Below are 42,301 nucleotides of genomic sequence, written 5' to 3' on the forward strand. Positions count from 1 at the left end.
GAGCTATTTCGATATTTCTTTCCTCGCGAGTGGCGGGGCGACCTCCACGATCGCGGCTGCGGGGCAGACACTGGTTATCCTGTCGGGCGGGTTCGACCTGTCGGCAGGCGCGGTGGTCTCGCTGGTCAACGCGGTGCTTGCGACCTCGATGGACCCGGCGAACATGCAGGCCTCCGTGCCGCTCTGGACCGCGATCGGGATCGGTATCGGCATGGCCGTGGGTGCGGTGAACGGCTTTTTCGTGGCCGTGGTGCGCCTGCAGCCCATCGTGGTCACATTGGCGGTGATGTTCATCGTGCAAGGGCTGACGCTCCTTGTGATGGCGATGCCGGGCGGCTTCGTCGCGCCTTCGCTCGCATCTGTCTATCTTGGTGACACGATCCCCGGCCTGCTTCCTGCACCGATCACGCTGATGCTCGTGCTGGTGGCGCTGTGGCTCTGGCTCAAGCGCACGGGCTACGGGATCACGCTCTATGCAGTGGGCAGCGACGCCGAGGCTGCCCGCGCGACGGGGCTTCACGCGCGCACCGTTACCTTCGCGACCTACGTGCTCGCAGGTGGGCTTTACGGGCTTGCCGGGGTTTTCGTGAGCGCCCAGACCGGCAGCGGCGACCCGCTGGTGGGGAACTCGCTTCTGCTGCCGACCTTCGCGGCTGTGGTGATCGGCGGCACCCGCCTTGGCGGTGGCAAAGGCGGCGTGCTGGGCACGATCCTCGGGGCCTATATCCTGATGATCGTGGTGAACCTTCTGCTGTCGCTCAACGTCTCGGCTTACTACTCGACCATCGCGGAAAGCGCAGTGCTTCTGATCGCCGTGCTTGCAGGCTCGTTGCGCCGTGACAGCACGCTCTCGCATCGCCTGCGCGAAGTCACCGATGCGATCGGCGCCCGACGGCGCGGATGGCTTGTTGGCCAGCGCTCGGGTGAGGATCACAGGTTGGCTTTCACGCGACCGGCAGAGACTGCCCCCGCGCAAACTTTCCTGCAACGTCACGGTCATACGCTGCGCCACGTTCTGCCCGCCTGGATCTGCCTCGTGGTGGTCCTGATCGCGACGCAGCTGGTGCTGGGCAATGTCTTCAGCGGCTGGCGCTACTGGGACTCGCTCCTTGTGCTCTCGAGCTTCCTCGCGATCCTCGCGCTGGGGCAGGGCGCGGTGATCCTGACCGGGGGGCTGGACCTGTCGCTGCCCTGGAGCATCGCGTTGTCGGGCGTGATGCTGACCGGGCTCGTTGGTGGCCAAGACATGGGATTGCTCACGGCGCTGCCGGTCGTCTTCGCGGTGGCTGCGCTGATCGGGCTCGCGAACGGGCTGGGCGTCGTGGCGCTGGGCCTGTCGCCGATCGTCGTGACGCTCGCGATGAACGGCATTCTTCAGGGCGCGGCATTGATCTGGTCGGGCGGCACGCCGGCGGGTTTCGCACCGCCCTCGTTGCGTTGGTTGATGACCGGCAAGCTGATGGGGGTGACTCCGGTGATCATCTTCATGGCCGCCTTCGTCGCTCTCGCGATCATCCTCTTGGGACGCACCGGGTTCGGGCGCCGGGTCTATGCGGTCGGCAACAGCGAACTTGCTGCGCGCCTCTCGGGGGTGCGCACAGGACGGGTCATCATCTCTGTCTACATCCTCTCGGCGCTCTGCGCGGCGCTGGTCGGCGTTCTGCTGGCGGGCTTTTCCGGACAGGCGAGCCTCGGGATGGGGGATGACTACCTTCTGCCCTCGATCGCGGTCGTCGTCGTGGGTGGGGCGCTGATCACCGGTGGCCGCGGGCATTACGCGGGTATGCTGGGCGGCGCTCTTCTGCTGACCGCGATGCAGACCCTGCTTGCCGGCACCGCGCTGCCCTTCGCATTCCGCTCAGTGTTCTTCGGGCTCGTCATCCTGATGGCCGTGATCGCATTGCGCAAATAACCAAGGAGATTTCGATGAGTGATACATCCAGGATGAAATTGCCCGGCCTCGAGGGCAAACGCGTTGCGGTCACGGCGGGCGCTTCCGGCATCGGGCTGTGCATCGCGCGGGAGCTGGCTCGGCAAGGCGCGCGGCTGGCTATCTGCGACATCGATGAGGCCGCGCTCGAACGGGCCGCGCAGGAGCTGGGCGCCGAAGTGGCCCTGCGCGCCGACGTCTCGGATGAAGCTGCGGTGACATCTTTCTTCGAGGCGATCGGCAACACCCTCGGCGGGCTCGATGCGCTGGTCAACAATGCCGGCATTGCGGGGCCCACCGGCTCGGTCGACGAAATCTCGCCCGAGGATTGGCGGCGCTGCCTCGATATCGGCCTGACGGGGCAGTTTCTCTGCACGCGGAAAGCGGTGCCGATGCTGCGCGCGGCAGGGGGCGGAGCGATCGTCAATATCTCCTCCTCGGCGGGCAAGTTCGGCTATGCGTTCCGCACGCCCTACGCCTCGGCGAAATGGGGGGTGATCGGGTTCACCCAGAGCCTGGCGAAAGAGCTCGGTCCCGAGAATATCCGTGCCAATGCGATCCTGCCCGGCATTATCGAAGGGCCGCGGATCGAAGGCGTGATCGCAGCCCGCGCGAAGCAGACCGGGATCAGCCATGAAGAGATGACCGAGCGGTATCTGTCGAACGTCTCGCTGCGCCGGATGACCCCGCCCGAGGACGTGGCGGACATGGCCGCCTTCCTGATCGCCGAAACCGGGCGCAACCTGTCGGGGCAGAGCTTCCCCGTCGATGGCAATGTGGAGACCTTGTGATGAAAGAGCCTGTCGCCTGCGTCGGTTCGGGGCTTATCGGGCGTGCCTGGGCCATCGTGTTCGCCCGCGCCGGTCATCCGGTGCGGTTGTGGGACGAGGTCCCCGCCGCGCCAAAGGCCGCGCGCGACTTCGCCGCCGAGATGCTGCCGGAACTGGAGCGCCTGGGCCTCATTCCCGGCACCGCTGAGGAAGCCCTCGCGCGCATCGAGCCGGTCGCCACGCTCGAAGAGGCGCTCGAGGGCGCGCGGCACGTGCAGGAGAGCACCTTCGAAGAGATCGGCGTGAAGCGCGAAATCTTCGCGCGTCTCGACGCGATTGCCGGCCCCGATACCGTGCTCGCCTCCTCGTCGTCGGCCCTGCTGCCTTCGGCCATTTCCGAGGGGCTCGCGGGACGCCACAGGGTCGTGGTCAATCATCCGATCAATCCCGCCTATCTCGTGCCCGCAGCAGAGTTGGTGCCTGCGCCTTGGACCGATCCTGCGCTTCTTGAGCGCACGGCGGATCTTCTGCGCGACGCCGGCATGCGCCCGATCGTCATGCAGAAGGAAATCGACGGCTTCGTGATGAACCGCCTTCAGGGCGCGCTTCTGCATGAGGCGTTCCGGCTCGTGGCCGATGGATATGCCAGCACCGAAGACGTCGATATCGGGTTGCGCGAAGGGCTCGCGCTTCGCTGGTCCTTCATCGGCCCGTTCGAGACCATCGACCTCAACGCGCCCGAGGGCGTGCGGCAATATGTGACGCGCTACGGCGGCATTTATGACGGCATGGCGGGGCAACCCGCGGCGGACTGGCGCGGCCCCGTGCTGGACCGGATCGAGGCGGAGCGCCGTGCGGCGCTTCCCGCAGACGAGCTTGCTCAGCGGCAGGCGTGGCGAGACCGGCGCCTCATGGCGCTCGCCGCTCACAAGCGTCGAGCAACAGACGAAATCGGAGATTGATAGAATGCCAGACAAGGTCATCCTCACCTGCGCCGTGACCGGCGCCATCCACACGCCGACGATGTCGGATCACCTTCCCATCACGCCCGACGAGATCGCCGAAGCCGCGATCGGGGCGGCCGAGGCGGGGGCCGCGATCCTGCACCTGCATGCCCGTGACCCGAAAACTGGAAAGCCCGACCAGTCGGCCGAGGCCTTCGCGCCGTTCCTGGGCCGGATCAAGCAGGCGACGAATGCGGTGGTGAATATCACCACCGGCGGTTCGCCCTACATGACGGTGGACGAACGCACGAAGCCCGCGGCGCAATGGGCGCCCGAGGTCGCCTCGCTCAACATGGGGTCGATGAATTTCGGCTTCTTCCCGCTTCTCGCGAAATACAAGGAGTTCAAGCACGCATGGGAGCGTGAGCATCTCGAGGGGTCGCGTGACCTCGTCTTCCGCAATTCGTTCAAGGACATCGAATACGTGCTGGAGACCTGTTATGACAACGGCACCCGGTTCGAGTTCGAGTGCTACGACATCTCGCATCTCTACAACCTCGCGCATTTCGCGGATCGTGGCCTCGTGAAGCCGCCGTTCTTCGTTCAGTCCGTCTTTGGCCTGCTGGGGGGGATCGGCACCCATCCCGAGGATGTCATGCACATGAAGCGCACGGCAGACCGTCTCTTCGGAAAGGATTTCCGCTGGTCGGTTCTGGGGGCCGGCAAGGACCAATTCCGCATCGCCACACAGGCACTGAGCATGGGGGGCAATATCCGCGTCGGTCTCGAGGACAGCATCTGGATCTCGCGCGGCAAACTTGCAGAGAGCAACGCCCAACAGGTCGCCAAGGCGCGCGCCCTCGTCGAGGGGCTGGGCCTCGAGCTCGCGACGCCGGACGAGGCACGCGAGATGCTCGCGCTCAAGGGCGGCGACGCCGTGAACTTCTGAACCGGATACCAAGGGAGGAGACCAACATGCAGATCGATATTCTGCTCGACGTGAAAACGACACTGGGCGAGGGCCCGGTCTGGGACGTGGAAAGCCAGCGGCTCTATTTCATCGACTCGATGGATGGGCGGGTGTTTCGCTGCACTGCGGACGGCACGGAACTGCGCGCCTGGGATGTGCCGGGCAAGATCGGCTCGATGGCGGTGCGCAAGGACGGCAAAGGGGCCATCGTCTCGCTCGACAAGGGGTTCTGGTTGCTCGATTTCGACAGCGGCGATTGCGAGTTGCTGCACGACCCGGAGGCCAACCTCGCCACGACTCGTATCAATGACGGCAAATGCGACCGGCGCGGTCGGTTTTTCGCCGGTTCGATGGATATGCAGGAAGAGGGGCCGCTGGGCGCACTCTACCGCGTCGATCCCGACCTGAGCGTTACCAAGCTCGAGGAGGGGATCATCTGCTCGAACGGGCCGTGCTTCTCGCCTGACGACAAGACCTTCTACTTCACGGATACCTGGACCGGTGAGATGTGGGCCTATGACTATGATATCGAGACGGGCGGCATTTCGAACCGTCGCACCTTCGCGAAGGCCGACACCTCGAACGGCGGCGCCGCGGACGGGGCGACGGTCGATGCGGAGGGCTATTACTGGATGGCGCTGGTCTATGACGGGCGGATCTGCCGCTTCGCACCGGACGGCACGCTCGACATGGAAATCCCGATGCCAGTGAAGAAGGTCACGAGCGTCCAGTTCGGCGGCCCCGATCTCGATGTGCTCTACGTCACGTCGATGGCAAAGCCTCCGCTGCCGCGTTTCCCCGACGACGGTGTTCAGCGCGGCAGCCTGTTCGCGATCCGCGGTCTCGGCGTGAAAGGCGTGCCGGAGCCGCGCTTCGGCGGCTGACCGATCAAAGCCGACCTCATCTGAAGCCCTGCGCGCGCTCCGCGCGCAGGCGCATCCGGAGGAGCTGCGTGAGACCGGAGAGCGGCCAGCGCTCGGACTGATCGTGGCGGTTCGTTTCGCAAAGAGAGCAGTGTGAAATTCGCCTCTCCGGGAAAGTTATCCCTAGTAGGTCAGCCAGTCCAAACGCTCTCCGATGCGGAGCCAGGAATTTTCCTGAAATTTTCCGACCGGAATTTTCAGGTCGGCGAGGGACACTGGTCCCATGAAAGATCTTGCAAACCCTCCCGCCAATCTCGCCCGATCCAATCCTCGGGCCGCGTCGACCCATATACAAACCTGCACCCTCTCGAAAGTGAATAGCCCCGCCTTTCTTAGACGCCTTCGTGTCTCAGTTCCCGCTGTCGCTCGAAGCCGACGGGCGACAGCATTCCATGCCAAGCGTGCAAAGCTTGCCGCGCCGAGCGCAACCGGAACCTCATCGTCTCGCTACGAAGGTCGAATATCGCCGCGCCATCTGATCGTTAGACTCGCCGCATGTTGCGCGCGCTCATCCTATGGTTCTTTCTGGCGTTGCCCGCTTTCGCGGCGAGCCTGTCGCGCGAGCAGGTGGCCGATATCGTCGTTGCGCCTTATGCGGTGGGCGATGAAATCAATGAAAAGGGCGTCTGGCAGCTCCGCAATTCCGGGGGCGGCGAGGCGGGTTATGTCTTTGAGACCGGCGAATTGGCGCCGTTGCCGGGTTTTTCCGGCAAACCGATCAACATGCTGGTCATGCTCGATCTGGAAGGGCGCTTCATAGACGTGAAACTGATCAGTCAACACGAACCGGTTTTCGTGTCTGGGCTGGGAGAAGCGCCATTTCGGGAATTTCTCGAACAGTATCGCGGCCACTCCATCAACGAGCCGATCGTCGTCGGCACGCCTTATGGCGGTGCCGGGTCGGGCTCAGATCTCGTTTATCTCGATGGTGTGACCAAGGCGACCGCGAGCGTGCGGATCGCGCATGAATCAATCTTGGCGGCGACGCTCGCGGTGGCGCGTGAGAAGATGAAGGGAATCCAATCCGGTCCGCCGCCGAAGCCTGATCCAGACCATCGCGAGCAGCTTGACTGGCAAGGCCTTATCGAGGCGGGACTGGTGGGGCGGCTCCGCGTCACGAACGCAGAGGAAGACGCGGCGTTCGACAATACGAAATGGGCCGCCGATGATGCGACGGTCGATAGCGACCCGAACGGGCTTTATCTCGATCTCTATGCTATCGACCTCGGCCCGGGCTCGATTGCAAAAGCTGCGCTTTCTCCCGAGACCTATGCCGAAACGCGACGCTTCCTGTCTCGTGCGCCGGATGACGAGCTCTATCTGCTCATCGAGGCCGGCCGACAGGGGCTGGTGAGCGAAGACTTCGTCCGGAACACGGCACCGGATCGGATCTCTGCGCAGCAAGATGGATTGCCGCTGGCGCTGCGCGATGCGGACATTCTGGCGCAACTGGCCAAAGATGCCCCGGCGACGCTTGAGGACGCGACGAAGATGGTGGTCCGGCTGGATCGCCGTCTCGGTTTCGATCCCTCCCGCGATTGGGAGCTGACCGCGCAGGCGGTTCGTCTGCATGGGATGTTTCAGCCCGAAGCGGGAGAGGCGAAATTCAGTCTCACGATGAAGACACCCGAGCGGTTCTTCGTTTTCCCGCAAGTGCCGGAGGCCTTGCCGCCATGGCGTGAGGCGCTTCGCAATCGGGCAACGGATTTGTGGGTTCTCAGCGGGTTCCTCGTGCTGCTGTTTGGGGCGCTGCTGCTGCAATCGCGGCTTGCGGCGCTCAGGCTTTTTACCCCGGTGCGGCTTGCGATTCTCGCGATCACGATCGGCTTCGTCGGTTATTGGGGGCAGGGGCAACTCTCTATCGTGACGCCCATCGCGGTGATCCGGGCGCTCACCGGGAACGGCTCGCTCGAGGTGCTCCTCTATGACCCGTTCTCGCTTCTGATCTGGGCGGCGGCGATCCTCGGTTTCCTCCTGTGGGGGCGCGGATTTTTCTGCGGCTGGCTGTGCCCTTACGGGGCAATTCAGGAATTCGCGCATCACATCGGACGCTTCCTGAACTTGCCGAAATGGGAGCCGCCACGGTCACTTGCCCAAGCGCTCCTTTGGACCGGGCCGGTGGCGTTGGCTGTGCTGACCGGCATTGCACTTGTCACGCCCGATCACATCGAGAAAGCCGTCGAGGTCGAACCTTTCAAGACTGCTATCACCACCCATTTCGCCAGACCCTGGCCCTATGTGCTCTGGGCGGCGGGGTGGATCGCGGTCTCGATGGTCTGGTTCAAGGGGTTTTGCCGCTCCGTCTGCCCCTTGGGGGCCGCGATGCGGCTCGGCGGCCTCTTACGACTGCGAAGCTGGATCCCGCGTCGGGCCGACTGCGGCTCGCCGTGTCAGCTGTGCAAGGTGCGATGCAATTACGGGGCAATCGCGAAGACCGGCCAGATACGGTATTCAGAGTGTTTCCAATGCCTCGATTGCGTGAAAATTCATGACGATCCAAAGCTTTGCGTGCCTCTCGTGCTAGCCGCGAAAAAGGGAAAACGCGGCCCCGGCCTGAGGGAGGCAGCAGAATGAATCGGCGCCGTTTCCTGCAAATTTCGGCGGCGGCGCTATGTGCCGGAGCCCGCGCGCAGGCAGCGCCCTGGACTGGACAGGCATTTGGTGCCGAGATCGCGCTCGATCTCAGGGGCGGGGTCAGGAACCGGCAGGACATGCGCGCGATCCGGGACGAAATTCAAGAGATCGAGAACACGTTCTCCTTGTATCGCGAAAGCGAATTGACGCGCCTCAACGCGACAGGCCGCTGCCGACCGTCTGCTGCGATGTCGGAGGTTCTCGCGCTCTCGCGACGGGTGCATCTGGCGACGTTGGGCGCGTTCGATCCAACGGTGCAGCCGCTTTGGGATGCCTTGGCAAATGGCAATAGCGGCGCTTCGCTGCGTGCGAAAATCGGCTTTGAGACCGTAAGAGTTGCGGCGGACATTCGACTCGGACCGGGGCAAGCCCTGACGCTGAACGGGATCGTGCAGGGATATGCGGCTGACCGTGTCCGGGACCTCTTGGTTGCGCGGGGCTATTCCGACGTGCTGGTCGACATGGGCGAGTTCGCGGCGATCGGCGGTCCGTTCGATCTTGGGGTGTCGGATCCAAGCGCTGGATTGCTTGCGCGCCTGCAGCTGCGCGACGGGCGGGCGATGGCGACCTCGTCGCCGGGAGCGCTCGCTTTGCCGGGTGGCTCGCATATCCTGGGGCCCCAAGGGCAGCTCCCGCGCTGGTCAACGGTTACGGTCGAGGCAAAGAGCGCGGCGCTCGCAGATGCGGCCTCGACTGCATTCGTGCTCATGGAGCGCGACGAGATCGCACGTAGCGCGGCCCGTCTTGGCCTCGATGCCGTCCATCTGGTGGATTTCGATGGGAATTACGGGCCGCTCTGATCGCGAGATCGAAAGCGGCCCGAACGCGCAGATCACCGCGTCGGTGGGGTGAATCCCACGCCGTAATCGGCAAAGGCCTTGGCGATCCGCCCGTCTTCCAGCGCAGCTGCGATCGCGTCATCGACCGCATAGCCAAGACGACGATGCTGCATCGAGAGCGCCACGCCGATCGCCCATTTCGAGCGCGGCAATCCGAGCGGCGGTTCGTGGATGTCGATGCCGGGCGCAAGCGCGGCTTCCAGCTCGGCCCGCGGGCCCATCACCGCCATCACCTCGTGATCGGCCAGTGCCTTCATCGCGAGCGCGGTATTGCGGTAGCGATGCACCTTGTCCGCCGAAGGTCCACGGGTTACGTCGGTCATGTAGAAATCGGAAATCGAGTCATTCTCGACACCGATAGGATCATAACGGAAGACCGCCGGGGTCGGCCCCTTATCGGGATAGCTCGCGGCGTCATAGGCGATGGCGATATGTTCCTCGCCGTAAATGCCGGTGAAAACGACCTGATCGAAGCGACAGGCGTAATCCACATCATAAGGAACATGCAGCATCACGTCGGAGACGCGGCCATTTACGACGGCGCCCTTGTAGACATAATTGCGCAAATCGGCGTCAAGCGTTTCACCTGCGGAGACGAGCCGGAAGCGCGGCTCGACGCCCAGAGCTCCCGCGATAATCTTGCCGATCTCGATATCGATCCCTTCGGCTTTTCCGGCGTTCTCGAAGGACCAGGGCGCATAGTCGTCATAGACAGCGAATTCGATATAGCCGTCCGTGGCAATCCTATCGAGATCGCGCCCGATATCCTGTGGCGAGGTATTCTGCAATTTCTGTTCTGGGGCCACGCCTTCGCATGCGGCAAAGGCGGGAATGGCTCCGACCATCCCGCCCAGAAATGCCAGCACGCCAAGCCCCGCGCGGGCCTGTGCGATGACGCTCATCATTCCGCAGCCGATATGCCGATCGAAAGCATATCCGCCGCTTCCTTCTGCTTGCTCGGATCCTTCTCCAGCTCATGTGCTGCGCGGGACGCAGCGCTGTCGGCGACGGGTGCTCCGGAAGCGGTATCGACCTTGCCGGAGATATCCTCGAGCGTCGCAATAACGGTGGGGACGTCGGCCTCTCCTGCGGCAAGCTGATCGCGGATCTTTTGAAGCTCATCCGAGTAGGGCTCCAATGCACCATCGTCAGGTCGCGTCTCGATATAGGTGCGGATTGCCCAGGCTGCTTTCTGACCGAGGATTTCCCCGAAGGCGGGCATCTTGGTGGTCCCGTTCTGGGTCATCCCATGGCGGAAGCGTTCAACAAACCATTCGTCGCCATATTCCTCGGCTTCGAGATAGCGCAGGTCCGGCGCCAGACCGCCCGAAACCGCACCCAGCCCGTGGCAGCGCGCACAGTTCTGATTGAAGCCGCTGTCGCCGATCTGGACGGCCTTGGCCCACACCTCATCACCGGCCGCCGCGGCGCGATAGGGGTTCTCGCTGAGCCATTCCTCGCCAACGTCGGGCAGGGCATCGGTGTTGACGGGCTGTGGTGTCACGTCGCCATGCGAAAAGGCGGTGACCGGCGCAAGTGCCAGCGCCAGAAGCGCGGCCATCAGGCCCTTACGGGTGTTGAGCATCTAAACCTCCCAAAAAGATCTCGCTTGTCTTCTGGATAACGCGAGGCTGCGTCGGGCCACCATTCGACCTTGGTATCAATCGCGGTCCCGCTGGCGGGAAGGGGCATTGTCCTTTGGTCGAATAGGCGCGCCGTCGCGACCTGATACTGTGGTCGCAAATGCGTGATCGCCGGAGGAGCGGCGGGGGGCGCAGATGGGAGGAACAGATGGCTTTTGACGGATTGAGCCGCGCAGCGGGCGCGGCGATTGCAGCTCTCGCAATGAGTGCAAGCGCATGGGCGGCGGACCTGCCAGTGCTGAAGGTGGCCGCGCTCGAAGGCGGAACCGTGAATTGGGAGCTGGACACGATCAAGCACTACGGTCTGGACCGAGAGAACGGCTTCACTCTCGAGGTGGTCCCCGTCGCAGGGAAGTCGGGCTCCGATATCATGCTGCAGGGCGGGGCGGTCGATGCCATCGTAACCGACTGGTTCTGGGTTGCGCGGATGCGCGCAACGGGCGAAGATTACCGCTTCATTCCATATTCGAAAGCAGTGGGCGGGCTTTTGGTCGCTCAGGACAGTCCGGCAAAAACGCTGGCCGATCTCGACGGAAAGAAAATCGGCATCGCAGGCGGGCCGCTCGACAAGAGTTGGCTCATACTGCGGGCCTATGCCGAGCAGGCCGATGGCTTTGATCTGGCGGGCAAGACCGAGCAGGTTTTCGGCGCGCCGCCCCTTATCATGAAAGCGGCGCTTTCGGGCGAAGTCGATGGCGCGATCAATTTCTGGCATTTCGGTGCGAAGATGGAAGCCGCAGGGATGCGCGAATTGGTGAGCGTCGGCGATGCCGCGCGCGCGCTTGGTCTCTCTCCTGAGACACCGCTGCTCGGCTATGTTCTCTCGGGGGACTTGGTGGAGTCGAAACCGGAGCTAGCCTCGGGTTTGGTCGCCGCCTCGCGTGCGGCCAAAGAAAAACTCGCCACCGACGACGAGGCCTTTGCGCGGCTTCGCCCGATCATGAATGCCAAAAGCAACACCCAATTCGCGGCGCTCAAGGCGGGATGGCTCGCTGGCGTCCCGGCACCCGGCCCGGTCGATGAGGCGGCTGCCGACAAGATGCTGCGTCTCATGGCGAAACTGGGCGGTGAGAAGCTGGTGGGCGGCGCGACATCGCTGCCCGAGGGCACATTCCTGACGAACTGAGCGATGGGCGCAATTTTGATCACGCAAGGGAAGAGATCTGGCGTGGAGACCGGGCGCAGCTTCGCTCTGCGAAACCGCGCCCGGCTCTGGCCCAACCTTCCTGTGGTCGTTGCCTCGCTCATGGCGCTCGTTCTGCTCTGGGCCTGTCTCGCTTGGTGGTTGGCCGATCCGCAGCTTGCTCCCGGACCACAGATAGTTTTCCCGACTCTCTGGACGGCATTGGTTAGCGGTGACCTTTGGCCAGACCTGAGCGCCACGCTCACACGGGTGACGGCAGCCTTCGGGCTGGCGATGGGCTTCGGCGTGGCGATCGGGATCGCACTTGGCGGCAGCCGTCGTGCGGATCGCTGGTTTGGGCCCTGGTTGACGGTCGCGCTGAATATTCCGGCGCTGGTGACCATCGTGCTTTGCTATCTCTGGATCGGGCTGAATGAGTGGGCGGCCGTCGCGGCTGTGTCGCTGAACAAGATTCCAATGGTCGCGGTGATGCTGCGCGAAGGGATGGTGGCGCGCGACACCGACCTGTCGGACATGGCGCGACTTCACTGCATGGGCTGGTTCGCCCGGCTGCGCCACATTTTGATCCCGCAGCTCGCGCCGCATATCATGGCTTCGGCGCGCGCGGGGTTGGCACTGATCTGGAAGATTGTGCTTGTCGTCGAGTTTCTCGGCCGATCCAACGGGATCGGATTCCGCATTCATCTTGATTTCCAGATGTTCGATATCGCGGGCGTGCTTGCGAATGCGCTTGCCTTCGTCGCCGTGATGCTCGCGGTGGAATGGGGTCTCCTTGCGCCGCTTGCGCAACGCGCTGCACGCTGGAGACAAAGATGATCCGGCTGGAGCTGACAGAGAAATCCTTCAGCGGCATACCTGTGCTTGGACCTATGAAGCTCGATGTCGCGCGCGGCGAGGTGCTGGGGCTCTCGGGAGCGTCAGGTGCAGGCAAGACAACCCTGTTGCGACTGCTGGCTGGGCTCGACCATCGTTTCGAGGGAAGCCTAAAGGTGGAGGGGCGCCGCGCAATGGTGTTCCAGAACCCGACCCTGATGCCTTGGCGCCGCGTGATCGACAATGTGACGCTGCCGACTTCAGCCACCGAGACACAGGCGCGTGCGATGCTGGATCGGGTCGGGCTGGCCGGCCTTGAGGATCACTGGCCCGGTCAGATTTCGGTCGGTCAGGCGCGGCGCGTGGGGCTGGCCCGGGCCTTCGTGATGCGCCCCGATGTGCTGTTAATGGACGAGCCCTTCGCCTCGCTTGACGATGCGAGGGTGGAAGGCCTGCTGGAACTGACCGCCGGCTTGATCGCGGAAACCCATGCGGCGGTGGTGATCGCGAGCCATGCGGCAGGCGAACTCGATGCGCTGGCCACACGGTTTGCCCGGGTCGAGGGACGCCCGGCACGGCTCGTTCAAGAGCGGGTGCGGGCGGGTTCGTAACCCCAGATCGCAACGGCGAAGAACACCAAGCTCGCCAATGCGGTCCAACCGAGAGCTGCGGGGTTCAGCTGGCCGTAGAGCGCGAAGCGGATCAATTCGACTGCCTGAGTGAAGGGATTGATCTCGCATAACCTGGCGAGAAGCGGAGAGCTCTCCTGCATTTTCCATATCGGGTAGAGTGCCGAAGAGCAGAAGAACATCGGGAAGATCACGAAGTTCATGATCCCTGCGAAATTCTCCAGCTGTCTGATGCGCGAGGACAGGAGCAAGCCAAGCGCTCCCAACATGATTGCCGCAAGCAAAAGCGCGGGGACGACGGTCACATATCCCGTCGACGGTGCGCGCAATCCGAAGAGCGCCGCTATGGCAAGGAAGGCCGCGACCTGCACCATCCCGACCAGCGCGCCGGCGAGCAGTTTCGCGCCAAGCATGAACCATCGTGGCAGAGGCGCTGTCAGCATCAGCCTCATCGCACCATTCTCGCGATCGTGGACGAGGCTGAGAGAACTTTGCATTCCGGAGAACAGCAAGATCATCGCGCAGAGACCGGGCAGGATATAGGTCTCATAGGAAATATAGGTTCGGTAGGGGGGGATGATCGACAAGCCCAGTGCCGCCCGAAAGCCCGCCGCGAAGATGAAGAGCCAGACGAGCGGGCGCACGAGAGCTGCGAGGAACCGCTCGCGTTGCGTGAAGAAGCGAGCGAGTTCGCGCGAGGCGATGGCGGAGGCGGCGGAGAGCGCGCTCATGCCGTATCGCCCATCGCCTGGGAGAACCAGTCAGCTAGGAGGCTGTTCTTGCTCAAGCCCCGGACGTCGCCTTGCTCTTTCACCTGACCTTTCTGTAGCACCACGACCTGATCCTCCGGGCGTAATTCATCGGCGAGATGGGTGGCCCAGAGCACGGCTATTCCGTCTTGGGCGAGTTGATGGACATGGGCGGTGATCGCGCTGCGGGCAGGCGCGTCGAGACCTACCGTCGGCTCGTCGAGCAAAAGGAGCCGGGGCCGATGAAGCAGCGCGCGGGCGATCTCCATCCGGCGCCGGTGCCCGCCATTAAGTGCGCGCAGTTTTTCTTCGGCACGTTCGGCCATGCCCAGACGATCGAGCGCTTCCGAGATGCGACGATCGGCGAGTTTGCTGCCGAGCCCGTGTAGCGCTGCGAAATAGCGTAGATTTGCGCGAACCGAGCGATCGAGATCGAGAGTCGGCTGCTGGAAGACGACGCCGATCTCGGCCAGCGCCTTGCGCCGGGCGCGTGCCATGTCGTGACCGGAGATCGTGACCACGCCGGGGGCGGGCCGGATCAGTCCGGTCAAAACCGACATCAGCGTCGATTTGCCTGCGCCGTTGGGGCCAAGCAGTGCGCAGAAGCGCCCCTTCTCGACGCGGAACCCCACATCGCGCAGCGCGGGTTTGCGGCCCCAGTCATGGCTGAGGCCCGCAACATGCAGGGCAGGCGCGTCACTCAATCAAGATCTCCAGCCGCTGATCCTCACCGGTCGAGCCGGGTATGTGCAGGTCGTAGCGACCCGGCTTGATCGCGATGAACCCGATCTCCATCGTGCCTGCGCGGTCGAACTCGATGGAGGCGAGACCCATCGGGCGGACCTCCAGCCCGCGGATCACCACCTCGTCGACCCAGATCGCGCGGAAGAAGCCGTCGCTTTCGAGCCCGATTTCGCCCGACCCGTCGGCGGTGATCTCGACCTCGTAATATCTGCCCGATCGCAGCGTCCAGGGACCGCCCAGCGGCTCGCCCACCGAGAGGGTCACTTCGGGGAGGTCTTCCTTGTTGTGACCCGACAAAAGGCCCGCCAACGGGGCCGCATCGTCATCGGCCCAGGCGGGACCGGCGCAGAGCGCGGCGATCAAACTGACTTTCAGAATTTTTGAAAACATGGAAAGCCTCGTCATTTGGAGGTCGGGCGTGCGGCTGCGCCCCAGGGGAAGCGGCCGACTTTCACGGTGTCGATCGGCTCGAGCGTGGCGATATCGATCACCGTCACATCGCCAGAGACACCGTTCGTCGTGAACAGTTTCGTCTGATCCGGCGAGGTCGCCATGTGCCAGACACGGCGCCCGACGAGGATGTATTTTTCGACCTCGAAGGTCTTGGCGTCGACCACCGCGATATGGTTCGCGGGCCCAAGCGCAATGAAAACCTTCGAGGCGTCGGGCGAGAACCGCATGCCGACGGGCTGGATCTTCTCAGGGCGCACGCCCTTAAGCGTGAAGGAAATCTTGCCGATCTCACTGTGGTCCGAGGTGTCGAAGATCGCGACCGTGCCGCCGATCTCGGAACTGACCCAGAGCTGCGCGCCGTCTGGACTGAACTCGGCATGGCGCGGGCGCGGATCGACGAGGGAATTTGCGATGATCTTATGCGTTTCGGTGTCGATCCAATGCGCCATGTTCGTCGTTTCCGAGGTCGTCACCTGAACCTTCCCGTCGGGCGAAATACCCATGCCTTCGGGTTCGACGCCGACATCGATTTGCGCCACCACTTTTCGGGTTTGGGTGTCGACCACAGTGGTGATCGCGTCATCCTCGTTCGCGATGTAGAGAAGCCGGTCGTCCGGGGCGATCACGAACTGCTCGGGGTCTTCGCCTGAAGGCAGATCGTGCAGGATCTCGCCGGTATCGGGGTCCATCACCTGCACCGCGTCGCTGTCCGAGGCACAGATATAGACTCGTTTGAAATCGCGGCTGAATGTGATCCCGCGTGGACGTTCCCCGGTATCGAAACTGTGCAGCACTTTGAGGCTATTTGCATCGATCACCGAGACCGTGTCGTCAGCTTCGTTGGTGACCCAGATTTCGTCCGCGAAGGCCGGACTCGCGAGCAGGGTCGTCAGAAGAAGGGCGCGGATCATTGGCTGTCTCCGAAGGCGGCGCAGGTGGATTCGGGGGCGTCGATGCCCAGTGTGTCGAGCTCGTTGGTTTGGTGCAGAAAGCCCTCGAGCGGGGCGAGCGCGGTCAGCGCACGCTCGGTCACCAACGGGATCGGCTGACGCAGCTGACCGTTCCAGTTGCGAAACGAGAGCGGTCGGCCGAGGAAACCCGCGAGGCGAAATTCGTCCGAGAGCATGTAGCGGCGCAGGGTCGCAGGGTCCGTCGATTGCGTGCGGGTGAAAGCCTCACCCACAGCCGCAACCGCGACCCAAGCGGCGAAATCGCCCTGCGCCATCTCGCGGCCTGCGGCTTCGCGGAAACGGTTTTGCAGCTGCGCCGCGCCATATTGCTCGACCACGCCCGACCAGCCCACGGGCTTCAGCCCTTCAGAGCCCGCCAACGGGCGCGGAAGCCAGCTGTTATAGGCGATGTAACGCGCGAAATCTCCCGGCTCGTCGGAGACGAGTAGGAGGTCGTGATCGGGGAGGTCTTGCGTAAAGAGCGGCACCTCGGCAGCAGCCGCCCGGCGCATATCGGCATCGAAGGCCCATTCCTTCTCGCCCGCGAGCGTCAGGCCGAATTTGGTGAGCGCGCGTTTCAGTGCGGCAGTGAAGGCCAGGTCCTCGGGCAATTGCCCGGAGATCAGGGCCAGCTTGCGCCATTTCTTGAAAAGGATGAACTGCGCCAGCGCATCCGCGCGCATCGCATAGCTCGGTGCAGTGTGCAGCACGTTCCTGCGGCAGTCATCACCACGCAGCGCATCGTCCTGCGTCGAGGCATCGAGGATAAGCACGTCCTTTGCTTCGGGCAGGTCGGCTAACGCCAGCAGGTCCGGGGCAGGGGCTTTGACGACGAGCACCTTCGCGCCGTCAGCCAGCACGGATTTCGCGGCACCCAGAAAATCGTCTTGGGGGGCGATGACGGTTTCGTTCGATGCGTAATCCTGCCCGGTAAAGCGCCCGGTCGTGCGGATGTCGCCGATCGCAAGCCGCGTGCCGTCGAGACCCAGACTCTCGGGAACCGCCGCTATGTTCGAGAGAATCGGCGGCGGCGTGACCTGATGCTCCAGCCAGTCGATGCGCAACGTTTCCGATGACGCAGGCGCGCCAAGGAGCAGCGCGGCACAAACCCCGATGAGCCATTGGATTCGCAAAGATTTCCTCCCATGCCGGACTCCTCCGGCAACGCCATGCTGCGAAGCGGAGGTGCAAGGTGCAATACGACCAAGGTATAAGCCGCACCTGCGGGCGCACTCGCCGCGGCTATGCTAGGATCGTGCGAAGGAAGGTTTCATCGGAGCAGGAGGGGAATGCGATGCGCGCGATGATCTGCACGGCTATTCTGGTGGTGAGCGTGCCCCTTGGTGCCGTGGCCCAGCAATCGGATGAAGGCGGAGATTTCCACGGGGACCTGAACCCCGAGGAGTTGTCGCTCGACCGGGCGCTGCGCGACGTCGGGCGAGGTGAGACCTCGATGACCAATTGCGCGATGGGCTACCTGATCACCAAGTCGGGCCGTCATGCCGAAGCGCGTCAGCTCTTCGAGCGATGCTCGCGCGACGGTTGGACAGGGGCGATGACGTGGATGAGCCAGCTCGACGACAACGGTCTGGGTGGCCCCCTCGATCCGGGCGCAGCCGCTGACTGGGACAAGCGCGCCGCCGATCTGGGCGACCCGGTGGGGATGTTCAATCGCGGGCTCGACCTGATGCGCGGACGCGGCGTCGCGCGCGACGAGGCGGCGGGGCGGGCACTCGTGGATCGCGCGGCAAAGGCAGGTCTTCCCACGGCGCAGCGGCTTCAGGGAGCGGGTTACGACCTCGATGAAGTCACGCCCGATGCCGACAATTGGAAATACGCGCCGGTCTCTTGACCGGATGCGGGCGGCGGCCGGGTCTTCCTCTTCCCATACGCGATCCGGCTGCCCGAACCAGTGTGATCTACGACCAAGGTAGGGGGGTGAGCTTGATGCGGATCAAGCCCGCCGCTCGGAGACAGGGGCATTGTGCGGGGCGAAAGACAGTCGCAATGAAGAAGAGGTTCTCCGATGTTTCGCCCCGTCCTGGCCGCCACCGTCCTGATCTGCCTGAGCCTTCCGGCCGCTGCCGAGACCTATAAGAAGGTCAAGACAGATGCTGGTGGAGCTCTATTCGAGACCTCCTGCCTGCGTTGCCACTCGGTCGATGCCGACAAGGCGAGCTACGGTCCGCTCTTGAACGGTGTCGTCGGTCGTCGTGCGGGCACCTATCAAGGCTATCCATATTCCGAGGCGCTGAAGGCTGCGGGCTTTGTCTGGACGCCCGGCGCGCTGCGCGCCTGGATGGAGGACAATGACAAATTCGTCCCCGGCACCAAGATGCGCCATGTCGGGATCGAGGATCCGACAGTGCAGGATTTCATCGTCACCTATCTGACATCGTTGAATTGATCTCTTCCGCGTCGTCGTTCCTCCCGGCCGCGCGGTGGCTTTGACGGTCCGGTTCGGTCCGGGCGGGGTCGCACAGGGCGTAAGACCAATGGACAATATACGCCGCGATCCCGCCGTCGATACTTGAGCCGTGATGCATCGTGAGTGCGCGTGACCCCCGCGTCGCACCACGGGCGGGAGACCAAAGGGAGGACATGATGAACAGATTTGTATTGGCAGCCGTCGTTGCCATTTCCTGTCTCGGAACGGCTGTGAGCGCCGGTGTGACCGAGGAGGATCTGGCCAATGACCAGACCAGCACCGATAACGTGCTCACCAACGGGATGGGGCGCCATCTGCAGCGTTATTCGCCGTTGGAAACCCTCAACAAGGACAACGTGAAGAACCTCGTTCCGGCCTGGGCCTTCAGCCTTGGCGGCGAGAAGCAGCGCGGTCAGGAAAGCCAGCCGCTCGTTTATGACGGGGTCATGTATGTAACGGGTTCCTATTCGCGTATGTGGGCGATCGACCTGAAATCCGGCGAGGAGATCTGGCAATATGACGCGCGCCTCCCCGAAGGCATCCTGCCATGCTGTGACGTGATCAACCGCGGCGCCGCGATCTATGGCGACAACATTTATTTCGGCACGCTCGACGCGCGCATCGTGGCGCTCGACCGCAAGACCGGCAAGACGGTCTGGAACAAGAAGATCGCCGATTACAAGGAAGGGTATTCCTACACCGCCGCGCCCTTGATCGTGAACGGAATGGTCATCACCGGCAATTCTGGCGGCGAGTTCGGCATCGTCGGTGAGGTGCAGGCTCGTGACGCCGAGACCGGCGAGCTGGTCTGGACGCGTCCGACAATCGAAGGCCACATGGGCACGCTCAATGGTGAAGAGAGCACCATGACCGGCACGCTCAACGCGTCCTGGCCGGGCGACATGTGGAAAACCGGCGGCGGCGCGACCTGGCTTGGCGGTTCCTATGACGCCGACACCGATACGCTCATCTTCGGGGCGGGCAACCCGGCGCCTTGGAACTCCTGGCTGCGCAATGCTGGCGAGAAGAATGACGGCAGCGGCGACAACCTGTATGCGGCTTCGCGTCTGGGCATCGACCCAAAGACCGGCGAAATCAAATGGCACTTCCAGACCACTCCGCGCGAGGGTTGGGATTTCGACGGCGTGAACGAAGTCGTGGCCTTCACGGACAAGGACGGCAACAAGCGTTTCGCCACCGCCGATCGCAACGGCTTCTTCTACGTGCTGAACCGCGACGATGGTAAATTTATTGCGGCCTATCCTTTCGTGAAGGATATCAACTGGGCGAAGGGCATCGATGCGAACGGTCGCCCGATCTATAATGAGGAAATGCGCCCCGGTGCGCCGAACACCAGCTCGGAGGATGGCAAAGGTCAGCAGGTCTTCGCGGTGCCTTCGTTCCTCGGTGGCAAGAACTGGATGCCGATGAGCTACAGCCAGAAGACCGGCCTGTTCTATGTGCCCTCGAACGAATGGGGCATGGATATCTGGAACGAGCCGATCTCCTACAAGAAGGGCGCGGCCTATCTGGGTGCGGGCTTCACGATCAAGCCGCTCTTCGAGGATTACATCGGTTCGCTCAAGGCGATGGACCCCGCGACCGGTGAGGTGAAGTGGGAATACAAGAATGACGCGCCGCTCTGGGGTGGCACGATGGCCACCGCGGGCGGTCTCGTGTTCTTCGGCACCCCCGAGGGCAAGTTCATGGCTCTCGACGACGAGACCGGCGAAGAGCTTTGGTCGTTCCAGACCGGCTCTGGGATTGTCGGTCAGCCGATCACCTGGGAAGAAGATGGCGAGCAATATGTTTCCGTCATGTCCGGCTGGGGCGGCGCGGTGCCGCTCTGGGGTGGCGAGGTGGCCAAGCATGTGAACTATCTCAATCAAGGCGGCATGGTCTGGACGTTCCGCCTGCCCAAGCAGTTGGCCTCGGCTAACTGATTGCTTGATCATCAACGAAATGCCTGGGCGCGAAGGGAAACCTTCGCGCCCTTTCACGTTCCATGCCGACTCTGTCGCGCGTTTCGGCGGGATAAGACTTTTTGCCAGTATGACAGGTCAGAGGGGCGCGATAGGCTAAAGAAAAGGCGGGCGAGGTTCCGCCAAGCCATGCCGAAGGACGCATTATGAAGGATCGCGCTGCCAGTCCGAAGAGGGTCGAATTCAATGCGGCGATGATCGTCGAAGATCATCCGTTATTCTGCGACGCGCTGGCCATGACCCTGCAGGCCGTCGCGGGGATCGAGACAGTCGCACAGGCGGAGCGTCTGGGCGACGCGATACAAATGATTGAAGAGGGGGCCGCACCGGACGTTATCGTGCTCGACCTGAACCTGCCGGACGTTAACGGGCTCGACGGGTTGATGCGGCTCAAACAGGCTGCCCCGGACAAACCGATCGTCGTCGTTTCCTCGCTCGACGAACCGCGGGTGATCCGCTCGGCGATCCTCGCGGGTGCGGCAGGTTTCGTGCCCAAACATTCGCGGCGCGAGTTGTTCAGGGCCGCTTTCGCCGCAATCAGCCGCGGTGAGGTCTTCGTGCCGGAGACGAGTGGCGAGGCGCTGGCCGGGGGCAACGGTATTTCTCCTCAGGACGAGGCGATCCGACGTCTCAGCCAGCTCACCCGGCAACAGGCGAATATCCTCGAGCAGATCTGCGAAGGCAAAATGAACAAGCAGATCGCCTTCGACCTCGATATTGCCGAGACCACCGTGAAAGCGCATGTGACCGCGATCATGCGCAAGCTCGGCGTTTGCTCGCGCACGCAGGCAGTCCTGATCGCGCGCGAGGCGCAGAGTATGACGGGATTGCCCGAAGGCTGGAGGGCAGGCTAATCTTTCCGTTCAGGGAGGAGATATGCTGGATATTCACGACTCGCGCGCCGGCCCAGGCTGTCCGCGCTCTGCCTATGCGCCTGCGCAGGCGCCGGATTCACTGCGCCGGATCGCGGAAGATCTGGGTGAAGGCCCGTTTGCTCAGGTTTTTCTCTTCGTTGATCCCGGCGCCGATCTCGACAGTCTCGTGCAAGAAGGTCGCGCGCTCTTCCCTGGCGCTGAAGTCGTAGGCTGCACCACTGCCGGAGAGATCACCGGGAACGGCTACGATGAAGGCCAGATAGTGGGCTTCGCGCTACCGGTGAAGGGATTTTCAACTGAGACTCTGATCATCGAAGATCTAGACCGGCTTGATACAAAAGCGCTGGTGTCCGAGCTGTTGCGCGCCCGGCAAAGCCTCGGGCGTCTCGCGTTCGAGCGGGCGAATGAATTCGCGATCCTGTTGGTTGACGGCCTTTCGGGGCAGGAGGACCAGCTGGTTTCCGCACTTTCGGGTGGGCTCGGGCCGGTGCCAGTGTTCGGGGGGTCGGCGGGGGACGGCAACAAGTTCGAGCGTGCCGAGTTGTTTGCCCGCGGACGGCGTTTCGAGAATGCAGGAATCCTGACGCTTGTCCGTTCCGCCTGCGAGGTGAAGCTGTTTTCATTTAACCACTTGCAGCCCACCTCCTCGCGAATGGTGGTGACAATGGCCGATCCCGGCGCGCGTTCGGTGCTGCGGATCAATGACGAACCGGCAGCCCGCGAATACGCGAGGCTGCTGGGGCTCAGCGTCGCCGACCTTTCGCCGACAGTCTTTGCCGCGAACCCGATCCTCGTGCGCGTCGGCGGGCGTTATCACGCGCGTTCGATCCAGCAAGTCGGGCCGGGAGAATCGCTGATATTCTTCGCCGCGATCGATGCCGGCTTGGTCCTGACCCTGGGCCGCCCTGACGATATCTCCGCTCATCTGGCGCGCGAACTTGACGCGCTCTCGGCCAGTCGCAGACCTTCGGCCGTGCTGGGATTTGATTGCATCTTTCGCCGCTTCGAAGCTGAGGGCAAGCAATGCGCCCGCGCTGTTTCCGATACGCTGGCGCGCCATGGCGTGGTCGGTTTTTCGACCTATGGCGAACAGATCGGCGCAATGCATGTGAACCAGACCATGACTGGCGTGGCTTTCTTCCCGCCTGAACCATCGGGGATGGAGCCATGAGGCAGTCCCTGGCCGCTTCGCTGCTCGATCCCGGCGATACGTTGGAGCGTCAGAACGCGAAACTTCTGACCATCGCTGAGGCGCTGATCCAACATTCCGAGGAGATGAACGAGGACCGGGGAGCCGCCTTCGCCCAGTTCCAGCGCGCCGCAATGCTCGAAGAACAGGTCCGCGCGCGCACGCGTGATCTGGAACGGGCGCTCGATCTTCTCAACGTTTCGAATGCGCGATTGGCCGATGCGAACCGCGAGACCGAAACCGCGCGGCAAAACCTCGCCGCGGCGATCGAGACCGTGCAGGATGGGTTTGCGCTATTCGACGCCCAGGACGTGCTCGTGATGGCCAATTCGCGTTTCAACGCGCTTCTTGATGACGTGCGTGACGAGATCGTGCCGGGGATGCAGTTTGACGACTACCTCGAACTCGTGGCGGGATCGACGCATCTGCACATGTCCGACGGGATGAGCCGTGGCGACTGGATCGCAATGCGCCGCGCGCGCCATGCCGAGCACCACTTCATTTTGAACCAGCGGATGGGGGACGACCGCTGGATGCAAGTCAGCGAACATCGCACGCATGATGGCGGGACGGTTATCTTGCAGACGGAGGTGACGGATCTGATCCGCGCCGAAAGGGAGAAACGGGGGCGGCTCCTCGACGATCAGGCGAAAATCCTGCGCGCGACGCTGGAGCACCTGAAACTCGGCGTCTGCATTTTCGACTCGCGGTTGCAGCTTCTGGGCTGGAACGCGCGGCTTGGCGAATTTCTTCTTCTGCCGCGCAACCGGCTGCGCGAAGGGATGCATTTCGACGCGATCCTGGAACAGGTTCGCGACCAGTTCACCTTTCCCAACGGGCTCTCTGCGCATCGTCTCGGGGATTGGGTGCGGCGTGCGCTGCGCCGCGACCAGTTCGAGGTCGAGGTGACGCGGGAGGGCGGCAAGGTCTTCGAGATCTTTGCGCAGGAATTGCCTGACGGTGGCTTTGTCATGTCGCTCTCCGATGTCTCGGCGGAGCGGCACGCGATCGAAGGGCTGAGCCGCGTGAACGAGACGCTGGAGGCGCGCGTGACCGAGCGCACGCTGGAGTTGGAGGATGCGCTTGCCAGTGCCGAACGCGCCAACGCATCGCGCGCCCGGTTCGTGGCCGCCGCAAGCCACGACCTTCTCCAACCCTTGTCGGCAGCAAAACTCTATCTCGCATCGCTGGGCGAAGAGAAAACGTCAGATATCGCAGCGAGAACCGTCGAGAAGGCACAAAACGCACTCTTGTCGGTGGAAGGCATTCTCGGCGCATTGCTCGATATTTCTCGGCTGGAATCGGGCCACGTCTCGGTCGATATGGGGCCCGTTGCGCTGGGCCCGATATTCGCGGCGCTGCGCGATGAATTCGCCATGCATGCCCGTCTCAAGGGGCTCGATTTCCGTATCGTGTCGACTGACGCTGTCGTTGTCTCGGATCGCGCTTATCTACGGCGAATTCTGCAGAACCTGATTTCGAATGCGATCCGTTACACAGAGACCGGCGGCGTATTGATGGCTTTGCGCCACCGCCGAGATGAGCTTGTGATCGAAGTGCGCGATAGCGGCCCGGGGATTGCAGAAGATGATCAGGATAAAATCTTCCACGAATTCCATCGCCTGAACGCGAAGGCGTCCGCGTCGGAAGGCATGGGGCTGGGGCTCGCGATCGTGGAACGTGCTGCAGCGGTCCTGGGGCACCCGCTGACGCTGCGCTCGGCACCGAGGCGCGGTTCAACCTTCACTTTGGGCCTGAAGCCCGCGCTTGGAGGGGCAGCACGGGCCGAAAATGACGTGGTGACACCGGTGCGCGACCCCGAGGGTGGCGATATCGTCGTGTTGCTGGTCGAGAACGACGCGGATCTCTCACGCGCGATGACGCAACTTCTCGAAAAATGGGGAGCGACGGTTCTCGATGTCGATAGCGGCGAAGCGGGGCTGGAACTTCTCGAGGCAACGGGGCTAGAGCCGGACGCCTGCCTTATCGACTATCAACTCGGCGATGGAATGGATGGACTGCAGCTGATTGCCGCCTTGCGTCAAAAGATCGGCTCCGTTCCGATGCGCTTGGTTACTGCGGATCGTTCAGAAGAGTTGCGCAAGATGGCTGCGGCAGCGCAGGTCGAGATGCTCACCAAGCCAGTGCCGACTTCGCAGTTGGCGGCGTTTCTCTTCGGATCTCAGCGCCGCGCAGGCTGAGCGTCGCCGCGCTCGGTTGCATGGGCCAAAGGCTTCAAATGAGTCGGTATTGGCCCATGCATGGGGCGTTCCTGCGCCTCAGTGATTGTGCCGCGGCAGTCTCTTCGCAAGCTGACGGAACTGCTCGGCGTCGCGAATCGTCGCACCGTCGGCCATCTGCGTGACGGTCTCGCGGTAGAGCTTCTGCCACGGGGTCGCTGCCTCGGGAATCGGCGGCAGGTCGCCAGCCTTGCGCGCTGCCAGTTCGTCGTCGGCAACGAGCATGTCGCAGCGCCCGGTGTTCAGATCGATCCGGATCGTATCGCCCGTGCGCAGCCATGCCAGCCCGCCGCCCGCCGCGCTCTCGGGTGACGCGTTCAGGATCGAGGGGCTGTCCGAGGTGCCTGATTGTCGCCCGTCACCGATCGTCGGCAGGCTGGTTATGCCGCGTTTCAGCAAGCGATCCGGCGGCTGCATGTTCACCACTTCCGCAGAGCCCGGCCAGCCGAGCGGACCCGCCCCCCGGATCACGAGGATCGAGGATTCGTCGATCTCGAGTGCGGGGTCGTTGATGCGGGCATGATAGTCTTCCGAGCCGTCGAAGACGAAGGCCGTGCCCTCGAGAATTCCCTCGCGGCCCGGCTCACTGAGATAACGCTCGCGGAACTCCGGCGAAATCACCGAGGTTTTCAGGATCGCGAAGTCGAAGAGATTGCCAGAGAGGACATAGAAGCCCGCGCGCTCCATCATCGGCTCCTCGAAACGGTAGATCACCTCGCGATCGGTGCTCTCGTGCCCGTCTAAGTTCTCCGCCATGCTGTGACCGGTGACGGTGGGACAGTCGCCGTTCAGCTGTCCCGCCTGCAGCAGTTCCCACAGGATCGCAGGGACACCGCCCGCGCGGTGGAACCGTTCGCCCAGATATTTCCCGGCGGGCTGCACATTGGCCAGCAGCGGGATGTCGTAGCCATGCGTTTGCCAGTCCGACGGATCGAGCGTCACGCCCGCATGTTTCGCCATTGCCATGATATGCGGCTGGGCATTGGTCGAGCCGCCGATCGCCGCGTTCAGTTTGATCGCGTTCAGGAAGGCCTCGCGGGTAAGGATGTTCGAGGGCCGGATGTCCTCGTGAACCAGTTCAACGGCACGGCGCCCGGTGCGATAGGCCATCTGGCCGCGGGCGCGATAGGCCGCCGGTATCGCCGCACAGCCGGTGAGCGACATACCCAGCGCCTCCGCGATGGCGTTCATGGTAGAGGCCGTGCCCATCGTGTTGCAGTGGCCAACCGAGGGCGCGCTGTCGAGCGCGGTTTCGAGAAACTCGTCGCGGGTGATTTCGCCCGCGGCGTATTTGCGGCGTGAACGCCAGATCACCGTGCCCGAGCCCACGAGTTCTCCCTCGTGCCAGCCGTCGAGCATCGGCCCGCCGGACAGAACGATCGCGGGTAGGTCGACCGTCGCCGCGGCCATCAGGGCCGACGGGGTGGTCTTGTCGCAACCCGTGGTCAGCACGACACCGTCGAACGGGTAGCCGTAAAGCAGTTCGACAAGACCCAGATAGGCGAGGTTGCGATCGAGCGCGGCGGTCGGACGCTTGCAGTTCTCAAAGAGCGTATGCGTCGGGAATTCGATCGGGATGCCGCCTGCATCGCGGATCCCGTCGCGCACGCGCTTGGCGAGATCCAGATGGTGGCGGTTGCATGGGTTCAGGTCGCTGCCCGACTGGGCGATCCCGATGATCGGCTTGCCCGCGCGCAACTCTTCAGGCGTCGTGCCGTAATTCATGAAGCGTTCGAGATAAAGCGCAGTCAGGTCGGCATGATCGGGATTGTCGAACCAGTCTTGCGAGCGCAGGCGGCGTTCGGTTTTGGTCATGATCTTTCCTCGAGAAGGGACACGCTGTTGAGCGTCTCAAGATGAAGCAGCAGCCCGGAATGATCGACGTCGCCGTTTCCAGCGGCGACGAAGGCCTCGTAGGCCGCACGCACGGTATCGGTCAGCGGGAGCTCGAGATGGTTCGCGTTCGCAAGCGTCTCGACGCCGCGAAGGTCTTTCAGCTGCAGTCGCGACGGGCCGCCTAGGGTGAAATCGCGGGCGATCATCCGCGCGCCATGCAGTTCGAGGATGCGGCTTTCGGCAAAGCCACCGCGGATCGCGTCGCGGAATCTCGCGGGATCTGCGCCGCCCGCTCTCACGAGGACCATCGCCTCGGCGACCGCGCCGATGGTGACCGCGACGATCTGCTGATTGGCCAGTTTGCAGACCTGACCGGCGCCCGCAGGGCCGACATGGGTCATTCGCCCAAGTGGTTCGAGCACGGGCGCGATCCGCGCGATCGTCTCTTTCGGCCCACCCGCCATCAAAGCGAGCGTTCCGCTCTCGGCGCCCGCAGTGCCGCCCGAGACAGGGCAGTCTATCTGCGTCACGCCAAGCTCTTCGAGCCGGGCGGCATGATCGCGCGCCACATCCGGCGCGATCGACGAGGTGTCGATCAGCACGCTGCCCGGGCGCAGGGCTTCGGCTGTGCCTTGCGCAAACAGCACGTCGGCCACCGCTGCACCATCAGAAAGCATGGTGAAGGTGATATCCGCCTTCGCTACGGCCTCGGCGGGGCTCCCCGCCTGCTCGGCCCCGGCGGCGACCAGCGCGCGGGCCTTTTCGGCAGCGCGGTTCCATACGGTGACGGGATAGCCCGCCCCGAGGAGGCGCCGAACCATCGGCGCCCCCATTAGACCTGTGCCCAGAAAAGCAATATTGGGGAGCGGCTGTGTCACGCGGCACCTTCCAGTTCATCCTCGATATGCGCTTGGATGATCGCGTCAAAGCTGTCTTCCGAGGTGAAGCCGAGTTGGCGGGCGCGGGTCGCGTCGAAGCCTGCGGCCCAGCTCTCGCACATCTTGGTGATCATCGCGTCTGGCTCGCGCCGGATCAGGGCGACAGCCTTTTGTCCTGCAACTCGGCGCAAGGCTTCGATCTGTTCGCCGACTGTGGCGCTGACACCCGGCATCGAAAGGTTGCGGCGCGGCCCGACCTCATCCAGATCGATATCGGCTGCGTGCAGCATGAAACCCACTGCCGAGCGCGGCGAGGTGTGCCAGTGCCGGATCGTCTCGGGCACCGGAAGCACGGCTTCCTGACCCACCAGGGGTTCGCGCAGGATGTTCGAGAAGAAGCCTGACGCTGCGGCATTCGGTTTGCCCGGACGGATGCAGATCGTGGGCAGGCGGATGCCGATCCCGTCGAAGAAACCATGGCGCGAATAGTCCGACAGCAGCAATTCGCAGATCGCCTTCTGGGTGCCGTAGCTGGTCAGGGGCGTCGCGTGGAACTCGTCGGGGATCGGATAGGGCAGCGGCGCGCCCACCACCGCGATGGAAGAGGCGAAGACCACCCGCGGACGATAGCCATCGGCGAGATTCGCGTGACGGATTGCCTCGAAGAGTGCGCGGCTGCCGTCGAGATTGATCCGGTAGCCCTTTTCGAAATCTTTCTCGGCCTCGCCCGAAACGATCGCGGCTAGGTGGAAGATTACATCAGGCCGCGCGGCGATCAGTTTCTCTGCCGTGCCTGCTTCGGACAGGTCGGCTTGCAGGCAATCGGAGGTGCCTGAGTATCCCTCCGGCGTTTCCGGGGCGATTACGTCGACCAGCGACAGGTGGTCGACCGCTTTGCCCTGAAGGGGCGCTCCTCGGACGATTCGACCGGTGAGTTTTCGGCCAACCATTCCCGCCGCGCCGACAATGAGTGCGTGCATAACGTGTCTCCTCCCTGAGAAATTCGCAGTCCAGCATCAAAGATGTTGTAATGTTGTCTGATAACCAGATATATGCGGGATGCAAATCATTTTTGTCCAGCTGGTCGAGATGGGGCGACGGGCGAGCACGAAGAACAAGAGTGGGGGAGATAGGCATGCAGAAAGGTGAGGCGGCGAAGGAACTTTGCACGATGCTAGGCGGCGACATGGTCTCGACCGATGCCGGGCTGATCGCGCGCCATTGCCAGGACTGGCACGGCGACATCACCAGTTCTGCCATTGCGCTTTTGCGACCGCGGAGCACCGAAGACGTATCCCGCGCCGTGCGAGCCTGTGCAAAGCTCGGGCTCGGCGTTGTGCCACAGGGGGGGCGTAGCGGACTTGCTCTGGGCGCGGTGCCCGATGCGCCTGAGTCTCAGGTCGTGTTGTCGCTCGAGCGTATGGACCGGGTCCGCAGCCTGAGCGCACAGGATTTCACGGCGGTTGTCGAAGCTGGTGTCGTGCTCGAGTCGTTCAAGGAAGAAGTGGCCGAGGCCGGTCTCTACTTCCCGCTCGCGCTCGGCGCGCAAGGCACCTGCCAGATCGGTGGCAATGTCTCGACCAATGCGGGCGGGGTGAACGTCCTGCGCTATGGAATGACGCGCGAGCTGGTGCTCGGGCTTGAGGTCGTCCTGCCGGACGGTCGCGTGCTCGATCGGCTCAGTCGGCTGCGCAAGGATAATCGCGGGATCGATCTCAAGCAGCTTTTCATCGGAGCCGAAGGGGTGCTGGGCATCGTCACGGCCGTGTCCTTCAAGCTGATGCCCGCACCCGACCAAGTCTCGACCGCGTTGCTGGCGCTCGACTCGCTAGAAGATGCGATCGAGCTTTACCGTCTCGCGCGTCGCCAGTGCTGTGACCTCATGTCGGCCTTCGAATTCCTGCCCGCCGAGGCATTCACGCTCGCACGCGAGGGTATTCCCGATCTTTCGCTGCCGCTTGAGCCCGCACATCGCGCCTATGCGCTGGTTGAGCTTTCGGGCTCGGGTCTCGTCGATATCGAGGCTCTTCTTTCTCAATTCCTCGAACTGGCGATGGAAGAGGGGCTCGTGCGCGACGGCGTGGTCGCGCAGTCGGAAGCTCAGGCGCGGAATATCTGGCTGGTGCGTGAGGGGATGAACGAGGGGCAGGCGCGGCGCGGAAAACATCTGCGCACGGATCTCTCGGTGCCGCTTTCAGAACTGGCTGCGTTCGTTGCTGAGGCCGAGGCGGCGGTCGGAGAAGCCTTGCCCGGGGCGGTCTGCGTCTCCTACGGTCACGTGGGGGATGGCAATGTGCATCTGAACGTGCTGCCAGACCCGGAGGGCATGGAGGCGCTCGATCAGCAGATTTTTCGAGCTAAAACAGTTCTCAACGGGGTCCTGGATCGCTATGACGGTTCGATCAGCGCAGAGCACGGGGTCGGACGTCTCAAGAAGGCCGACTTCGCCGCGCGCGCGTCTTCGGTTCAGCATGATCTGCTGGGGCGGATCAAGCGGGCGATCGATCCAAATTTGACGATGAACCCTGGGTGTCTGATCGACCTCGAAAGTTGACGGACTTGGGACGAGACGAGGAATGAGTGATGGATAATGAGTTCGAGCAGATTGCCCGCGCGGATCACCTGCCAACGCGGATCGCCACGCAGTTCGCCAAGCGGATTTATGATGGCGTGCTGAAAGCCGGTGACAAGCTGCCGACAGAGCATGCGATGTCCAAGACCTTCGGCGTGAGCCGCACCGTCGTGCGCGAAGCGATTGCGCAACTGCGCAACGAAGGGCTGGTCGAGACGCGACAGGGTGTCGGTGCCTTCGTGGTGGAGCGCAAAGCACGCCAGATCCGTCTCGAGGATGGCAAGAAGATGGACCGGCACGCCTTCAACGATCTCTATCAGGTGCGCGTGCCGCTGGAGATGGAAGCGGCTGCACTCGCAGCAGTGAACCACACCGAGGCCCAGATGGCGGCGCTCGACGCCGCGATGATGGGGCTGTCGGGTATTCGTGATTGGGGCAAGTCGGGCGTCACCGCCGACCTCGATTTCCACCGCATCATCGCCGAGGCGACGGGCAATGACTATTTCGTGCAATTCGTCACCGCGATCTCGGAGCGGATCAGCCATGTCATTACGATTGCGCGCGCCGAGGGGCAGCTCGACGATGTGATCGCGTGGACGATCGAAGAGCACGGGGCGATTTGCGAGGCCATTCGAGCGCGCAATCCCGCCGCGGCACGGGCCGCGATGCAGCGCCATCTGGTCAACTCCGCGGAACGTGTCGGCCTGCAGTTCGAATTCGTCGAGTAAGCTGAGCATCACATACGCTTGAGCCGCATAGGCGGCGCAGAATAGGGGTTGTATTTTAGGTTGTAGTGTTGTCTGACATCATATGTCAGTGCGGTATGAGGAGATACTGCGCCCGACAACATGGAGGGGGAATTGGCACCTATGCTCAATTTGGAAACGGGCCGTATTTTGCCCGAGGATGAAGCACGCGCCCTGCTGGTCGGCCGGGTCTGGTCGAAGGCGGAAGGCGGGCCCTGCGTAACCGTTCTGCGCAACGGAATCCTGCACGATCTTACGCATATCGCAGCGACGGTTTCCGGGCTTCTGGAATGCGACGATTTGCACGCAATTCTGCGGCGCGACGATCTGCCGGTGCTCGGCTCACTCAAGGATTTTCTGTCCGGGGCGGCCGGTCATCTCTTGGCCCCGATCGATCTTCAGGCGGTGAAGGCCGCGGGCGTCACCTTCGCTGAAAGTATGCTGGAGCGCGTGATCGAAGAACGCGCCGGCGGCGACCTTCAGGCCGCGCAGGACATTCGCGCCAAGCTTGCTCCGGTGATCGGTGAGAACCTGCGCGATATCTCTGCCGGATCGGAAGCTGCTGCGAAAGTGAAGGCACTGCTGCAGGAGATGGGCCTCTGGTCGCAATATCTCGAGGTCGGCATTGGTCCGGACGCAGAGATCTTCACGAAGGCCCAGCCCATGTCATCTGTCGGATGCGGTGCCGAGATCGGCATCCACCCGATTTCGGACTGGAACAATCCCGAGCCCGAGATTGTGCTGGCGATCCGCTCGGATGGCACGATCCTCGGTGCGACGTTGGGCAATGACGTAAACCTGCGCGACGTCGAAGGCCGCTCGGCGCTCCTGCTCGGCAAGGCCAAGGATAACAACGCCTCCTGCGCGATCGGGCCATTCCTGCGGATTTTCGACGACCATTTCACGCTCGCCGATGTCGAGACCGCGGTCGTCACTCTGCGCGTGCGCGGCACCGACGGGTTCGAGATGGCGGGTGAGAGCCGCATGGAGGCGATCAGCCGGTCGCCCGCCGAGCTCGCCCGGCAGATGCTCAATCGCAGCCACCAATATCCCGACGGCGCGGTCCTGTTCCTCGGCACGCTTTTCGCGCCGGTGCAGGATCGTCGTGCGCCGGGGCAGGGCTTCACCCACGAGACCGGCGACGAGGTCGAGATTGCTTCGCCGCGGCTCGGGGCTCTGGTGAACCGCGTCGCTCGCTGTGATGCCTGTCCCGAATGGGTCTTTGGCAGCCGCGCGCTGATTGCCAACCTGGTCGCCCGCGGCCTCGGCGACAGGGTGTAAGCGGATGCAGAAACTTATCGCACTCTTCTACCGTGGCCTCGACATCCTGCTGGCGCTTTTGCTCGCCGGGATGGCTCTGATGGTCTTTCTCAATGTCATCCTGCGCTACGCGTTCGATAGCGGCATTGCCGTCTCGGAGGAAATGTCGCGCTTCTTCTTCGTCTGGCTGACCTTCATCGGCGCCGTCGTCGCACACCATCACCATATGCATATGGGCATGGAGACGGTGGTCGCGGCCTTCGGTCGTCGCGGACGCATGGTCCTGATGGGGCTGAGCGAGATCGTGATCATCGGCTGTTCGGCGGTGCTCTTTATCGGCACATGGAAGCAGCTGCCGATCAACATGACGATGGGCGCTCCGGTAACGATGATGCCGATGGGCTTTGTCTACGGCACCGGGCTGTTCACGGGTGCCGGGATCATCCTCATCTCGCTCGAGCGGCTCTTCCGGTTGCTGACCGGTCGGATGAGCGACGCCGAGTTCGCCCGCTTCGCAGGCCAACATCATGACGCTGAAGATATCGAGGGGCGTGCATCATGACCCTCGTTGTCTTTCTTGTCGCGCTCATCGGCGCCATGGCCATCGGGGTTCCTGTTGCCTTCGCTCTGATCTTCTGTGGCATCGCGCTGATGGAATATCTGGGGATGTTCAACACCCAGATCATCGCCCAGAATATGGCGATCGGGGCGAATACCTTCACCCTTCTCGCGATCCCGTTCTTCATTCTCGCAGGCGAACTGATGAATGCCGGCGGGCTCTCGCGCCGGATCATCGACTTCGCGATCGCCTGCGTCGGGCATATCCGCGGCGGTCTGGGCATCGTCGCCATCATGGCGGCGGTGATCCTCGCCTCGATCTCTGGCTCGGCTGCCGCCGATAGTGCCGCACTCGCTGCGATCTTGCTGCCGATGATGAGCCGCGCCGGCTATGACGTGCCGCGTTCCGCCGGCCTGATCGCCGCAGGTGGCGTGATCGCGCCGGTCATCCCGCCCTCGATGGCCTTCATTATCTTCGGCGTCGCGAGCAACCTTTCGATCTCCAAGCTGTTCATGGCTGGCATCGCACCTGGTGTCCTGATGGGGACCGTGCTGATCGTCACTTGGCTCTTCGTTGCCCGGAAGGACAAGGCCGAGACGTTGCCGCGTGCCAGCTGGGGCGAGAAAGGCCGGGCAGGGATGCGCGCAATCTGGGCGCTTGGCATGCCGGTGATCATTCTCGGCGGTATCAAGTTCGGTGTCGTCACCCCGACCGAGGCTGCGGTGATCGCGACCTTCTATGCGCTCTTCGTCGGGCTCTTCGTCTATCGCGAACTCACCTTGAAGTCCCTGCCGGGCGTGTTCATCGCGGCAGGTCGCACAACGGCGGCGATCATGTTCCTTGTCTGTGCCGCGCTGGTCTCGGCTTGGCTCATCACGATGGCGAACATCCCCGCCGAGCTCGGCAGCATCATCGAACCGCTGATCGAGCATCCGAAGCTGCTCATGGCCTTCATCATGGTGCTGATTATTATGGTCGGCACCGCCCTCGATCTCACGCCGACGATCCTGATCCTGACCCCGGTGCTCTTGCCGCTGGTGCAGAAGGCGGGGATCGATCCGATCTACTTCGGTGTGATGTTCATCATGAACTGCTGCATCGGACTTCTGACGCCGCCTGTCGGTGTCGTCCTCAACGTGGTCAGCGGGGTCGGGAGGATCCCCCTTGGCCGTGTGATCATCGGTGTCTGGCCCTTCCTCGTGGCCGAGATCCTGGTGCTCTTCGTTCTCGTGGCCTTTCCGCAGATCGTGCTCGTTCCGGCACATTGGTTCTACTGACCGGTCACGGGTCAACATTTGCCAACGTTAATTTCCAAAGGGAGGAAACAATGAAAACCAAGGCAATTAAAGCAGCGCTTCTGCTTGGCACGATGGTAGCGGTCGCAAGCCCTGCCGCAGCCGAATTCCACGACCGCACGATCCGGATTTCCAACGGTGTCGCCGAGAACCACCCGGTGCATAATGGCGTCGATGCGATGCAGCAGTGTCTTGACGACAAGACCGGCGGCAAGATGAAGCTTCAGGCTTACTGGAGCGGTTCGCTTGGCGGCGACCTTCAGGCGACCCAGGCGCTTCGCTCGGGCACGCTCGACGCGGTGGTGACCTCGTCCTCGCCGCTTGTCGGGATCGAACCAGCGCTCGGTGTGTTTGATCTGCCGTTCCTGTTCCAGACCAACGAGGAAGCCTACGCCGTCATGGATGGCGATTTCGGCAAGTTCCTGAATGACAAGCTGGCCGACAAAGGGCTGGTCAACCTCGCCTATTGGGAGAACGGGTTCCGTAACGTGTCGAACTCGAAGCGTCCGATCACCAAGTGGGAAGACCTCAAGGGCATCAAGATCCGCGTGATGCAGAACAATATCTTCCTTGACACTTTCGACAATCTCGGTGCCAACGCGACGCCGATGGCCTTCGGCGAAGTGTTCTCTGCACTGGAGACCGGCGCGATCGATGCACAGGAAAACCCCTATGTCACGATCGACACTTCGAAGTTCTACGAAGTGCAGAAATATATCAGCGAGACGAAGCACGCGTATACGCCCTTCCTCTTCCTGTTCTCGAAGCCGATCTTCGATACGTTCGATCCCGACGAACAGGATGCGCTGCGCACCTGTGCAGTCAAGGGCGGCTCAGTCGAGCGCAACGTGATCCAGGATCTCAACAAGAAATCGCTCGAGAAGATGGAAAAGGCCGGGATCAAGTTCAACAAAGTCTCGCCTGAAGAGCTGGCTCGCATGCGTGAGAAGTCGCAGGTCGTCTACGACAAGCACCGCGACGAAATCGGTGGCGACGTCATCGATCGGGTGCAGAAGACGATCGACGGGCTTCGCTCCGAGAAGAAAGCGAGCAGCAACTGAGGCTGCGTAATGTAGTCTCAAGCTGATCCGCCCATTCCCTCGGGCGGATCAAGAGGCGGGCCATGTCCTCCGGCCCGCCTCTCCCTTTTTGGTCACGACACGGACACGAGGATAGGGCGATGAACACATTCGATCTCTCAGGCAAAACCGCACTGGTCACCGGCTCGTCTCGCGGTCTGGGCAGAACCTTCGCGGAGGCGCTGGCGGCCGCGGGCGCGCACGTGGTGCTCAACGGGCTTGATGCCGCACGGCTCGAGCAGACTCGAAAGGAAATGATCGAACAATGCTACGACGTGAGCGCCGCGGCCTTCGACGTCTCCGACGAGGCCGCCGTGCGCGCGGCGTTCGAGAGGCTCGACGCGGAGGGGCGCACCCCGGACATTCTGGTGAACAATGCCGGTATCCAGTTGCGCCGTCCGATGTTGGAACTGAGCGCGGCGGACTGGCAGCGCGTGCTCGATACCAACCTGACCTCTGCATTCCTTTGTGGCCGCGAAGCAGCTTCGCGGATGATCGCGAAAGGGGGCGGCAAGATCATCAATATCGGCTCGCTGATGAGCGACCTCGCCCGCGTCACGGTCGCGCCCTACACGGTCGCCAAAGGGGGCGTCAAAATGCTGACGCGGTCGATGGCGGCGGAGTGGGCCGGCTCGAACATTCAAGCGAACGCCATCGGACCCGGCTACATGATGACCGACATGACGCGCCCGCTTCAGGAAGATCAGGATTTCGACAGCTGGGTCCGCGGGCGCACACCCGCCGGGCGCTGGGGAAAGCCCGAGGAATTGCAGGGCGCGGTGGTATTTCTCGCCTCGTCGGCCTCGGATTTCGTGAACGGACAAATCCTCTACATCGACGGCGGCATGACGGCGGTTCTTTGAAACCGCGCGCATTGAACGAAGGGTCTCTGCGACGCCGTTCTGCGTCGGGCCCGGTGACGAATTAACAAGGAGACATCATGACCTTCACCCCGCACGGACAACACCTGATCGCCGGCGAATGGATCGGCACCGACAAAACGTTCTCTTCCGACCCAGCCCATGGGCCGAGCCATGAGTTCTGCGTCGGCACGGTCGAGATGGTGAACGCCGCCTGCGAGGCAGCCGAAGAGGCGTTCTGGGACTACGGCTATTCGAGCCGTGAGACCCGCGCTAAGTTCCTCGAGACTATCGCCGACGAGATCGACGCACGCGGCGAGGCGATCACCGAGATCGGCACGCAGGAAACCGGCCTCCCCGAGGCGCGCCTGAATGGCGAGCGCGGGCGCACCACCGGTCAGCTGCGGATGTTTGCAGAGCATATCCGCAAGGGCGACTACCTCGACCGGCGCCACGACAAGGCGCTGCCCGATCGCCAGCCGCTGCCGCGTCCGGATCTGCGGATGATCCAGCGTCCCATCGGCCCGGTCGCGGTGTTCGGCGCGTCGAACTTCCCGCTCGCGTTTTCGACGGCGGGCGGCGACACGGCCTCGGCGCTGGCGGCGGGCTGCCCGGTCGTGGTGAAGGGCCATCCGGCGCATCCCGGCACCGGAGAGATCGTGGCCGAAGCGATTAAGGCCGCCGTCGAGAAATGCGGAATGCCCAAGGGCGTGTTCAGCCTCGTCCAAGGCGGCTCGCATGATGTGGGGCAGGGGCTGGTGCAGCACCCGCTGATCAAGGCGGTCGGCTTCACCGGCAGCTTGGGCGGCGGCAAGGCGCTTTACGACCTTTGCGCGCAGCGTCCCGAGCCGATCCCCTTTTTCGGCGAACTGGGCTCGGTCAACCCGATGTTCATGTTGCCGGAAGCGATTGCGGCGCGCGGTGAGGATCTGGGCGTGGGCTGGGCGGCCTCGCTGATGATGGGGGCGGGCCAGTTCTGCACCAATCCCGGTATTGTCGTTGTACGGGAAGGCTCCGACGGCGAGAGTTTCGTGAACGCGGCTCTCGCAGCGCTCGAGGCCGGTGGCTCGCAGGTCATGCTGACCGACGGCATCGCCGAAGCCTATACCAAGGGCGCCGCGCGGTTCGAGGAGGCCGGAGGCGTTCAGCAATTGCTCACTCAGGTCTGTGACCGGCGCGAGGCCAAGCCCTACCTGTTCCGCGTCTCCGCCGCCGATTGGCTGGAGAACGAAGTTCTCTCCGAGGAAGTCTTCGGCCCGCTTGGTCTGATCGTGACCGTCAAGGATGACGACGAGATGGAGAAGGTCGCGCGCAGCTTCTCGGGGCAGCTGACCGCGACGCTCCATATGGATGACGGCGATGCGGCGCTGGCCGGGCGCCTTCTGCCGGTGCTGGAGCGCAAGGCGGGCCGGGTCCTCGCGAATGGGTTCCCGACCGGCGTGGAGGTCTGCGACGCGATGGTTCATGGCGGGCCGTATCCGGCGTCCACGAATTTCGGCGCGACCAGCGTCGGCACGCTCGCGATCCGGCGCTTCCTCCGGCCTGTTTGTTTCCAGAACATTCCCGAGAACCTCTTGCCCGAAGACCTGCAGGGGTGAGAGGCTTCCGCAAATCGCGGGAGGATTCATATGAGCGTGTTTGACGACAGGGTTTGCGAACTGGGGGAGGGGCCGTTCTGGCATCCCGAGCGAAGCCAGTTCTTCTGGTTCGATATCCTGAACCGCAAGCTGCTGACGCGCGATGCCAATGGCCCGCTCGAATGGCAGTTCGAGGGCATGGCCTCGGCGGCAGGCTGGGTGGATCGCGAGCGGATGATCCTCGCGACCGAGACCGGCCTGTCGGTGTTCCACATCGGCGAGGGCACGCTCGAGCCGCTCGTCGAAGTGGAGGCCGACGATCCCGGCACCCGCTCGAATGACGGGCGGGCGGATCGGCAGGGTGGCTTCTGGTTCGGCACGATGGGCAAAGAGGCCGAGCGCGGGCGCGGCACGATCTATCGCTATTACCGGGGTGAACTGCGCCGGCTCGTCTCGGGGATTTCGATCCCCAACGCGATCTGCTTCACGCTCGACGGTCGCACGGCCTATTTCGCGGATACGCCTAGCCGGAAGGTCTGGTGTCAGTCGCTCGATGCGGAGGGATGGCCCGAGGGCGAACGTCGGCTGTTTCTCGATCTGTCATCCGAGGGCCTCTATCCCGACGGCGCGGTGGTCGATGCCGAGGGCGGTCTCTGGTGTGCGCTTTGGAGTTCGGGGCGGGTGGCCCGTTTCGAAGCGGAAGGCCGCATGACCCATCATCTCGATCTGCCGGGGAAGAACAGCACCTGTCCGGCCTTCGGGGGCGCCGATATGCGCGACGTGCTGGTCACGAGCGCGCTGGAGGGGATGACCGATCCCGATGCGGATCAGGGGCTGTCCCATCTGCTGCGCGCGCCGATCGTCGGTGTGCCCGAGCCGCGCGTGATCTTGTGAGCCCCGCCGCGAGTCAGATCGTGCGGCATCCGCTCGCCGCACGCCGACTCTGAGTCGCGAAGGCAGGGCAATCTGGCCTTCGCGACCGCTTCGTGACACCGAAACCGTCACAAAAATCGCCTGCGGACTGTCATTTTCTCGGCGAAATTTACGTAAGGGTCGGCTGAAAACGCCCTTGCCTCGCGGCGTCGCGATTTTGGCGTGATGGCCAGACGCGTGTGAAAGCGTCTTGTTCCCTGCCATTTCAGGGGCTTTCGCACAGCGGGGATCGTGATCCCGAAGCCCCTAAAACCGCCAGATTATCACGCCCTGTCACGCAATCGCGACTGTTACATAGCTGTCAAAAAGCCCCGTCATGAGTGCACCCAGCGGACGGGACGAGTTTCGTTACCGCGTTCATAGCTTCCGAATTCTGACAGCGAGGACTGTTCAATGTTCATCACCCGCCTCACCCTCACCGCCGCGATTGCCGGTGCGACGCTGGCTTCGGCCGCCGCGGTGCAGGCCGCCGACATCTCCGGCGCCGGCGCGACCTTCCCCTATCCGATCTACTCGGCCTGGGCGAAAACCTACAAAGAGAAGACGGGCACGGGCCTCAACTATCAGGCCATCGGCTCGGGCGGCGGCATCAAGCAAATCGAATCCCGCACCGTGACCTTCGGCGCCTCGGACAAACCGCTGGGCGGCGACGAGCTGGAGAAGAACACGCTGGTTCAGTTCCCGACCGTCATGGGCGGCATCGTCCCGGTCGTGAACGTCGAAGGCATCAAGCCGGGCGAGCTGGTTCTCGACGGCGAGACGCTGGCGAAAATCTACGAAGGCAAGATCACCAAGTGGAACGATCCGGCCATCGCCAAGCTCAACGAAGGCGTGAAGCTCCCCGACGCGGCGATCGCCGTCGTCCACCGTTCGGACGGTTCGGGCACGACCTTCAACTACACCTATTACCTCGCCTCGGTCGACGAGACCTGGAAGAACGACATCGGCGTCTCGACCGCTGTCGAATGGCCGGTGGGTCTTGGCGCCAAGGGTAACCAGGGCGTGGCTGCGAACGTCGATCAGACGAAGAACTCGATCGGTTATGTCGAATATGCCTACGCGCTGCAGAACAACATGACCTACACGGACATGATCAACAAAGCAGGCAAGAAAGTCGCGCCGAAGGCCGAAGCCTTCGCCGCTGCTGCCGCCAATGCCGACTGGTCGAGCCAGCCGGGCTTCGGCGTCATCCTCGCCAACCAGCCGGGCGACAAGACCTGGCCGATGACCGCGGCGACCTTCATCCTGATGCACAAGGATGCCAAGGACGGTGCGGCTTCGACCGAAGCGCTGAAGTTCTTCGATTGGGCTTATGCGAACGGCGGCGACGCGGCGGCCAAGCTGGACTACATCCCGATGCCCGAAAACGTCGTGGCTCAGATCAAGAAAGAATGGGGTCAGATCAAAGGCAAGGACGGCAAAGCTGTCTGGTCGATGAACCACTGATCTTTCTTTCCATAAACACCTACGGGGGAGGGCTGCATCTGCGGCCCTCCCTTTCTGCGATTTTGAGTGGAGTGCGCGATGACGGCGACAAGCGATTACGACAGCGGCGTGAAGAGCACGCGCCCGGTGGCCCAGTCCGACCGGATATTCGGCTCTTTGACGCTGGCCGCCGCGGTGGTGGTGCTGCTGGTTCTTCTGGGCGTGTTCGCCTCGCTCGTCATGGGGGCGTGGCCGGCGTTTAAGGAATACGGGCTGCCGTTCCTGTGGACCGCGAAATGGAACCCGGTGACCGACAAGTTCGGCGCGCTGGCGCCGCTTTACGGCACGGTCGTCACCTCGATCATCGCGATGGTCATCGCGGTGCCGGTGGGGCTTGGCATCGCGATTTTCCTGACCGAGACCTGCCCGCGCGTGTTGCGCCGCCCACTTGGGATCGCGATCGAGTTGCTCGCCGGCATTCCCTCGATCATCTACGGCATCTGGGGCCTCTTCGTCTTCGCGCCCTTCATGCAGAGCTATATCCAGCCCTTCCTGATCGACACGCTGGGCCATGTCCCGGTGATCGGCACTCTCTTCGCGGGCCCGCCCTACGGGATCGGGATGCTGACCGCGGGGCTGATCCTCGCGATGATGATCCTGCCCTTCATCGCCTCGCTCGCGCGCGACATCTTCCAGACGGTGCCGCCGATGCTGCGTGAAAGTGCCTATGGCATGGGCATGACCCGCTGGGAGGTGAACCGCCATATCGTGATCCCGCATGTGCGCACCGCGCTGGTGGGCGGCATCATGCTGTCGCTTGGCCGCGCGCTGGGCGAGACGATGGCCGTGACCTTCGTGATCGGCAACGCGCATCGCATCTCGGGCTCGATCCTCGCGCCGGGCACCACGATCTCGGCGGCGATCGCCAACGAATTCACCGAGGCCACGACGCCGATCTACACCTCGTCGCTTATCGCGCTGGGTCTCGTTCTGTTCATCCTCACCTTCATCGTGCTTGCCGCAGCCCAGTGGATGCTCAAGCGCATGAAGCAAAAGTCGGGAGCGTAAGACATGGCTTCGATGACCCGCAGAAAGACCGTCAACGCGGTGATGATGACGCTGTCCACGGGGGCGGCGGCGCTCGGCCTCTTCGTGCTGGCCGTGATCCTGCTCTACCTGCTCTACAAGGGGGCGAGCGCGCTGAACCTTTCCGTCTTCACGCAAGACACGCCCTCGCCGATGGAGCCGGGGGGCTTGCGCAATGCGATCCTCGGCTCGGTGATCATGTCAGTGATCGCGGTGGCGATCGGGACGCCGATCGGCATCCTCGCCGGAACCTACATGGCCGAATACGGGCGCTATGCGAAGCTGTCCAAAGTGATCCGCTTCGTGAATGACATCCTGCTGTCGGCGCCCTCGATCATCGTGGGCCTTTTTGTCTATCAGGTGCTCGTCGTCAGCCTCGGGCATTTCTCGGCGCTGGCGGGCTCGGTCGCGCTGGCGATCCTCGTGATCCCGATCGTCGTGCGCACCACCGAGGACATGCTGCGCCTCGTGCCCGACCAGCTGCGCGAGGCGGGGCTCGCTATGGGCTGGCCGCGCTGGATCGTGATCCGCACGGTCGCCTACAAGGCGGCGATGGCGGGGATCGTGACCGGCGTGCTGCTGGCCATCGCCCGGATTTCGGGCGAGACCGCGCCGCTTCTCTTCACGGCGCTGTCCAACAACTTCTTCAGTCTCGATCTGACGCAGCCGATGGCCTCGCTGCCGATCACCATCTTCCAATTCGCGCTTTCGCCCTATGACAACTGGCAGGCCCTTGCATGGGCAGGCGCACTTCTCATCACCGTCGCAGTGCTGGCGCTGTCGATTGTCGCCCGCCTCGTCACCTCCAAGAAGGAGAAACACTGATGGACACCCTCACTCGCGAACGCTCGCCGATGACCTTCGACGGGGTGGATCCCGCGCCGAAACCGCGCATCTCGATCAAGAACCTCGATTTCTTCTACGGCGATTTCAAAGCCCTGAAATCGATCAATCTCGATCTGCCCGAGAACCGCGTGACCGCCTTCATCGGGCCGTCGGGTTGCGGCAAGTCCACGCTCTTGCGCGTGCTCAACCGGATGTATGACCTCTATCCGAAGCAGACCGCGACGGGGGAGGTGCTGCTCGATGGCGAGAATGTCCTCGGCAAGAAGGTCGATCTGAACCGGCTGCGCGCGAAAGTGGGCATGGTGTTCCAGAAACCCACGCCCTTCCCGATGACGATCCACGAGAATATCGCCTTCGGGCTGCGCCTCGCGAATTACGCGAAATCCGAGATCGACGACCGGGTGCAGGCGGCGCTGAAAGGCGCGGCGCTCTGGGACGAGGTGAAGGACAAGCTGCAAAGCTCGGGCCAGTCTCTCTCGGGCGGTCAGCAGCAGCGCCTG

Annotated in this window: 39 protein-coding genes; 29 read left to right on the plus strand and 10 right to left on the minus strand. The window is 63.1% G+C overall.

Features of this window, described 5'->3' with window-relative positions; genetic code table 11:
* From B3D39_RS01310 to B3D39_RS01340, 7 genes are all read left to right on the plus strand, one after another.
* The coding region (locus tag B3D39_RS01310) for an ABC transporter permease subunit (protein WP_286789305.1) at positions 1-1,912 on the plus strand (1,912 nt) is incomplete at its 5' end.
* Between the two features lie 14 nt (positions 1,913-1,926).
* The gene (locus B3D39_RS01315; protein ID WP_274961988.1) at positions 1,927-2,721 is read left to right on the plus strand and encodes an SDR family oxidoreductase; all 795 of its coding nucleotides are present in this window, start codon (positions 1,927-1,929) and stop codon (positions 2,719-2,721) included.
* Positions 2,721-3,662 carry a 3-hydroxyacyl-CoA dehydrogenase gene (locus B3D39_RS01320; protein WP_274961987.1) on the plus strand — a complete coding sequence of 314 codons (942 nt, stop codon included), beginning with the start codon at positions 2,721-2,723 and terminating at the stop codon, positions 3,660-3,662. Before B3D39_RS01315 ends, B3D39_RS01320 begins: the two co-directional genes overlap by 1 nt.
* Before the next feature lie 4 nt (positions 3,663-3,666).
* Positions 3,667-4,593, plus strand: a complete 927-nt coding sequence (locus B3D39_RS01325) for a 3-keto-5-aminohexanoate cleavage protein (RefSeq protein WP_078540082.1) — start codon at positions 3,667-3,669, stop codon at positions 4,591-4,593.
* Positions 4,594-4,619: 26 nt separating this feature from the next.
* On the plus strand, positions 4,620-5,498 hold the full coding sequence (locus tag B3D39_RS01330; protein ID WP_078540081.1) for an SMP-30/gluconolactonase/LRE family protein: 879 nt from the start codon (positions 4,620-4,622) through the stop codon (positions 5,496-5,498).
* Positions 5,499-6,032: 534 nt separating this feature from the next.
* Positions 6,033-8,111, plus strand: coding sequence for a 4Fe-4S binding protein (locus tag B3D39_RS01335; protein WP_078523086.1), 2,079 nt, complete (start codon positions 6,033-6,035; stop codon positions 8,109-8,111).
* Entirely contained in the window at positions 8,108-8,971 is an 864-nt protein-coding gene (locus B3D39_RS01340) for an FAD:protein FMN transferase (protein ID WP_274961986.1), read from the plus strand. The genes B3D39_RS01335 and B3D39_RS01340 overlap by 4 nt, the downstream gene beginning before the upstream one ends.
* A gap of 32 nt (positions 8,972-9,003) precedes the next feature.
* Here the strand turns inward: B3D39_RS01340 and B3D39_RS01345 are convergent, their stop codons facing one another.
* Complete coding sequence (locus B3D39_RS01345; protein ID WP_093476946.1) at positions 9,004-9,912, minus strand: substrate-binding periplasmic protein; 909 nt, start codon at positions 9,910-9,912, stop codon at positions 9,004-9,006.
* Positions 9,912-10,571: a cytochrome c-550 PedF gene (gene pedF / locus B3D39_RS01350; RefSeq protein ID WP_286789306.1), complete on the minus strand. Its 660-nt coding sequence runs from the start codon at positions 10,569-10,571 to the stop codon at positions 9,912-9,914. Before pedF ends, B3D39_RS01345 begins: the two co-directional genes overlap by 1 nt.
* Before the next feature lie 230 nt (positions 10,572-10,801).
* On the opposite strand from pedF, the gene B3D39_RS01355 reads away from it, so the two are divergent.
* The 3 genes from B3D39_RS01355 (at position 10,802) to B3D39_RS01365 (ending at position 13,221) form a co-directional block, all read left to right on the plus strand.
* Positions 10,802-11,779, plus strand: coding sequence for an ABC transporter substrate-binding protein (locus tag B3D39_RS01355; protein ID WP_274961984.1), 978 nt, complete (start codon positions 10,802-10,804; stop codon positions 11,777-11,779).
* Positions 11,780-11,899: 120 nt separating this feature from the next.
* A complete protein-coding gene (locus B3D39_RS01360; RefSeq protein WP_274962000.1) occupies positions 11,900-12,613 on the plus strand; it encodes an ABC transporter permease in 714 nt (237 codons plus the stop codon).
* Positions 12,610-13,221, plus strand: a complete 612-nt coding sequence (locus tag B3D39_RS01365; protein WP_078523081.1) for an ATP-binding cassette domain-containing protein — start codon at positions 12,610-12,612, stop codon at positions 13,219-13,221. Before B3D39_RS01360 ends, B3D39_RS01365 begins: the two co-directional genes overlap by 4 nt.
* On the opposite strand, the gene B3D39_RS01370 is transcribed toward B3D39_RS01365, so the two are convergent.
* From B3D39_RS01370 to B3D39_RS01390, 5 genes are read right to left on the minus strand one after another with little or no spacing between them, the layout of a single operon-like run.
* Positions 13,194-13,970: an ABC transporter permease gene (locus tag B3D39_RS01370; protein ID WP_078523080.1), complete on the minus strand. Its 777-nt coding sequence runs from the start codon at positions 13,968-13,970 to the stop codon at positions 13,194-13,196. The two genes, B3D39_RS01365 and B3D39_RS01370, sit on opposite strands and share 28 nt — an antisense overlap.
* Positions 13,967-14,692, minus strand: coding sequence for an ATP-binding cassette domain-containing protein (locus B3D39_RS01375; protein ID WP_274961983.1), 726 nt, complete (start codon positions 14,690-14,692; stop codon positions 13,967-13,969). Before B3D39_RS01375 ends, B3D39_RS01370 begins: the two co-directional genes overlap by 4 nt.
* A complete protein-coding gene (locus B3D39_RS01380; protein ID WP_078523078.1) occupies positions 14,685-15,122 on the minus strand; it encodes a hypothetical protein in 438 nt (145 codons plus the stop codon). Before B3D39_RS01380 ends, B3D39_RS01375 begins: the two co-directional genes overlap by 8 nt.
* 11 nt (positions 15,123-15,133) lie before the next feature.
* Complete coding sequence (locus tag B3D39_RS01385) at positions 15,134-16,096, minus strand: YVTN family beta-propeller repeat protein (protein ID WP_274961982.1); 963 nt, start codon at positions 16,094-16,096, stop codon at positions 15,134-15,136.
* Positions 16,093-17,268 carry an ABC transporter substrate-binding protein gene (locus B3D39_RS01390; protein ID WP_274961981.1) on the minus strand — a complete coding sequence of 392 codons (1,176 nt, stop codon included), beginning with the start codon at positions 17,266-17,268 and terminating at the stop codon, positions 16,093-16,095. Before B3D39_RS01390 ends, B3D39_RS01385 begins: the two co-directional genes overlap by 4 nt.
* A gap of 161 nt (positions 17,269-17,429) precedes the next feature.
* On the opposite strand from B3D39_RS01390, the gene B3D39_RS01395 reads away from it, so the two are divergent.
* The 6 genes from B3D39_RS01395 to B3D39_RS01420 all read left to right on the plus strand — a co-directional run bounded on the left by B3D39_RS01395 (position 17,430) and on the right by B3D39_RS01420 (position 24,810).
* On the plus strand, positions 17,430-17,987 hold the full coding sequence (locus tag B3D39_RS01395; protein WP_274961980.1) for a tetratricopeptide repeat protein: 558 nt from the start codon (positions 17,430-17,432) through the stop codon (positions 17,985-17,987).
* Between the two features lie 174 nt (positions 17,988-18,161).
* Complete coding sequence (locus tag B3D39_RS01400; protein WP_274961979.1) at positions 18,162-18,542, plus strand: c-type cytochrome; 381 nt, start codon at positions 18,162-18,164, stop codon at positions 18,540-18,542.
* Positions 18,543-18,739: 197 nt separating this feature from the next.
* On the plus strand, positions 18,740-20,506 hold the full coding sequence (locus B3D39_RS01405) for a PQQ-dependent methanol/ethanol family dehydrogenase (protein ID WP_274961978.1): 1,767 nt from the start codon (positions 18,740-18,742) through the stop codon (positions 20,504-20,506).
* A gap of 185 nt (positions 20,507-20,691) precedes the next feature.
* Positions 20,692-21,399, plus strand: coding sequence for a response regulator (locus B3D39_RS01410; protein ID WP_274961977.1), 708 nt, complete (start codon positions 20,692-20,694; stop codon positions 21,397-21,399).
* 22 nt (positions 21,400-21,421) lie between these two features.
* Positions 21,422-22,591: an FIST N-terminal domain-containing protein gene (locus B3D39_RS01415; protein WP_078545503.1), complete on the plus strand. Its 1,170-nt coding sequence runs from the start codon at positions 21,422-21,424 to the stop codon at positions 22,589-22,591.
* On the plus strand, positions 22,588-24,810 hold the full coding sequence (locus tag B3D39_RS01420) for a hybrid sensor histidine kinase/response regulator (RefSeq protein WP_274961976.1): 2,223 nt from the start codon (positions 22,588-22,590) through the stop codon (positions 24,808-24,810). The genes B3D39_RS01415 and B3D39_RS01420 overlap by 4 nt, the downstream gene beginning before the upstream one ends.
* A gap of 78 nt (positions 24,811-24,888) precedes the next feature.
* Here the strand turns inward: B3D39_RS01420 and B3D39_RS01425 are convergent, their stop codons facing one another.
* From B3D39_RS01425 to denD, 3 genes are read right to left on the minus strand one after another with little or no spacing between them, the layout of a single operon-like run.
* A complete protein-coding gene (locus tag B3D39_RS01425; RefSeq protein ID WP_274961975.1) occupies positions 24,889-26,664 on the minus strand; it encodes an IlvD/Edd family dehydratase in 1,776 nt (591 codons plus the stop codon).
* Positions 26,661-27,563, minus strand: a complete 903-nt coding sequence (locus B3D39_RS01430; protein WP_274961974.1) for an NAD(P)-dependent oxidoreductase — start codon at positions 27,561-27,563, stop codon at positions 26,661-26,663. The genes B3D39_RS01425 and B3D39_RS01430 overlap by 4 nt, the downstream gene beginning before the upstream one ends.
* On the minus strand, positions 27,560-28,543 hold the full coding sequence (gene denD / locus B3D39_RS01435) for a D-erythronate dehydrogenase (protein WP_274961973.1): 984 nt from the start codon (positions 28,541-28,543) through the stop codon (positions 27,560-27,562). Before denD ends, B3D39_RS01430 begins: the two co-directional genes overlap by 4 nt.
* A gap of 155 nt (positions 28,544-28,698) precedes the next feature.
* On the opposite strand from denD, the gene B3D39_RS01440 reads away from it, so the two are divergent.
* From B3D39_RS01440 to B3D39_RS01500, 13 genes are all read left to right on the plus strand, one after another.
* Entirely contained in the window at positions 28,699-30,117 is a 1,419-nt protein-coding gene (locus B3D39_RS01440; protein WP_078601896.1) for an FAD-binding oxidoreductase, read from the plus strand.
* Positions 30,118-30,146: 29 nt separating this feature from the next.
* Positions 30,147-30,863 carry a FadR/GntR family transcriptional regulator gene (locus B3D39_RS01445; RefSeq protein ID WP_078601895.1) on the plus strand — a complete coding sequence of 239 codons (717 nt, stop codon included), beginning with the start codon at positions 30,147-30,149 and terminating at the stop codon, positions 30,861-30,863.
* 141 nt (positions 30,864-31,004) lie between these two features.
* Positions 31,005-32,162 (plus strand): fumarylacetoacetate hydrolase family protein, encoded by a 1,158-nt coding sequence (locus tag B3D39_RS01450; RefSeq protein WP_274961972.1) that lies wholly within the window; start codon positions 31,005-31,007, stop codon positions 32,160-32,162.
* Between the two features lie 4 nt (positions 32,163-32,166).
* Complete coding sequence (locus B3D39_RS01455; RefSeq protein ID WP_078601893.1) at positions 32,167-32,703, plus strand: TRAP transporter small permease; 537 nt, start codon at positions 32,167-32,169, stop codon at positions 32,701-32,703.
* On the plus strand, positions 32,700-33,977 hold the full coding sequence (locus B3D39_RS01460) for a TRAP transporter large permease (RefSeq protein ID WP_078545521.1): 1,278 nt from the start codon (positions 32,700-32,702) through the stop codon (positions 33,975-33,977). The genes B3D39_RS01455 and B3D39_RS01460 overlap by 4 nt, the downstream gene beginning before the upstream one ends.
* Before the next feature lie 50 nt (positions 33,978-34,027).
* The gene (locus B3D39_RS01465; protein ID WP_078545523.1) at positions 34,028-35,056 is read left to right on the plus strand and encodes a TRAP transporter substrate-binding protein; all 1,029 of its coding nucleotides are present in this window, start codon (positions 34,028-34,030) and stop codon (positions 35,054-35,056) included.
* A 62-nt stretch (positions 35,057-35,118) separates the two neighbouring features.
* On the plus strand, positions 35,119-35,937 hold the full coding sequence (locus tag B3D39_RS01470) for an SDR family oxidoreductase (protein WP_286789307.1): 819 nt from the start codon (positions 35,119-35,121) through the stop codon (positions 35,935-35,937).
* A gap of 77 nt (positions 35,938-36,014) precedes the next feature.
* Positions 36,015-37,532, plus strand: coding sequence for an aldehyde dehydrogenase (NADP(+)) (locus B3D39_RS01475; protein WP_286789308.1), 1,518 nt, complete (start codon positions 36,015-36,017; stop codon positions 37,530-37,532).
* 24 nt (positions 37,533-37,556) lie between these two features.
* Positions 37,557-38,405, plus strand: coding sequence for an SMP-30/gluconolactonase/LRE family protein (locus B3D39_RS01480; protein ID WP_286789310.1), 849 nt, complete (start codon positions 37,557-37,559; stop codon positions 38,403-38,405).
* 432 nt (positions 38,406-38,837) lie between these two features.
* Positions 38,838-39,890, plus strand: coding sequence for a phosphate ABC transporter substrate-binding protein PstS (gene pstS / locus B3D39_RS01485; protein ID WP_078570086.1), 1,053 nt, complete (start codon positions 38,838-38,840; stop codon positions 39,888-39,890).
* Positions 39,891-39,968: 78 nt separating this feature from the next.
* Positions 39,969-40,937, plus strand: coding sequence for a phosphate ABC transporter permease subunit PstC (gene pstC / locus B3D39_RS01490; RefSeq protein WP_078570087.1), 969 nt, complete (start codon positions 39,969-39,971; stop codon positions 40,935-40,937).
* A gap of 3 nt (positions 40,938-40,940) precedes the next feature.
* Positions 40,941-41,780 (plus strand): phosphate ABC transporter permease PstA, encoded by an 840-nt coding sequence (pstA, locus tag B3D39_RS01495; protein WP_098411667.1) that lies wholly within the window; start codon positions 40,941-40,943, stop codon positions 41,778-41,780.
* Positions 41,780-42,301: phosphate ABC transporter ATP-binding protein (locus tag B3D39_RS01500; protein WP_286789309.1), on the plus strand; the 522-nt coding region annotated here is incomplete at its 3' end. The genes pstA and B3D39_RS01500, both read left to right, overlap by 1 nt.

Source organism: Thioclava sp. UBA3469 (genome assembly GCF_002378135.1).
GTDB lineage: Bacteria > Pseudomonadota > Alphaproteobacteria > Rhodobacterales > Rhodobacteraceae > Thioclava > Thioclava sediminum.

Excerpts from the sequence above, each read along its gene's own strand:
- B3D39_RS01315 (WP_274961988.1), top strand. The coding sequence starts at position 1,927 with ATGAGTGATACATCCAGGATGAAATTGCCCGGCCTCGAGGGCAAACGC.
- B3D39_RS01320 (WP_274961987.1), top strand. The coding sequence starts at position 2,721 with ATGAAAGAGCCTGTCGCCTGCGTCGGTTCGGGGCTTATCGGGCGTGCC.
- B3D39_RS01325 (WP_078540082.1), top strand. The coding sequence starts at position 3,667 with ATGCCAGACAAGGTCATCCTCACCTGCGCCGTGACCGGCGCCATCCAC.
- B3D39_RS01330 (WP_078540081.1), top strand. The coding sequence starts at position 4,620 with ATGCAGATCGATATTCTGCTCGACGTGAAAACGACACTGGGCGAGGGC.
- B3D39_RS01335 (WP_078523086.1), top strand. The coding sequence starts at position 6,033 with ATGTTGCGCGCGCTCATCCTATGGTTCTTTCTGGCGTTGCCCGCTTTC.
- B3D39_RS01340 (WP_274961986.1), top strand. The coding sequence starts at position 8,108 with ATGAATCGGCGCCGTTTCCTGCAAATTTCGGCGGCGGCGCTATGTGCC.
- B3D39_RS01345 (WP_093476946.1), bottom strand. The coding sequence starts at position 9,912 with ATGAGCGTCATCGCACAGGCCCGCGCGGGGCTTGGCGTGCTGGCATTT.
- pedF (WP_286789306.1), bottom strand. The coding sequence starts at position 10,571 with ATGGCCGCGCTTCTGGCGCTGGCACTTGCGCCGGTCACCGCCTTTTCG.
- B3D39_RS01355 (WP_274961984.1), top strand. The coding sequence starts at position 10,802 with ATGGCTTTTGACGGATTGAGCCGCGCAGCGGGCGCGGCGATTGCAGCT.
- B3D39_RS01360 (WP_274962000.1), top strand. The coding sequence starts at position 11,900 with ATGGCGCTCGTTCTGCTCTGGGCCTGTCTCGCTTGGTGGTTGGCCGAT.
- B3D39_RS01365 (WP_078523081.1), top strand. The coding sequence starts at position 12,610 with ATGATCCGGCTGGAGCTGACAGAGAAATCCTTCAGCGGCATACCTGTG.
- B3D39_RS01370 (WP_078523080.1), bottom strand. The coding sequence starts at position 13,970 with ATGAGCGCGCTCTCCGCCGCCTCCGCCATCGCCTCGCGCGAACTCGCT.
- B3D39_RS01380 (WP_078523078.1), bottom strand. The coding sequence starts at position 15,122 with ATGTTTTCAAAAATTCTGAAAGTCAGTTTGATCGCCGCGCTCTGCGCC.
- B3D39_RS01385 (WP_274961982.1), bottom strand. The coding sequence starts at position 16,096 with ATGATCCGCGCCCTTCTTCTGACGACCCTGCTCGCGAGTCCGGCCTTC.
- B3D39_RS01395 (WP_274961980.1), top strand. The coding sequence starts at position 17,430 with ATGCGCGCGATGATCTGCACGGCTATTCTGGTGGTGAGCGTGCCCCTT.
- B3D39_RS01400 (WP_274961979.1), top strand. The coding sequence starts at position 18,162 with ATGTTTCGCCCCGTCCTGGCCGCCACCGTCCTGATCTGCCTGAGCCTT.
- B3D39_RS01405 (WP_274961978.1), top strand. The coding sequence starts at position 18,740 with ATGAACAGATTTGTATTGGCAGCCGTCGTTGCCATTTCCTGTCTCGGA.
- B3D39_RS01410 (WP_274961977.1), top strand. The coding sequence starts at position 20,692 with ATGAAGGATCGCGCTGCCAGTCCGAAGAGGGTCGAATTCAATGCGGCG.
- B3D39_RS01415 (WP_078545503.1), top strand. The coding sequence starts at position 21,422 with ATGCTGGATATTCACGACTCGCGCGCCGGCCCAGGCTGTCCGCGCTCT.
- B3D39_RS01420 (WP_274961976.1), top strand. The coding sequence starts at position 22,588 with ATGAGGCAGTCCCTGGCCGCTTCGCTGCTCGATCCCGGCGATACGTTG.
- B3D39_RS01425 (WP_274961975.1), bottom strand. The coding sequence starts at position 26,664 with ATGACCAAAACCGAACGCCGCCTGCGCTCGCAAGACTGGTTCGACAAT.
- denD (WP_274961973.1), bottom strand. The coding sequence starts at position 28,543 with ATGCACGCACTCATTGTCGGCGCGGCGGGAATGGTTGGCCGAAAACTC.
- B3D39_RS01440 (WP_078601896.1), top strand. The coding sequence starts at position 28,699 with ATGCAGAAAGGTGAGGCGGCGAAGGAACTTTGCACGATGCTAGGCGGC.
- B3D39_RS01445 (WP_078601895.1), top strand. The coding sequence starts at position 30,147 with ATGGATAATGAGTTCGAGCAGATTGCCCGCGCGGATCACCTGCCAACG.
- B3D39_RS01450 (WP_274961972.1), top strand. The coding sequence starts at position 31,005 with ATGCTCAATTTGGAAACGGGCCGTATTTTGCCCGAGGATGAAGCACGC.
- B3D39_RS01455 (WP_078601893.1), top strand. The coding sequence starts at position 32,167 with ATGCAGAAACTTATCGCACTCTTCTACCGTGGCCTCGACATCCTGCTG.
- B3D39_RS01460 (WP_078545521.1), top strand. The coding sequence starts at position 32,700 with ATGACCCTCGTTGTCTTTCTTGTCGCGCTCATCGGCGCCATGGCCATC.
- B3D39_RS01465 (WP_078545523.1), top strand. The coding sequence starts at position 34,028 with ATGAAAACCAAGGCAATTAAAGCAGCGCTTCTGCTTGGCACGATGGTA.
- B3D39_RS01470 (WP_286789307.1), top strand. The coding sequence starts at position 35,119 with ATGTCCTCCGGCCCGCCTCTCCCTTTTTGGTCACGACACGGACACGAG.
- B3D39_RS01475 (WP_286789308.1), top strand. The coding sequence starts at position 36,015 with ATGACCTTCACCCCGCACGGACAACACCTGATCGCCGGCGAATGGATC.
- pstS (WP_078570086.1), top strand. The coding sequence starts at position 38,838 with ATGTTCATCACCCGCCTCACCCTCACCGCCGCGATTGCCGGTGCGACG.
- pstC (WP_078570087.1), top strand. The coding sequence starts at position 39,969 with ATGACGGCGACAAGCGATTACGACAGCGGCGTGAAGAGCACGCGCCCG.
- pstA (WP_098411667.1), top strand. The coding sequence starts at position 40,941 with ATGGCTTCGATGACCCGCAGAAAGACCGTCAACGCGGTGATGATGACG.